This is a genomic window from Streptomyces sp. DSM 110735, assembly GCF_016482685.1.
Taxonomy (GTDB): domain Bacteria; phylum Actinomycetota; class Actinomycetes; order Streptomycetales; family Streptomycetaceae; genus Streptomyces.
In genome coordinates this window covers 1-57,671 of sequence record NZ_JACYHF010000006.1, presented here as the reverse complement: position 1 = coordinate 57,671, position 57,671 = coordinate 1, and the positions used below count along the sequence as shown (strand labels likewise).

Here is a 57,671-nt window from a genome sequence, read left to right as displayed (position 1 = left end):
GCTCGGCGTGAGCTGGTACGGCGCGCGGGCGCTCGGCTTCGGTCGCGCGGACCGGATCGCCATCCAGTTCGCGGGCTCGAAGAAGTCCCTCGCCTCGGGGCTGCCCATGGCGAGCGTGCTGTTCGGCGCGCACGCCTCGCTCGCGGTGCTGCCGCTGATGCTGTTCCACCAGATGCAGCTCATGGTGTGCGCGGTGATCGCCAAGCGGCGGGCGGCGGACGCGCCGGAGGACGAGCGGGAGACGGGCTCCGACGAGGAGCGGGAGCCGGACCGTCCGGGCGTACGGCCGTCCGCGCGATGACGTGTGGCTGTCCGCGCGATGACCTGGCGCCGTCCGCGCGGTGACACACGGTGGCCGGAGCCTCTCGCCGCCCCACCGCCGAACGCGTTCAGTTCACCGCCCCGTTGACCCGGGTTGGCGCCACGGACCGCGGGCGACGGCTAACGTTCCGTCATGACCGCAGCTCCCGTACTCGACCCGCAGCGCACGGCCCTCGTCCTCGTCGACCTGATGGAACGTATCGTCGCGCTGCCCCTGGAACCCCGTAAGGGCATCGAAGTCCAGTCCGCCGCCGAGGAGTTGGCGTCCGTCTTCCGGTCCGCCGGTGCCCCGGTCGTCCTCGTCCGGGTCGAGCGCCCTGCCGTCGCCGAGCAGCCGCCGGGCAGCGGGCTCGTCCGGGGGCTGCGCCACGAGGGCGACCTGGAGGTGGTCAAGCGGACCATCGGCGCCTTCCAGGGCACCGACCTCGACGCGCGACTGCGCGAGCGCGGCATCACCACCCTCGTCTTCGGCGGCATCACCACCAACCTCGGCGTCGAATCCACCGCCCGCGCCGCCGCCGACCTCGGCTACGACCTGGTCTTCGCCGAGGACGCGATGGCGGCGTTCACGGCGGCGGAGCACGAGGCGTCGGTACGGCTGGACTTTCCGCGGCTGGGGACGGTGGTGCGGGCGCGGGAGGTGCGGTTCGGGGCGGGGGAGTGAGGGGAGCTGCCGCAGGGGGCGCGCGGCGCCGACGTAGCGGCTGAGCGGCTCCGACGCCGAGGCTGACCGGCTCCGACGCCGAGGCTGAGCGGCGCCGACGTAGCGGCTGAGCGCGCGCAGACGTCAGGTCCGTACCGACCGCTGGACGCACGACGCCTACCGCTCACCGCATCCCGTCGCCCCGCCACCTTCTCAACTCCCGTGCCCCGCCCTACCGTCCGGCCCCATGAGCAGCCCCCCTGTCGCATCCGCGGGCTGGAGCCGGTGGCTGGTCCCGCCCGCCGCCCTCTCCGTCCATCTGTCCATCGGCCAGGCATACGCCTGGAGCGTGTTCAAGCCGCCCCTGGAATCCGCGCTGCACCTGGACGGCACGCAGAGCGCGCTGCCGTTCCAGTTGGCGATCGTGATGCTCGGTCTGTCCGCCGCGTTCGGCGGGACACTCGTCGAGCGCAACGGCCCGCGCTGGGCGATGACCGTGGCCCTGGTCTGCTTCTCCTCCGGGTTCCTGATCTCCGCGCTCGGCGCGCAGACCGAGCAGTACTGGCTGATCGTCCTCGGCTACGGCTTCGTCGGCGGCATCGGCCTGGGCATCGGCTACATCTCGCCCGTCTCCACCCTGATGAAGTGGTTCCCGGACCGCCCCGGCATGGCCACCGGCATCGCCATCATGGGCTTCGGCGGCGGCGCGCTGATCGCCTCGCCGTGGTCGGCGCAGATGCTGGAGTCCTTCGGCACCGGTCCGCACGGGATCGCGCTCGCGTTCCTCGTCCACGGACTGTCGTACGCCGTGTTCATGTCCCTCGGCGTGCTGCTGATCCGCGTCCCGCGCGCGCCCGAGCGGGCGACGTCGGGCGAGACCGTGGCCGCCGTACCCACCGGTGTCCGTGTCTCCGCCCGCAGCGCGGTGCGCACCCCGCAGTTCTGGTGCCTGTGGGTCGTCCTGTGCACCAACGTCACGGCGGGCATCGGCATCCTGGAGAAGGCCGCCCCGATGATCACGGACTTCTTCGCGGACAGCTCCGCGCCGGTCTCGGTGTCGGCGGCGGCGGGCTTCGTGGCACTGCTCTCGGCGGCGAACATGGCGGGCCGCATCGGCTGGTCGTCCGCCTCCGACCTGATCGGACGGAAGAACATCTACCGCGTCTACCTCGGCGTCGGCGCGCTGATGTACCTCCTGATCGCCCTGTTCGGAGACTCCGCGAAGCCCCTCTTCGTGCTCTGCGCCCTGGTGATCCTCTCCTTCTACGGCGGCGGCTTCGCCACGATCCCCGCCTATCTGAAGGATCTCTTCGGCACCTACGAGGTCGGCGCCATCCACGGCCGCCTGCTCACCGCCTGGTCCACCGCGGGCGTCCTCGGTCCGCTGATCGTCAACTGGATCGCCGACCGGCAGGAGGACGCGGGCAAGCACGGTCCCGCCCTGTACGGGCTGTCCTTCGCCATCATGATCGGCCTGCTCGTGATCGGCTTCGCCGCCAACGAGTTCGTCCGCCCCGTCCACGCCCGCCACCACGTCCCCGACCCGAAGGAGGCCCCCGATGGCCGACGAGAGCAGCCCGCGTGATCTGAGGGGACTGATCGTCTTCGCCTGGGTGTGGGTGTCGGCGCCGCTGGCCTACGGGGTGTACGAACTCGTACGGAAGGCGACGCAGCTCTTCACGGGGTGAGCGGCCACCGTCGCGGAGCGTGGGCCTGAGCCCGGCGGGCTTGGGAACGCTGAGTATTCGGACGTCCGAGCGTCTGCGGGAAGCCGACAACTGGGATGCCCGTTTCCTGTGGCTTCACGTGTCCGCGTACCCGTGAGTCACTGATCAGACTGGACGGTCCCGTGACTTACGGCGACAAGGGGACCTCGACATGATCGGCTCGCGCATCACCGCGATCGGGCACTACCAGCCCGCCAGGGTGCTCACCAACGAGGACCTGGCGGGCATGGTCGACACCAGCGACGCATGGATCACCAGCCGGGTCGGCATCCGTACGCGGCACATCGCGGGTCCCGACGAGCCGGTGGACGAACTGGCCGCGCACGCCGCCGCCAAGGCACTCGCGACGGCGGGGCTGTCCCCCGAGGACATCGACCTGGTCCTCGTCGCCACCTCCACGGCCATCGACCGCTCCCCGAACACCGCCGCCCGCGTCGCCGCCCGCCTCGGCATCCCGCGGCCGGCCGCCATGGACGTGAACGTGGTCTGCGCCGGGTTCACCCACGCCCTGGCGACCGCCGACCACACGGTGCGCGCGGGCGCGGCGACCCGGGCGCTGGTCATCGGCGCGGACAAGATGTCGGAGATCACCGACTGGACCGACCGTACGACCTGCGTCCTGGTCGGCGACGGGGCGGGCGCGGCGGTGGTCGAGGCGTGTACGGAGGGTCAGGAGCCCGGCATCGGACCGGTGCTGTGGGGCTCGGTGCCGGAGATGGGCAACGCCGTCCGCATCGAGGGCACGCCGCCGAGGTTCGCCCAGGAGGGACAGAGCGTGTACCGCTGGGCCACCACCCAGTTGCCGCCCATCGCCCGCCGCGCCTGCGAGAAGTCCGGCATCGAGCCCGCCGACCTCGCCGCCGTCGTCCTCCACCAGGCCAACCTGCGCATCATCGAGCCCCTGGCCCACAAGATCGGCGCCGTGAACGCCGTCGTCGCCCGCGACGTCACCGAGTCCGGCAACACCTCCGCCGCCAGCATCCCCCTCGCCCTCTCCAAGCTCATCGAACAGGGCGCCGTCCGCACCGGCGACCCCATCCTCCTCTTCGGCTTCGGCGGCAACCTGTCGTACGCGGGTCAGGTGATCCGCTGCCCGTGAGCCGGGGGGTGTCACGATCGGCTCCCCGCTCGTCACCCTCCGTACCCCCGGGGTGACCCCCCTCCCACGGCACGAATACGCAGGTGAAACCCACTCCGAAACCTTGGTATTGTTGTCCATGTCGCCGCGGGGAACACACCCCGAAGGCGACAAACACCTAGTCCGGGTGGCGGAATGGCAGACGCGCTAGCTTGAGGTGCTAGTGCCCTTTATCGGGCGTGGGGGTTCAAGTCCCCCCTCGGACACCAGCAGGGACGTTCACGAGATCGTCCTGAAGTGTTCACGAATTACCGGTCGAGTCATGTTACTCGCCGGTATTTCGTCGTTTCTGGGGCCTTCGAGCCTCGTGATCGGCCCGATGAGGGGGTGAGGCGGTGGCGGTCCAGGCACTGCGCCTCTCACCTGCGGAAACAGGACATGCCTGCGAGACGGCTGGTAGCCGTGGCGCAGGCATGTGGGGTTTTCAGGGGGCGGAGTGCGGCGGAGGTGGGTCACTCGCGTGGCGGAGGCTCGACCTGCTCGGTCGGAAGCGGTCGCGCCTGGGGCGGCTCGGAGGGCTCACCGGGTTGGGTTGCGGCGCTCTGTGTGCTGGCCTTGCGGGGCTGGATGCCCTGGTCGCGGAGGAACCGTCGGATGGCTCTGAGGTTCGCCACGAAGATGATGACGGCATTGAGCAGGGTCTGTGCGACGCGTCCGTGCGGCAGGCGGAGCTGGGGATTGTCGATGCTGTCGAGGGCGGACTTCTTGAGGTTGCCGTTGCGGCCCTCATTTTGGCTGCGCAGTCCGGACCAGGCTTCCTGCCACAGAGGGGTGAACAGGGGGTATTTCTGCCGCCACTTAGCCAACACGGTGCCCGGGACGGTGATGCTCTTCCCCATGCAGATGTCTGGGTAGACGGGGGCGTCCCGCTTGGGCCTGGGGATGGTGGGCAGGGCTGCCGGGGTACGGACAGTGGGGGCGTCGAGGTCGACGACGGTGGAAGGGCGTGGCTGGGGCCGGCGGTAGCAGGTGACTGTGGCGTGGGACCCGAGGGCGGGGCACTGTCGACGCTGGTCCCCTGCGGGCCCGTACTCCTTGATCTTGGTCTGGTAGTCCTTCCGGGACTGGATCAGGTTGAGTGCGTGGGCGCGGTCCTCGTCCGTGCGGCTGTCGATGTATGTGGCGCCCGCAGTGATGAGCGGGGTGGGCATCAGCGGGCAGTAGAACTCGCCACCGACCAGCTGCATGCCGCGGAACTCTCCCTGCCGGTCGACCTTGTCGTCGTTGTAGTGCTTCACCGCGTTGAGGCCGAGCTTGAGCAGCTGCAGATGCAGGTTATGAGGTTTGGCCTGGGTGATGCCCCGGTCGGCGCAGAACAGATCTTTGACCAGGCCTCGTTCGAAGGCCGGCTGGATGGCGCGCAGGGCGGCCGGGCCGGGTTCGGTGCCCGGGGTGTGAAGGATCATGCCGAGGCAGACCGCGGGGTAGGCGCCAGCGAGGTCGCCATGGCCATGGCCTGGGAACGCGGCCATCATGGCGTATCGGAACTCTCTCTTCTCCGGCGCCTTGGCCTTCTTCTCCCGAGCCGACTTGGTCTTGCGAGGCACTGGCTTGTTTGTCGTGCCGCGCCGGGTGCCAGTGTTCGTGGAGACCGCAGCTTTGCCGCTGGGCGACTTTTTCTGCGTTCCTCCCTTCACGTACATCCCGGCGGTGATCTCAAGCGAGGCCCGGTCCTGCTGGTAGTCCGGCTCTTTGCCCCAGACCGGAACCGGAGTGTCGTCGACCGCGATGTGGCCAGGCCACCGAGCGAAGTCGCCGCGCCGGTAGGAAGCTATCACCGGAGCGAGAATCAGATCCTGGGCGATGGCCTCCAAGTTGCGCACGGTGTCCTGGTTGTCGCGGGCAGTCCACTTCCGTCGGATCTTCTTGGCCTCGCTGAGCGACAGTCGCTTGCGGCGGTCGTGTGGTGCCGGGTCGAGGCGCCGGGTCATCGAGGCCCAGGACCGGTAGACGCGCTTCGACGTCGCGTACTGGTGGTGCGCGACGCGGTCGATCTCTTCTCGGGTTGCACTCTCGGGGATGTGCAGGTCGACGTTGGGGACGTCAAGGAGGGCTTTGGACCCTGGAGACAGTGCGAAGAAGAGCGTCTCCCACGCGTCGTTGATGTTCGCGCTCTTGCCCATGTACTGCGACAGGATCAGGCCGATCAGCACTGTGCGGAACGGGAAGCCCTTCGGGCCTGGCCGGTGCTCGTTGGCGGGAAGGCGTTCCAGTACTCCGCTGTGGCGCACGAGGTCGAAGACCTGCCTCACAACGCGGTCGCTGAGGGTACGGCCGGGGGCCTGCGGTGCAGGGCGTAGAGCGAGGCCGGTACGGCGGCAGGGTTTCCCCTCCGGGTTCTTCCTGCTCACGCCGCCGTCCCCCGCAGCAGATCCGATGCCTCCGCTTCGGGCACGTCGTGGAGGAAGACGAGGTAGCGCGTGAGGCTGTGCAGGGTCCCGAGTCCCGACGCTTTGAGGATCACCTTCAGCGGAATCCCTGCGTTCAGCAGTTCGACGAGCCAGGTCGTACGCAGCCGCTGGGCCTGCAGCACTGCACCGTCACAACGGCCGATGATCCGTGGGTACCTGGCCAGCCAGTCCGATGCGATGTGCTTGCTGGTGCGGTCCTGCCAGTCAGGCCGGAAGGCGTACGCGTCTGCCGGGATGTGGGCGGCTTCCGCCAGCAGCAGTTCCTCGTAGGCGTACCGGCATACGACAGTGCGCGGACGGCGCCCGTGCACCTTCACCAGTGCCCGGCCGGTGGGGCCTGCGAGGATATCCCGCCCCTGAACGTACACAAGATCCTCAACGGCGAGCCCGCAGCCAACGCCGAGGCAGAACAGCAGGCAGGCGTTGCGCCGTTGGGCCGGGGTGGGCAGGCTCTGCGCCCAGATCAGCCAGTAGGCGATTTCCGCCGGCGGGTAGGGGGCCACTGGGGCGGCGGTGGCCTTCAGCCGGATCGGCGGATGCTGTCCGAGTTGATCCAGCAGGAGTGCTTCGGAAGCCCGGCGCAGCTGACTGCTGCAGGTTCGGCGGCTGTTGGCGGCCATGTCGCGGCAGCCGACGAGCATGAACCGTTCGACGGTGCTCTGGTCAAGGATCACCGAGGGTTCGAGCGGGAGGCCCTGGGCCTCGACCCAGGCGACCAGCCGTGCGAGCGGCGTCATGATCACGTCTGGGCCGTAGGGTCCCGCTGCGACGGCCATGAATCCCAGCGAGCGAACGACCGGAGCGATGCGGCGCCACTGGGCGGGCGGCACCGTCTCCGCCTTCGGTGCGTAGGCCAGCAGGCGATTCGACACGGCGACCTCCAGGCGCAAGGCCCATGACAGGTGGCCGGTTAACCGGCCACTGGTGTCAGTGTCGATCACGATCTGAAGGAACGCATCTTTATGACCGGAGGCCGAGCGCGCACGGCGCCGCCATGGAGCTACGCCGTCGATCCGGAGGAGTGGCCGGATGCCCGGATCGTCGGGGAGCCCGCCGCGGCGGTGGTCCAGACGATTGCCCGCCGTCTCGCCGCCGCCCTGCGTGAGAGGCCGGAGCTCTCGCTGCGTGCACTGGCCGCCCAGAGCAACGTCGGCAGACAGACCATCGGCGATCTGCTGGCGGGCGCCACCTGGCCGGATGTGCTGACGGTCTGCCGACTGGAGCGCGCCCTGGGCCTGGCGCTCTGGCCCGGATCGAATGCGACCCAATGTGCTCATGACTGATCCCCAATTACCTATTTGAGGTCAGTCGTGCACGCTCAAGTGCGGAATGGCGCAGACGCCCTATAGCGCCACCCGTGGGAGCGCTAGAGTGAACGTGCGCGACGGACCGGAACCCTGGTAGGAGAAGCGTCCGTTCGCGTGTTTGGCGGCCTCCCTCGACCGCTAATCGAGGGAGGCCTGCTTGTTGGGTTAGGGGCGTTCTCGGGTGGATCAAGCAGCCCGGGATGACAGCACGGCCCGGAACATTCCCGGTGCTACGTTTTCCACCTCACCAAGTTGCTTCATGCGGTTGAGGGTTTTTCCTACGGATGAGCGGACCGTCGCGTCCGCTCCCGGGCGCACCGCCGCCGCGATATCGGTGATGGACATTGCCTCTTGAGCGGCGCACAGGAGTGTGAGGATCGCATCGCGCATGCTTCCGTTACGCGGTGGCCCCAGGGCCCGAGTGCCAATGCCTGGGCGCGCATCTTCGGACGAAGGATCCTCGTCGACGACAGAAACTTCAGACAGACCCTCCCGGGAAGGCTGGGCGGTTTCCGCGTCCTCGCCAGTGTCCGGCGGCTCTTCGCGGACATCGGTGGATTCGATGTCCTGGCACATCATCGCGTACACAGCTTCCAATGTCGCCAACTCGCAGCGCAGTGAAGTGATCAGCTCCTTCACGGCATGCCGGGCCTGGCCGATGTAGACACCCTTGTCTGACGTAGGTGCGCTGGTCCGGTATCCCGCCATAGCGAACTCCTAAGGAAGGCCGCTGCCAGTGTAGGGACGGCACACTGTGGCACGCACGCAGTTCCTGTGAGGCGCTATCAAACGGTCAGCAGTGCGCTCAAGCACGGCAATTCCGGTCGGGGTTAGCGCAGGACTCGACCCGTCTTGGCGCAGAGTTGGCTCGCCGGGCTCGTGCGATGCCGCACCGGAACTTTGAGACGTGCAACCACAGAATTCTGACGTGTGGATTCTGTCGAAGCTCCCGGTCTCCGGGAACGTTTGAGCGCTACGGTTCCTTCATGGTGGATGGCAAGCATCTGTCGGCGACAGAGGCCTTGGCGTCGGCGACGAAGGCCCTGGATGTTCTAGTGCTGGCGTATGACCGGGGGGAAATCGGTGTTACCGAAACCGCCCGGGAGCTCGGTATCTCACGTTCCACCGCACACCGCATCCTGGTCACCCTGCAGCGCACGGGTTTCCTGCGCCACGATCCTGGCCAGCACGGATACTCGGCGGGGCCGCAGCTCGTACGCATGGGACTGGCCGCGATCGCCCAACTGGACGTCCGACGACAGGCGCGCAGACCCCTGGAGGAGCTCTCCGAGAAGCTGCAGGAGACGGTGTGCCTGTACTCCCTGGATGCGGCCGTCGTCCGACTACTCGACGGAGTCGAGTGCCGGCATGTCCTGCGCGTCAGCGTTCCGCTCGGACAGGAGCTCCCCGCCCACGTTACAGCGGCGGGCAAGGCCCTGCTCGCACTGCGCGACCCGGCAGATGTACGCGCGACACTCCCGGCCGCGCTCCCTGCCACGGCGGCAGGAAGCATTACTGAGTGGCCGCTGCTTGAGGTGGAGTTGGAGGAAGTCAGAGTCCGGGGATGGGCGGCAGACCTCGAGGAAAGTGCACACGACCTGCACGGCGTAGGCGTGGCCATCCGTAACCGCATCGGGGAACCGCTCGCCGCGATCTCCGTGTACGCACCCGCCGTACGTCTGCGTGAACAGGACATGCCAGCGGTTGCCACGGCCCTGCAGGAGACCGCCACCACGATCGCCAGGGCAGAGTGACCGTGGGTGCCGAAGTGCTGGGTCTCAAGGCCCCAACGTGATCCGCCCGTCCGGGATCCACCCCTCCAGGTATCCCGTCAACAGCACATCCACATCTGGCAGATCGCACCGTGTGCACAACTCCTGCCACTGCTCAGGCCCCGCCCAGCGTGTCGCTCCACTCCAGGACAGATGCTCCGGCGGAGCAGCAGCCTCAGCGAGACGAAAGATGAACACGTGTGCCTCTCGACGGCTCCGGCCTATGGGCACAGGCACCTGAGCCCAACGGCATCCTTCAACGGCGCCCCCGTGCACCGGCATCGCGCCGACCGCATCGCGGAGTACGCGCACTGCCGCCTCACCGTAGGTTTCTGTGGCTCGGACGGATCCTGAAGGGAGTACCCATCGGGGAAGAGCTCTAGACAGGTCGTTTGCCACCAAGGCAAGCCGCCCGTCCGAGCTCAGCACCGCGACGAACACCACCCGCCGCATCCTGGGAGACGGCACGGTAGGACACATCGAACTCTCGGCGGTGTCCAGGAAAGGAGGCACAGTCCGATCCTGACATGCGGCCGCTTAACCGGCCACCCGTGTCCTGGATCGACGCGAGTTTCATCTCGGGGCGTGCAGCGACCGCTGCCTGCGAATCGTGCAGCGGCCACTTCGGTGATGTCGCTGATTACAGAACTAAGCCTCAGGGCGGCGGCCTCCAGTTTCATCTCAAGCCGCTGGATCTGCTGCCCCACCGTAAACACGAGTCCGATGTGGGATCTCACGTACAGAGACGAACGAAGCCTCACTATCCCGGATACTCTGCTCGGGCCGGCAACGCCGGCTCGGATCGGTCTTGTGTCCCGGAATGCCGTTGATGTGGGCAGGGCCGGCGAAGGTCGGACGGGAATGACACCGCGAGCCGGCGTGATCACGGGCAAGGGGCCACTCGCCCTACCGGGTGCCATGCGGCACCCGGTAGACGGAGGCACCGTCACCACCACGATCGGCAAGCCCGCCTCCGGCGGCCCGGCGTCCTTCCGCAGCGCCCGCTCGTTCAGATCTGCACCAGTAAGTCGGCGCACTGAAGGAGCAGAGGCCTCAAGGACCGGCGACGGTCATGATCACCTCAGCGCCACCCGTCGCCGCGGCGCGCCGCCCACGGTCCCTTGATGGGTCACCCGTGAGCCGGTGAATTCCGTGAGCCCCGCGTTTTCGGTACGGCATTATTGACGTCAAGGAAGGGGCACCTTCATCGGCCGGATCAAGGGGAGAGTAAGGATGCCTGAGCGAGGCCGGCTGGGCCTCGGCGATCTCGTGCCGGGGCGTGCCGTGTCGGGCATCGTCACCGGCGGTGACGTCACGGTCGTCGCGGTGCGGATGTTCGGGTCGACGGCGGCGCAGGTTACGTACCGGCGTCCCGACGGCACCGTGGAGGAGCGGATCCTCTATGAGGAGGACGCCGAGCGACTGGCCGAGGCGGCCTCCGGCGCGGCGGGCGGCGGTTTCGACGCAGACCCCGGGCTATTCCGGCTGGTGGCCGAGGCGCTGCGGATCAGGATGGCGGCGCGCGGCGACGCCATGCTGGCCGTGTCCACCAGCCTCCTCGACCCACTGCCCCACCAGATTCAGGCTGTCTACAACGAGCTCCTGCCGCGCACCCCCCTACGTTTCCTCCTCGCCGACGACCCTGGCGCCGGAAAGACCATCATGGCCGGGCTTTACATAAAGGAGCTTGCGCTCCGCGGCGACCTGGAGCGCTGCCTGATCGTTGCGCCGGGCGGGCTGGTCGAGCAGTGGCAGGACGAACTGCTGGAGAAGTTCGGCCTCGACTTCACCCTGCTCACCCGGCAGCTGACCGACGCGACGATCGACGGCAATGTCTTCGACCGGCACCCCCGGCTCATCGCGCGCATGGACGCCCTGGCCCGTTCCGAGGACCTGCGGCGGCTGCTCGGGGAGAGCGGCTGGGACCTGGTCGTCGTGGACGAGGCGCACCGGATGAGCGCGAGCTACTTCGGTGCGGAGCTGAAGACGACCAAGCGCTACGAACTGGGCCGCCTCCTCGGCCGCCTCACCCGCCACCTGCTCCTGATGACCGCGACGCCGCACGCAGGCAAGGAGGAGGACTTCCAGCTGTTCATGACCCTGCTGGACAGTGACCGGTTCAGCGGCCGGTACCGGGCGGGCATCCACCGGCACGACGTGTCCGGCCTGATGCGCCGCATGATCAAGGAGGACCTGCTCACCTTCGACGGCAAGAGGCTCTTCCCCGAGCGCCGCGCCTATACCGTGCCGTACGAACTCTCACCCGCCGAGCAGGAGCTGTATGAGCAGGTCACAGGGTACGTCCGCCAGGAGATGAACCGCGCGGAACGGCTGGACGGCCGGCGCGGCAACCAGGTCGGTTTCGCACTCACCGTCCTCCAGCGCCGCCTCGCCTCCAGCCCGGCGGCGATCCACCGTTCCCTGGAGCGCAGGAGGCTGCGGCTGGAGGCCCGCCGTCAGGAGATGCTGTCGGGCCAGGTCGTGGCGAATGCCGGTGCGGTTCCCGCGTCCGTGCCGTCCTTCGACGACGAGCTGGACGAACTGACCGGCGGTGAGCTGGAGGAGCTGGAGGAGCAGGTCGTCGACGCGGCGACGGCCGCACGCACCCTCCAGGAGCTGGAGCTGGAGATCGCCGCGCTGAGCGAGCTGGAGCGGCTCGCCGCCCGCGTCCTGGCCTCCGGCGACGACCGCAAGTGGCGGGAACTGTCGGGGCTGCTGCAGGACGACCCGCTGCTGCAGGACGAGAGGGGCCTGCCCCGCAAGCTGATCGTCTTCACCGAGCACCGCGATACCCTCGACTACTTGTCACGCCGCATCAGGAACATGATCGGCCGCCCCGAGGCAGTCGTCGCCATCCACGGCGGCACCCCGCGCCCGCACCGCCGTGACATCCGCGACGCCTTCAACCAGGACCCCGAGGTCCGCGTCCTCATCGCCACCGACGCCGCTGGCGAGGGTCTGAACCTTCAGCGCGCCCACCTCATGGTCAACTACGACCTGCCGTGGAACCCCAACCGCATCGAGCAGCGCTTCGGCCGCATCCACCGCATCGGCCAGACCGAGGTCTGCCACCTGTGGAACCTGGTCGCCGCCGACACCCGTGAGGGCCAGGTCTTCCTACGGCTCCTCGACAAGATCGAACAGCAGTCGAAGGCGTACGACGGCAAGGTCTACAACGTCCTCGGCGAACTCTTCGAGGGCGAACCGCTGCGCGGCCTGCTCCTTGAGGCCATCCGCTACGGCGACCGGCCCGAGGTCAAGAGCCGCCTCGACCAGGTCATCGACGCCCGGGTCGGCGCACGCGCCGTCGAGTTGATCAGGGGGCTCGCGCTGGACGCCCACGTCATGGGCCTGGAAGACGTCGAGGCGGTACGGCTGCGTATGGAGGAGGCCCAGGCCAAGCGGCTGCATCCGCATTACGTTCGGGCCTTCTTCCGGGATGCCTTCGACCGCCTCGGCGGCCACCTCAGGGCGCGGGAGAGTGGCCGGTACGAGATCACCCACATCCCGGCGGTTCTGCGTGACACGGGTCGCTTCGGGCTCGGGCTTGGCGGGGTCGTGCAGCGCCGCTATGAGCGGGTCTGCTTCGACCGCGAGCGCGTGACCGTCCCCGGGGCTGCCCGCGCCGACCTGATCGCCCCCGGGCACCCGCTCTTCGACGCCGTGCTGGAGGAGACGGTCCATCGGCACGGGGACCTGCTCACGCGGGGCACGGTGCTTGTGGACGCCTCGGACGCGGGCACGCGCCCGCGGCTGCTGACCGCGCTGGTCCAGGGGGTCGTCGACGGGCACGGGCGGTCGGTGGACCGTTCCTTCGCCTTCGTGGAACTGCACCCCGACGGCACGGCTCATGACGCGGGCCCCGCTCCGTATCTCGACTACCGTCCGCCCACGCCCAGGGAGGCCGAGGCGGCGGGGGTGCTTCTCAAGGAGGAGTGGCTACGGGACGGCGGCCCTGCCCGCGCGATGGAGTGGGCGGTACGGGAGGCGGTGCCCCAGCACCTGAACCGGACCCGGGAACGCCTCTTGCCCGTCATCGGGCGCACGCGCACCCAGGTCGAGCAGCGACTGCGCCAGGAGATCAGTTTCTGGTACGCACAGGCCGGGAAGCTTGAGCTGGATGTCGCGGAGGGCAAGAAGGTCCGCCACCGCCCGGAGACCGCGCGTGCGTGGGCTGAGGATCTGGAACGGCGTCGAGAGCAGCGTCTCGCCGCTCTCGACAAGGACCAGGCGCTTCAGGCCCGGCCGCCTGTGGTGGCGGGGTGCGCGCTCGTCGTGCCGGTGGGCTGGCTGGCCGGGCATCTGGGGTCGGCCCTGACTCCGGCTGAGCGGGCTGTGCTGGATGGCCTGCACGCGGTCGACGGCTATGAGACCGACCGGCGTGCTGTGGCGGCGGTGCTTGGTGCCGAGCGTGGCCTGGGCCGTGTCCCTGAGGAGATGGCACACAACAATCCCGGCTACGACATCCGATCGCTTACTCTTGACGGTCACCTCGTGCACATCGAGGTGAAGGGCCGCCGGGAGGGCGCGGAGCACTTCTACGTCAGCCGTAACGAGGTCCTCGTCGCCAAGAACCGGGGCGAGCAGCATCGTCTCGCCCTGGTCTCCGTCAGCCCGCAGGGGCCGGAGCACGACGAGATCCGGTACCTGACCGATGCCTTCGCCGATACCGACTTCGGCGACCTGAAGACCGAGGGTGTCCTGCTGTCCTGGCAGGACGCCTGGAACAAGGGAGGAACCCCGCAGTGAGCGGTGCAAGCGAAGAGACGGCCGACGCCCCGGAGCGCCGCACCAAGCTCATCGAGGTCTCCCTCCCGCTGGAGGCGATCAACAGGGAGTCCGCACGGGAGAAGTCCATCCGGCACGGGCACCCGTCCACGCTCCACCTGTGGTGGGCCCGCCGGCCGCTGGCGGCTGCCCGCGCGATGCTTTTCGCCCAGCTCGTGGACGACCCGGGCTCACGGCCCGATCTGTATCCGGGGCCGGAGGAGCAGAAGGCTGAACGGCAGCGGTTGTTCGACCTCATCGAGGAGATGGTCCCGTGGGAGGCCACGCGCGATGAGCGGATCATGCGCAAGGTCCGGGAAAAGATCGCCGAGTCGCATGGCGACGGTCCGCTTCCGCCTGTCCTCGACCCCTTCGCGGGTGGCGGCACGATTCCGCTGGAGGCGCATCGGCTGGGCCTCCAGGCTCACGCCAGTGACCTGAATCCGGTGCCGGTCGTCATCAACAAGGCGCTGATCGAGATCCCGCCGAGGTGGGCGGGGCGTAAGCCAGTGTCGCCGACTGCGGAACTGCGTCACGAGGGGAGCTGGCGGGGCGCGAGCGGGCTCGCGGAGGACGTGAGGCAGTACGGCAAGTGGATGCGGGAGCAGGCGTACGCGAAGATCGGCTCGCACTATCCGAAGGCCAAGCGGGAGGACGGGAGTGAGGCGCCGGTCATTGCTTGGCTTTGGGCGCGGACGGTGGCCTGTCCTGACCCGGCCTGCGGGGCGGAGATGCCGTTGGTGCGGTCGTTCTGGCTGAGCAAGAAGAAGGACCGGCCCTGCTACGTCATCCCCGAGCCGGTGGACGGGCGGGTGACGTTCACTATCGGCGGACCCGAGGGCGAGCCCCGTGAGGGAACCGTTGACGGCAAGGGCGTCGAGTGCCTGGTGTGTGGTAACCGGGCCACGCTGAAGTACGTCCGGGCCGAGGGCGTGGCCGGGCGAATGGGGGCGATGATGATGGCCGTGGTCGCGGAGGGGAAGCGACAGCGGATCTATCTGGCGCCCACGGAGGAGCATGTGGGGGCGGCGGATGTGGGGCGGCCTGCCGATGTGCCCGAGTCCGAACTGCCCGAGCAGGCACTGGGCTTCAGGGTGCAGGGGTACGGGATGCGAAAGCATGCCGACCTGTTCACCAATCGGCAGCTGCTTGCGATGACTACGTTCAGCGATCTCGTGGGTGAGGCGCGAGGGAGGGTTGAGCGGGATGCGCAGGATGCGGGTATGGGGAGAGCTGAGGCGGCTGAGTACGGCAAGGCCGTAGCGCTGTACCTCGCGTTGGCGTCCAGCAGAACGGCGGATCTTAACAACTCCATCGTCACTTGGTCCAACAGCCGCGACCAGGCTCGGAACCTCTTCGCACGTCAAGCCATTCCTATGGCATGGGACTTCGTGGAGGTTAGTCCCTTCGCCGACGCTGCTGGTGACCTACAGGTGTCCGTGGCCACCGCCGGACGAGTGCTCGACGTACTACCGACGCTCGACGCTCCTGGGCATGTGGTTCAGGCCGACGCCACAACTCGCCCCTACGACGACTACGTCATCAACACCGACCCCCCGTACTACGACAACATCGGCTACGCCGACCTCGCCGACTTCTTTTATGTCTGGCTCCGCCGTTCCCTCGGCGACATCTACCCCGACGTCATGAGCACGATCCTCACCCCAAAGGAACCCGAGCTCATCGCCACCCCCTATCGCCACAACGGAAACTGGGGCGCCGCCGAGAAGCACTTCGAGCGAGGCTTCGTCGAGACGTTCACGCACATGCGCGCGGGCCACCACCCGGACTACCCGCTCACCGTGTACTACGCCTTCAAGCAGTCGGAGACCGACGCGGAGGACGGCACCGCCTCGACCGGCTGGGAGACCCTGCTGAGCGGCCTGATCGAGGCCGGCTGGTCGGTCACCGGTACCTGGCCGGTCCGTACCGAGAGGACCGGCCGTTCCCGTGACATCGGCTCCAACGCCCTCGCCTCCTCCGTAGTCCTCGCCTGCCGCCCCCGCCACGTCACCGCCGGCTCCACCGACCGCCGCGGCTTCCTCCGCGCCCTCCGGAGCGAACTCCCTGACAAACTGCGGAAGCTGCAGGAGGGCAACCTCGCACCCGTCGACCTTCCCCAGTCCGCGATCGGCCCCGGCATCGCCGTGTTCTCGCGGTATGCGAAGGTCACGGAGCCTGATGGCTCACCGATGCGCGTACGCACCGCACTCGGGCTCATCAACGACGTACTCGCCGACGTACTGAACGAACAAGAGGGCGAGTTCGACCAGGACACCCGGTGGGCGATCCGCTGGTTCGAGCAGTTCCAGTGGGGCAAGGGCACGTTCGGGGACGCCGAGACGCTTGCGAAGGCGTACAACGTGTCCGTGAAGGGGCTCCAGGACGCCTACATCACCGCGTCCGGCGACAGAAAGGTGTGGCTCGTCGCGCCCGCCGACCTGCCGGAGTCGTACGACCCGGAGACCGACGCCCGTATCTCCGTATGGGAAGCTGCCATGCACCTGTCCCGGGTGCTGGAGGGCAAGGGCGCCCAGTCCGGCGTGGGACCGGCCGGTGAGCTGCTCGCCGGGATCCGGGCGCGTGGGGAGTTCGACGAGGATGCCATCCGCGACCTCGCCCACCTGCTCTACAGCATCTGCGACCGGCGGCGCTGGTCGGAGAGCGGGCAGCGGTTCAACAACCTCGCCAGCGCCTGGTCCGACCTCCAGACCGAGGCCCGCGCCGCCGAGAAGCGCGGCCCGCGCAAGCCCCAGCACCAGCCCCTCTTCTGATCGCCAGGCTCACCCAGACGCATCCGGCGGAAAGGCAGGACACCCGCACCATGGCGGTGAATAACCGAGACCGTGTCACCCGCATGATCGACATCCTCGCGGAGGGGCTGCTGCCCTTCCTGGAACGGGAGATGGTCAAGCGGCAGGGCGAGGGCTGGTTCGAGGACGCGGAGAGCGAGGCCCGGGGGCAGGGGAAGCAGGTCGGCAAGAACGATCCGCAGTTCCTGCTGAACCTCCTCCAGCGGTACTGGAGCACCTACTTCCGGCACCTGCTGCCGGGCAGCGCCCGTGGGTTCGCCAGCGAGATGAACGACGTACGCAACCGGTGGGCGCACCACGAGTCGTTCACCGCGGACGACACCCTGCGCGCGCTGGACACGGCGGAGCGGCTGCTGCGGGCTGTGCACGCAGATCCCGCGCTCGTCGAACAGGTCCGGGAGTCCCGGCAGACGCTGCACAGGCAGGTGACGGAGGAGGAGACGAAGAGGGCGGCCCGCCGGGCGCGTGCTGTGCCGAGCGTGGCCGCCGAGGGGCTGAGGCCCTGGCGTGACGTGCTCACCCCGCACGAGGACGTGGCGCGCGGTGACTTTAACGCCTCCGAGTTCGCCGCCGACCTGTGGCGGGTGGCGCGCGGCGAGGGCGCCGCCGAGTACACCGAACCCGAGGAGTTCTTCCAGCGGACGTACCTCACCGAGGGCCTTGAGGAACTGCTCGCCAAGTCGCTGCGCCGGATCAGCGGTGACCCGAACGCCGCCCCCGTCATTAACCTCCAGACCAACTTCGGTGGTGGCAAGACGCACTCGATGATGGCGCTGTACCACCTGTACGCGCCTGGTCTGAAAGTGAACCGGCTGCCGCAGGACCTCCAGGAGCTGATCGCCGCCGCGCCGGGTGGTGGACTGCCCGGCGGAACGGTCCACCGGGCCGTTCTGGTCGGCAACGAACTCGGTATCGGTCAGGCCGACGTCAAGCCCGACGGCACCGTCGTCAACACCATGTGGGGCCAGCTCGCCTGGGGGCTCGGCAAGCGGCAGGCGTACGACATCATCGCCGAGGCCGACCGCACCAGTACCAGCCCCGGCACCGCCCTGCTCCAGGACCTGATCGCCGCGTACGCGCCCTGCGTCATCCTCATCGACGAGTGGGTGCAGTACGCCGGTCCGCTGCTCGGCAACGACAATCTGCCCGCCGGATCCTTCGAGACGCACTTCTCCTTCGCGCAGTCCCTCACCGAGGCCGTCGCCTCCGTCGACGGAGCCCAGCTGCTGGTGTCCATCCCGGCCTCTGCGACCGGTGAGATCAGCGACGCCGACCAGTACGACATCGGCGGGGAGAACAACCGCATCGCGCTGGAACGACTGCAGAACGTCGTCCACCGCAAGGCTGACGCCTGGCGTCCCGCCAGCTCCGACGAGTCCTTCGAGATCGTGCGCCGCCGTCTCTTCCAGACCCCCACCAGTGAGGTCCAGGCCGAGATCAACAAGGTGGCGCGGCTCTACACGCAGTTCTACGGCACCGAGAAGCGCGAGTTCCCGGCTGGCTGCGACACCATGGACTACGAGCGGCGCATCAAGTCGACGTACCCGATCCATCCGGAGCTGTTCGCGCGACTTTACGAGGACTGGTCGACGCTGCCCAGGTTCCAGCGCACGCGGGGCGTGCTGCGGCTGATGAGCACCGTCATCCACGCGCTGTGGCGCGACCAGAACCAGAGCCCCATGATCATGCCCGGGGACGTGCCCATACACGACACCCGCGTCAACCAGGAGCTGACGTACTACCTGGAGGACCGCTGGAAGCCGATCATCGACGCCGACGTCGACGGGCCGGACTCCACCCCGGCCTCCGTCGACGCCGAGAAGCCCGTACTCGGACAGCGCGGCATGAGCCGACGGGTAGCCCGTACCGTCTTCATGGGCTCTGCGCCCCGCGTGCACGCCGCCCGCAAGGGCCTGTCCGATCCACACACCCGGCTCGGCATGGCCATCCCCGGTGAACCGCTGGGCAACTTCCGAACCGCGCTCAACGCCCTCGCCGACCGCTCCACCTACCTCTACGGCGACGGCGAGCGCCATTGGTACGACACCCACGCCAACATCACCCGCACAGCCAAGGACGAGGCGAACAAGCTCCTCGACGATGTCGACAAGGTGTGGGCGGACGTGGTGCGCCGGCTCAGTGTCGTCCAGGGCGTGCGCGGACAGTTCCAGGCAGTCCACGCGGCGCCGCTGCCAGCGAGTGACATCCCGGACAACGACAACGCCCGCCTGGTGCTGCTGCACCCCCGCTTCACCCACCGCAGCGCCAGGGACATGCCTGACACTGAGGCCCTGCGCTTTGCCCAGGAGGCTCTGGACCAGTACCGCTCCACCACCCGGCAGCACCGCAACGCCCTCGTCTTCCTCGCCCCCGACCGCAAGGAGATCGAGGAGGTCGCGGAGGCCGTACGCGAGTACCTGGGCTGGAAGCAGGTCCTGACGCAGCACGTCCAGCTCGACCTGACCGAGAATCAGAAGACGCAGGCCAGAACTCGGATGGAGAAGGCCGACGAGACGGTCAACCTCCGGTTGGGCAAGGCCTACCGCTGGGTGCTCGTCCCCGAGCAGGTCCCCGGCGCCAAGATCGAGTGGGTCAACTTCAAGGTCGACCTACCGGCCATCGACGACGCCGCCATCCAGGTCGGTGACCGCCTCAAGCGCCAGGGCATGCTCTACGTCCAGCAGGCCCCCGCCGTCCTGCACCAGCGGATCGTGGATGCGTTGGGCCAGGAGTGGAGCCGGGACGGCCACATCAGCGTCGGCCGCCTGTGGGAACTGCACACCAAGTACCCGTACATGAACCGGCTGCGCGACCGCGCCGTTCTCGACCAGGGCATCGAGGACGTCCTCACCCACATCACCTGGGAGACCGACGGCTTCGCCCTCGCCACCGGCCAAGACCCCGCCACCGGCCGCTACCAGGGGCTCGTCCTGCCCTGCCGGGGTGGCTCCTTCGGTCAGATCACCGACTCCTCCCTACTGGTGCGGGCCGATCTCGCCGCCGCCCAGGAGGCCGCCGACCTGGCGGCAGCCGCCGCCAGGCACCAGGAACCGGCCGATCAGGACGAGGACGCCGACGACAGCACCGGCACCGGTCAGGGCGCCAGCGGACCGTCGGTGTCGCCCCGCCCCGGCACCCCGGTTCCGGCGCCGACCCCGCTGCCCCGAGTCCCGACCCGCTTCTACGCCCACGCCCGGCTGGACACCGAGCAGTACAGCAAGCACGCCACGAAGTATGCCTTCGAGATCCTCCAGCACCTCGAAGCCATCGGGGCCGATGTCGAGATCACGGTCGAGATCCAGGCGACCGCGCCCGGCGGCTTCCCGGCGGACAAGGTGCGCACCCTCACCGAAAACGCCAACACCCTCAAACTGCAAGCCCAGTTCGAGGAGGAGTAGGGCATGCCGACCAGGTCGGGCCGGGCGCTGTGTGCCCGGCCCGACCTGATCGTTTCGGCGTCCGCCGGCCCTCTCGATAGGCTGGTCGATGCACGTCGTCCCAGACCGCCACGGGGGAGCACAGTCATGGCCGCACGTAACCGGGACAGAATCGTCCACTTCTACGAGATCGCCGACGCCGACGCCCCCGCCTCCTCACGTCTCCCGCACCGCGACTGGGGAGCGCACATCCGCCGTCTGTGCGCCCAGCCGCCCGCCCAGCGCACATCGCGCACCGGCGACGAGATCCTGATCGGGGCCGTAGATACCCTCCAGACCGCCCCCCACCTGCTCCTCGCCAAGGTCCGCCAGGACGTACCGCAGCTCATCGACCACGTCGACGGCACCCTCAGCCACCTCCAGCTCGCCGCGGACAAGGAGTTGGTGGACGTCACCACGGTGTACTTCCTGCCCTTCGGTAACGTCCTCGCCACCATGGCCGGCGGTACCTCGGCACCCCGCGCCCAGGCCCTGAAGCGCTGGCTGGACGACATGCACGCCGCTGCCCCCGAGGTCCGCAACATCGAGCTGCGGCCGGTGGTCAACGCCCGGTCCCGGGAGAAGCTCGCGCACGCGGCGGCGATCGAGCAGCTGACTGTTCGCATCGCCCCCGAGCCGCCCGACAGCCCCACGGCCCTGCGCGCCAGCTCCGACCTAGGCACCGCACTCAGCCGCCTGCACGAGGACAACCCGGACATGATCATCACGCTGAAGCTGGAGGTGCCGAAGAAGTCCCGCGTCCTCTCGCCCCGCCGTCGCGCCCGCGGGCACAACCACCTCCTCGCCTCCACTCAGGTGTTCGCCAACGACATCGCGGACTGGCTGGACAACTCCGACGCCGTCGACACCGCCGCCGCGCAGGCCCGCATGGAGGCGTGGCACAGCGAGGCCGACGACGAGAAGATCGACTTCGTCAGCGAGCGCATCACTGCGAAGTGCGTCGTTCCGTTCTCCTCCAGCGACGGTCACGCCATCGACTTGCAGGTGGCCCTAAACCAGCTGGAGCGGGTCTCCCTGCAGAACGAAAGGGTGCTGCGGGCCGCTGTCAGTGCCGACCTCTAGCCTGGAGGGCAGCTGGGGGCGAAATCCCTGGTCGGCGCGCGCGGGGGAGGGGCGGGAATGCAGAGGCTGGTCGAGACGGCACGCAGACTGTTGCAGCGGTGGCGATCACGTCCGGCGGCGGACTGGCTGCTGACCGCAGTCGTCCTTGGCGGGCACGGTCTGTTGGTCGCACTGACCGGACGCGGTGACATCCTCGGTGCGCCCGGCCGCGAACAACGCTTGACGATCTACACCACCGGTGCCACCGTCGTCGCACTGGTCGGCAGCTTCGTCACTGCCGCCATTGCGCAGTACGCTTCCGCCACAGGACGCCGCATGCGGGTCCTGCGCACTGCGCCCCACCTGGCCTCACAGTTCCGGCGGAACTGGGTAAGCGTCCTATCGGCCACCTTGCTCATCTCCGGTGTCTGCCTACTTGCAACTGCCCTCGACACCACCGAGACGGACCCTGGGGGCGTTCACTGGGCCGTGGAAGGTGTCCTGATCCTCGGTGCCGTCCGGGCCTACCGCCTGCTGTGGCTGTTCAACTCTGTCATCCAGGTGACGGACAGAGACCTCGCAGACTCCCCTCAGTCGGCGACCCAGCATCTCCCTTCTTGTACCTCCGGTGATGCTCCTTGAGAGGCTGCCAGGCCATGAAGATGTATAGGCACGTCTTGGTGGCCGAGGGAAGTCAGCTGGCATCTGGGCTGCCAGGGACCATCAACGTCTCGTGCTGGTACCTGATTCTCGGCGCATCGCCTATGTCAGTTATCGGCTCAGCGGTGCCTGAAAGCTACAGCCGGGATTATGCCTCTGGCGGCTAGGTGACGGCAGAGGTCCACTTGGACTCCGGAGAAGGCGTCGACATGGTCTCCGTTTCGCCGCGGAGTCGTATGAAGCCACGCGCATCGACGCGGCCGGCGACGGGCGCGAGGACGCGCGTACCCCTCGCGATCGGGCTTGCCGGGCCCCAGTTCGGCAACCATACGCTCAGCCGGCGGCTCCGCCGCCAGGTGGGCGGTATCGAAGAGCTCCAGCCCTTAGTCGTGATCTCCACTGCCCGCACCCGTCGGTCACCCGCAGCTGGCTTGCGTATGGCAAGACCCTTGCGCTCCAGAACATCCACGATGCGCATAAGCCCGGCCTTGTCCGACCCCGTCGCCGCCATCGACGTAAGTACATCCCAACAATAGTTGAATGCGCATACACTCGGGGAGTGATCACGCGGCCTGCGGGAACCTCGACATCAATTGGCCCTGTTACGCCTGGTCAAGGGGTCTCGTGAACGACCCACCAGCAACCAGCAGAAACCCCAGTTGATCTGGGGTTTTTCTGTTTCTCTGGCTGCAGGGCGACCGCGCGACCAGCCGTGTGACCAACAGTCGAGCGAAATTCCAGTTCGGTCCGGGGTGACAGGTCGACATGGCTGGCGCGGGAAGGCTGCTCTGATCGCAGCCGGGGCTCGTAGGTCGTTCCGTTCAGATCATCGGATCGGTGGTTGATGTGTGTCGTTGACTGCCGCCCGGTGGCATGGATCGAGCCGTTGTCGCCGGACCGGACGCCGAACGGGGTGGCCGGTGGCGGGACCACCGGCAGGCGATCGGCACGATCGCATTCCAGCACCGCACCAGGGCACCGTGGACGGGCCTGCCCGAGCGCTTCGGGTCGTGGGGCGTCCGCGGCCACCTTCGGAAGAAGGCCGCGGACGACGCCTGGGAAAGGGCCTTCACTGTTCTGCTCGGCCAAGCGGACACCGGGGGCGACCTCGTTCGCTTACGGGTGTCCCGGCTGGTCGACCGTTCCGAGTCAGATGGCGGACCCCCACTGTCAGTCGCGGCATCTACTGTGCGCGCTCATGAACGACAGCTCACAGAAACCGAACTCGGGTCAGAGATCAGCTCGCCTCGAGGGCGCGCAACAGGCAGCCCTACCTGCGGGGTCGGAATCCGATGAAATGGTAAAGGGCATCGCTCTTTATCACGATATGCGGGTTGAAGAGGACTTCACCAAGTGTGCCACTCGCCTCTTCTCGATCCTCAAGCAGGCCGCCGCTGCCAACCCTGGCGCTCCGCGCTATCTCTACCTCGACATCCAAGGACACCGCAACACCGCTGGAGGCTTCGATGCCGATGCCTTTGAGATCATCCAGGAGTTCCTGCTGGGCTTCCTTGGCCCTTACCTCACAGAGATCAGCACACCGCTCTACCGGGTGAGAAATCCAGGGTCGCAGCGTGAGGACGTACCTGACGTTTTGAACATACGGGACCCCGACCGTGAACACGCCTACGACCACCGCGAACTGGGCGTGCGCAACCGGGAACGTAACCCCGACCAGCGCCGCTCCAGGCCTCCGGTCCAGGCCATCGCCGACTATCTCGGTCTCGATGAGCCGATCTGTCTCATCTGCTGGCAGGCGCCGGTGGAGAGGGCTCATGTGGTCCCGGAGTCGCTCGGCGGTTCCAATGATGTGCGCAACTTTGCCCTCCTGTGCCCGCGCCACCACCGTGAGGCCCCTGACGTCGCGGACGCCGAGGCGTTCTGGTCCTGGGTCGACTACGCCTGTGAACGCGACGGTCACATGAAGTGGGAAGGCGTGGATCGCGAAATGCTGGCCAAGGCAGAGCGTGCCGGCCTCCGCATCGACACCTCCGGACCGGTGCGAAAGAGCCTTCACCATTTCGGTCGGGTCCGCGAGGAGCTTGTGCGTCACTACGGCTGGCGCCCGGAGGACTTCGCTGGTGGCGATCACTGGGGTGCATTGATGGAGGAGTTCCACACGGTGATGGAGTCCGCGACCAGCACCCACTTCAATGTCGCCAAGAAGGCATCCACCGAGGCATGGGCTTTTGAGGTAGCTCGCAGACGCCTACGGGATGGGAGGAAAGAGTCCGGGGCGAGTGAGGACCTGCCGTCGGCGTCGAACCATCCATCGGTTGACCTGGCTGAGCGGACGGTGCGCAAGTCGCCCGAGAGCGGTTCTGCGCAGAGCCTCGTCGATGCCGCGCGCCGAGCCGACATCGCCACCGAAGCGGCGGCTCTTGTGCACGACATCATCGTCTCCGCGGGGGTTTCGACGGCTGAGGATGTGCTGCGGGGCATCAAAGAAGAGGTCGCGGACCGCACCGCGCAATTCGAGCGCCTGGCTGACGAGTTGATGGGACACGCAGTCTGCCGATACTGCGGCCACGCAATAGCCCGAATCGGGGATGCGTCCTGGCGCCATAGCGCCGCGGCGCCCATGTCGCGTGGCTGTCGAGCCGCCAGCTTCGACCGAGACGGCACTTGGGACGATTCCCTTGACCGGGCGTGGAAGGCGACCCCGCCGAAGACATATCGGTGAGGCAGCCGGTCAGGACCCTTGCCGCATTTATCGTGGATGGTGGGAATGCGTTACTTGCCGCCCCCGTGCATCCAGGCGATGACGTCGAACACGCGCAGAACGCTGATGTCCTCGCCGATGCCCGCCTTCTGCCGGAGATGGACCAGGCGGTCGTAGAAGGCGCCGTTGTCCGCGCGGAGGGCTGCCGCCAGCGCGGCCCAGAAGGAGTGGTCGTTTCTCGGGCGCTGGAAGAGCTGCTTGACGCGCTTGTCGTAGACCGGGACCAGGTGGGGGCGCTTGCGGGCCAGTAGCTTGCCCGCGACGACCGGGCCGCTGCCGTCGGGTTTCTCCGCGTACTTCTCGGTCCGGTCGGTCAAGCGCTCCCACAACTCCCACGCGGGGCCGCCCCGTGTCATGAGCGGATCGCTCTCTGGATCCTCCAGGCGGGCGTCGCGGGGGATCAGTGACAGCAAGCGCGTCCAGTGGCCCTCGGGGTCGGCCAGCAGGTCGATCGCCCCGTGGGGCTTGAGTGAGACGCTGAGCATGGTGATGGCGACCACGTCGTCGCTGTCGAAGCGGTTCGCCACGTCCGGCGCGTCCCCGCCGCCGCCCAGGCGCTCGAAGTGTGCGCCGGAATAGAAGAGGTCGCCGCGGTCGCGTGTCTTGGTGAAGTACGTGGACAGCAGTCGTACGGCGTTCTCGTCGTCCTGGTAGATGTCCGGGATCTTCAGCTCGGTCACCGTCCGCTCTCCCAGCGCACCGGCAGGCTCCGTGGTCCCCTGATCAGCATGCCCTCGCGCCAGGTGAGGGCGGCGGGGTGGGTGTCGAGGGTGAGGGTGGGGAAGCGGGTGAGGAGGGCGGTGAGGGCGAGGCGGGCTTCGAGGCGGGCGAGGGGGGCGCCGAGGCAGTAGTGGATGCCGTGGCCGAAGGCGACGTGGCCGCCGGTGGGGCGGCGGATGTCGAAGTCGTCAGGGGCGGGGAAGCGGGCGGGGTCGTGGTTGGCGTCGGCCATGGCGACGAGGACCAGTTGACCGTCGCCGGGGACGACCGTGCCGCCGATCTCGATCGGTTCGGTGGTGAACCGGAAGGTCGGGGTCTCCACCGGACCGTCGTAACGCAGCATCTCCTCCACCGCGTTGGGCATGAGCGTCATGTCCTTGCGGAGAAGGCCCAGTTGGTCGGGGTGGGTGAGCAGGGCCAGGACGCCGTTGGAGATCAGGTTGACCGTGGTCTCGTGACCGGCGACCAGCAACAGCCAGGCGGTGCCGAGCAGTTCCTCGTGCGAGAGGCGGTCGCCGTCCTCGTCGGTGGTGCGGACCAGGTCGCTCATCAGGTCCTGACCAGGGTCGTGGCGCTTGCGTTCCATCAACTCGGCCAGATACGCGGCCGTTTCGCGCGTCGCCGCCTGGCGCAGCTCCGGGTCGGCGCCGGAGAGGATCGTGTTCGTCCAGTCGCGGAAGGCTGCTCGGTCCAGCGTCGGTACGCCGAGCAGCTCGCAGATCACCGAGATCGGCAGCGGGAAGGAGAGCGCCTCGACCAGGTCGGCCCGCCCCTCCGGCGCCGCGATCATCGCGTCGAGCAGCTCGTCGGTGATCTCCTGGACGCGCGGGGCGAGTTGCTCGATCCGGCGCGGGGTGAACTCGCGGACGACCAGCTTGCGCAGCCGTCCGTGGTCCGGCGGGTCCTGGTTGAGCATGTGCGGTCCGGCGGCCGGGCTGGAGATCGGGAACGTGGCCGCGGCGTTCTCCCACCGCTTCGACAGCCTCGGGTCCGCGAGCGCCGCCCGCCCGGCCTCGTAGCCCACTACGAGCCACGCCTCCGCCCCCTCCGGAATCCGCACCCGGTGCACGGGACCGCGCTCGCGCAGCGCCGCGTACACCGGGTAGGGATCGCGGACGAAGTCCTCACCCATCGCCACCAGGTCGATCACGTCGGTCGTCGTCATCGTGCGCCCCCGTCGTCCGGTTTCGTTTCGACGCTAGCAGCGGGGTGGCGGCGGGGCGAAGGCCGAAATCGGCGCACGATCACCTGGCCGAAATCCACAGCGGAGAGAGGGGGATTGTGGAGTGGACACCCACTTGTTATCGTCACTTCGACATTAACGGGAGGGGTGGGACGACATGGCTGTCCCGGACATGCTCGGCGGTCTGATCGCGCCGCTGAACCAGCAGGTGTTCCAGTTGGGCCAGGACGCGGTCACCTGGTCCGAACTGCTCGGCTTCGCCACCGGCGCGGTGTGCGTATGGCTGTGCGTACGGGCCAGCGTGTGGAACTTCCCCGTCGGCATCGCCAACAACCTCTTCTTCCTCGCCCTGTTCTGGAGCGCGCGCCTGTACGCCGACGCCTCCCTCCAGGTCGTCTACCTGGTCCTCGCCGCCCACGGCTGGCTGCTCTGGCTGCGCGGCGGCGAACGGCGCACCCGGCGGCGCCTTGGCCGCGCGTCCCGGACCACCCTGCTCGTCCTGCTCGCGCTGCTCGTCCCCGTCACGTGGGGGCTGACCGTCCTGTTGACCCGCGCGCACGACGTCGCACCCTTCTGGGACGCGCTGACCACGGCGCTCTCCCTGGCCGCGCAGTGGCTGCTCAACGCCAAGCAGATCGAGAACTGGTACTTCTGGATCGCCGCCGACCTCGTCTACATCCCGCTGTACTTCACCAAGGGGCTCGATCTCACCGGCATCGTCTATGTGCTGTTCCTGGCCATGTGCCTGATGGGATGGCGTTCCTGGCGCGGCGAGTTGGCGGCGGCCCGGTCCGCGACCGGCGCGGGTGACGGGACCGGCACCGGCGACTCCGGCGGCCCGAGCGGCACCGGCGCCACCGACCGGACGGTGACCGCATGAGCACGCCCTTCGCCCACGGTCTGGTCATCGGCAAGTTCTACCCGCCCCACTCCGGCCACCACTTCCTCATCCGCTCCGCCGCCGACTCCTGCGCGCGCGTCACGGTCGTCGTGATGGCGGCCCGGCACGAGTCGATCCCGCTCGCGGAACGCGTCGCCTGGATACGCGAACACTGGGTGGACCAGCCCCACGTGGCGGTCGTCGGCGTCGTCGACGACCTGCCGGTCGACTACGACAGCCCCGAACTCTGGGACGGGCACGTCGCGTTGATGTGCCAGGCGCTCGCCACCGGCCCGCACGAGACCGCCGTGGACGCGGTGTTCAGCTCCGAGCCCTACGGCACGGAACTCGCCCACCGCTTCGACGCCGCACCGGTGCTGCTTGACCTCGGCCGTACGACCTTCGCCGTCTCCGGCACCAAGGTGCGCGCCGACCCCGTCGCCCACTGGGACGAGATCGAACCGCCGGTACGCGCCTGGCTCGCCCGCCGGATCGTCGTCCTCGGCGCGGAGTCCACCGGAACCACCACGCTCTCCCGCGACCTCGCCGCCGCCCTGCGCACCCGGGGTGGCGCCCACGCGCTCACCCGCTGGGTGCCGGAGTACGGCCGCGAACTGACCGTCCTCAAACTCGCCCGCGCCCGAGCCCTCGCCGCCCCGGACCGTCCCGCGCCCGGAGTGGCCGAACTCGACTGGGACGACGGCGACTTCGAGACAGTCGCCCACCGCCAGAACCGCCTCGAACAGGACGCCGCCCGCACCGGCGGTCCCGTACTCGTCTGCGACACCGACGCCCTGGCCACCACCGTCTGGCAGGAACGCTACCGAGGTCGCACCACCGCCCCGGTCCGCGACCTCGCCGCCGCCATGCCACCCCGCGCCCTCTACCTGCTCACCACCCACCACGGCGTCCCCTTCGACGACGACGGTCTCCGCGACGGCGAACATCTGCGCCCCTGGATGACGACCCGCTTCCGCGAGGTCCTCACCGCCTCTGGCACCGAGTGGGTCGAGGTGTCCGGTGACCGGCAGACGCGGCTGGACTGCGCCCTCGCCGCCGTGGACCGGGTGCTGGGGGAGGGGTGGGGGCTGGCGGACCCGCTGGGGTGAGGGCTGCCTGCGTGCGGCTACCGCACCCCGTCCCACAACAGCCGTTCCTCCGACCGCAGATCCTTCCCCGGTGCGGACTCCTCCGCGAAGACCATCGTCGTGCGGGTGTGCTCGTCGTACGGCGGCCAGCCGGGGTCGCCGGTGCGGGCGAAGGAGGTCCAGGCGGCGTGCATCGTGTCGGCGAGGGGCTGGGGTGGGTTCGGGCCCAGGAGAGGGGCGTAGGAGGGGGCGTGGAGGCGGTCGAAGACGAAGGGGAGTTCCAGGGCGTGGCAGGCGCCGAGGCGGTTGTCGAACTGGGGGGAGCGCCAGGCGAATTCGTAGAGGTGGGAGCCGGGGACGGATTCCGCCAGGCGGATGGCGGGGAGGCGGTAGAACCAGTCCGTGGCCACCGCGTCGAGGAGTTCGCCGGGGGTCGCGGTGGGGCGGGTGGCGCGGTAGACGGGGAGGGCCCTGTCGGGGTCGAGTCCGTAGGCCGCCGTCATCGTGCGCAGGCGGGACTCGGGGAAGGCGTCGAGGCGGTGGATGGGGGCCAGGAAGAGGCGGTATTCCTCGCGGTTGGTGCCGATGAGGAGGTCGACGCCGCAGTCCGGACCGGGGAGGGCGAGGTCGGGGAGGACGGGTTCGAAGGGCATCATGTTGAGTGCCGCTTCGCCCCAAAAGGCGGGATCGGGGCGGGTGTTGAGTTCGGCGCGCAGGTCTGCCTGGGCGGTGAGCAGGTCGTCCAGGGGGACGGCGGCGAGTGACTCGGGGGTCGGTTCGACGCCCAGCTTCGCCGCCAGGTGTGCCGCGATCCGGTCGGCCGAGCCGGGGCGCAGGAAGTAGTGGCACGAGCCGCTCTGGAGGATCGCGCGGCGTACCAGACCGCGCAGTTCACCCGTGGCCAGCAGCGCGCCGATGCTCATGGCGCCGGCCGATTCGCCGAACACCGTCACCTGGTCCGGATCGCCGCCGAACGCCGCGATGTTGGACCGTACCCAGCGCAGCGCTGCCAGTTGGTCCAGCAGGCCGCGGTTGTCGGGGGCGCCGGGCAGACGGAGGAAACCGTCCACGCCCAGGCGGTAGTTGAGGGTCACGCACACCACGCCGTCGCGCGCGAAGGCGCTGCCGTCATAACCCGGCGCCGAACCCGAGCCGTTGGAGAACGCCCCGCCGTGCAGCCACACCATCACCGGCAGCCGGGCTCCCGGACCGGGCGCGGGCGTCCAGATGTTGAGGTTCAGGCACTCCTCGCCCGGGATGCTGTCCTCGGGGATGAGGGTGTCGAAGGGCGGGGCGTACGGGGCGTGGGGTGCGGTCGGGCCGTAGGCGGTGGCGTCGCGTACGCCGGACCAAGGTCGCGGTGGGGAAGGGGCTTTGAAGCGGAGGGGGCCGAACGGCGGTGCCGCGTACGGGATTCCCAGGAAGGACACCACGCCGTCCGCGCCGGTACGGCCCCGGACATCGCCTTGCTCGGTCGTGCACACCGTCATGCCGACAGGACCTCCAGCAGCGCCGTCATGAACTCCTCGGGCTTCTCCAGGTGCACCGCGTCCCGCGGGGGGCACGGGCGACCTCCCGTACCGTACCCCCGTGCGCCGCGTAACGGGCCAGGGCGTGGCGGGTCTGGGCCACCATCGGCTGGGCGGGGGTGCCGTCCGAGCCCGGCACCACGTCGAGCGCGCGGGCCCTTGACCCTGGTCCCGCGTCACACCATGTGGCAGCATTCCACCCGTTCACGAAAACGATCACGCCGAGCCCGTCGGGGCTGGGCGCGGATCTCCCTGCCGGGTGCGTAAGGGGGTCTTCTCTTTCCGGAGGAGGGCTCATGCGGGACCGCTGGGCGGCTTATCGGCAGGCTGTGGTGGACATTCGATTCGCGGAGCGCGGCGTCGTGCGGATGGTGCCGTGTTCCGTCGGGGTGACCGAGGGGGCGTTCCCGGAGCCGTCCGGGCGGACCCTGCACGTCGTCACGGCCTTCAACCCCCGTGGGCGGGTCGGCGCCGCCGAGGACAACGCGCGGGCCCACGCCCTACTGCTGGCTTGGCTCGGCCGTGGCGGTCACACATGGTGGCCCGCCACAGGCAGCAGCCCCTGCGGTACCCACGCCGAGGAGAGTGTGGCTGTCATTGGGCTGTCCGACGCCGAGGCTCGCGCCCTGGGGCGCCGGTTCGGTCAGGACGCGGTGTTCGCGTGGAGCCGGGCGGAGCGGCGTCTGCTGGCGTGCTTCGAGGAGTGGAGCGAGGCGGCGGGGTGGCGGGCGACCTCCGCGCCCGAGCTGCGCCCCACGTCCACCACGGTGTCCGCGCTCACCGGGGACTCCTTTCAGCGATAGTCCTCCGGATGCGACTGCATCCACTTGTTGATCCTGTCCCGGGTGCCGATCAGCAGCTTCTGGTGCTTCTTGAGGTTGGGGAAGGAGGTGTCCTTCCCCAACGCCCCGCGCAGCGCGTCCATCCATGCGAGCGGCGCGGTGAAGTGACCCTCGCCCTTCGGGTCGGCTTTCATCGCGGCGGCGAGTTCGTCGAGGTTGTCGTGCACCCGGGTGAGGAAGTACTCGCAGTTCGTGGGGTCCGTACAGCCGTCCTCGTACGTCGCCTGGAGCACGGCGAACGCGTCCCGGACCTGGGACGCGGTAACTGTCCGCCGCGTGGGCGCGGACGCGGTGGGGGAGGGCGAAGGGGCGGAGGAAGACGGCGCTGACGCGGTGTCGTGTCCGGTCGAGCAGCCGGTCAGCAGGATGCCGGCCAGCAGTACGGGCAGCGCGCGGCGCGAGGCAGTGGTCGAAAGCATGGGCGTCCCCCCGTTGAGCGGCCCTCCGGGCCGACTGGGCGCCGATCATCGCAGAGCCCGGTCCCGGGATGAGCACCGGACGGTGCCCCGGCTTCGGCGCCCCCCGTCCCCCGCTGCAAAACCCGCCCGATCCCTTGACTCCACTCCCTACGGAGGTTTAACTCACGTCCTAAATTAAGCCATGAGGAGCCTTCGGGGGTCGAACGGGTGTCGGCTGTCGTGAGTGGTCCTCGGGGTCTCGACTCCCGGAAAGGGACTTCTGGAGCCATGCGCAGCATCCGAGCCGCGGCCACCGGCGCCGTCGTCATGTCTCTCGCCCTCGCGGCCACAGCGTGCGGGGGAGGTACATCGGGCGGGGACGAGGCCAACGGGTCGTCGAAGACGCTGACTTACTGGGCCTCCAACCAGGGCGCGAGCATCGCCGTGGACAAGAAGGTCCTCCAGCCGGAGCTCGACAAGTTCGAGAAGCAGACCGGCATCAAGGTGAAGGTCGAGGTCGTGCCCTGGTCCGACCTGCTCAACCGCATTCTCACGGCGGCGACTTCGGGCCAGGGTCCCGATGTGCTCAACATCGGCAACACCTGGAGCGCCTCCCTCCAGGCGACGGGCGCGCTGCTGCCCTGGGACGCGAAGAACTTCGAGAAGATCGGCGGGCGCGACCGGTTCGTGGACTCCGCGCTCGGCTCGACCGGCGCGACGGGCAAGGACCCGGCGGCCGTACCGCTGTACTCGATGTCTTACGCGCTCTACTACAACAAGCAGATCTTCGCCGACGCGGGCATCTCCAAGCCCCCGGCCACCTGGGACGAGCTGATCGCCGACGGCAAGAAGATCCGGGCGAAGGGCAAGTCCCCGCTGGGCGCGGAGGGTTCGAACGTCTCCGAGAACATCCACCACGTCTTCGTCTTCGCCAAGCAGCACGGCGCCGACTTCTTCGGCACCGACGGCAAGCCCGACTTCACCAATCCCAAGGTGGTCGACGCGGTCAAGCAGTACGTCGACCTGATGGCCAAGGACAAGGTCATCCCGGCGGGCAACGCCGAGTACGCGCAGAACCAGTCGGTCAGCGACTTCGCCAAGGGCAAGCAGGCGATGCTCCTTTGGCAGTCCGCCGCCGCCAACCTCAAGTCGCAGGGCATGAGCGACGACGCCTACGGAATCGCCCCCGTGCCCGTCCAGTCCGGCAAGCCCGGCACCGGCACCCAGGTCAACTCCATGGTCGCGGGCATCAACCTCGCCGTCTTCAAGGACAGCCACAACCTCGACGGCGCGACCCAGTTCGTGAGGTTCATGACCAGCGACGGCGAGCAGAAGATCCTCAACAAGGCGTACAGCTCCATCCCGCCGGTCAAGGCCGCCCAGCAGGACCCCGCGTTCAGCGCGCCCGCGACGGTCGTCCTCAAGGACACGCTCGCCACCAGCGCGACCGCGCTGCCCCAGGTCGCCAACGAGTCGCAGTTCGAGACCGCCGTCGGCACCGCCGTCAAGGACCTGTTCGCCGACGCGGCGGCGGGACGCGCCGTCACCACCGCCTCCGTCAAGGCCAAGCTGGAGAAGGCCCAGCAGCAGATGCCGGCGGCCTGACGACCATGACCACCACCGTTCTCAAGGAACCGGTGCGCGGCGACGCGCCCGGTGCCGCGCGGAGTCCGCGCCGCACCGGGCGCGTCCGGCGCGTGACCCTGCCGTATCTGCTCCTGCTGCCCGCGCTCGTCCTCGAACTCCTCGTCCATCTGGTGCCGATGGTCATGGGCGCCCTGATGAGCTTCCGGGAACTCACCCGGTTCCACATCCGCGACTGGTCCACCGCGCCCTGGACCGGACTGCGTAACTACCGCGTGTCCGTGGACTTCGACGCCCCCATCGGCAAGGCGCTGCTCCACTCGTTCGCCGTCACCGTCGGTTTCACCCTGCTGTCCGTCGCCCTGTGCTGGCTGATCGGCACCGCCGCCGCCGTCTTCATGCAGGACACCTTCCGGGGACGCGGTCTGCTGCGCGCCCTGTTCCTGGTGCCGTACGCGCTGCCTGTCTACGCGGCGGTCATCACCTGGGTGTTCATGTTCCAGCACGACAACGGGCTGGTGAACCACGTCCTGCACGACCAGCTCCACCTCACCGACAAGCGCTCCTTCTGGCTGCTCGGCGACAACAGCTTCTACGCCCTGCTCACCGTCTCGGTGTGGAAGGGCTGGCCGTTCGCCTTCCTCATCGTGATGGCCGGACTCCAGAACATCCCGGGGGAGTTGTACGAAGCCGCCGCGCTGGACGGCGCCGGGATGTGGCAGCAGATCCGCCACATCACACTGCCCGCGCTGCGCCCCGTCAACCAGGTACTCGTCCTGGTGCTGTTCCTCTGGACGTTCAACGACTTCAACACGCCGTTCGTGCTGTTCGGGCGGAGCGCACCCGAGGCGGCGGATCTCATATCTGTGCACATCTACCAAACCACCTTCCTGACCTGGGACTTCGGCACCGGCTCCGCCATGTCCGTCCTGCTGCTGCTCTTCCTGCTGGTCGTCACGGGCGGCTATCTGCTGTTCACCTCGCGCGGACGGAGGGGCGCCGATGTCTGAGCCGCTGACCGTCTCCAAGGCGAAGCCCACGCCCAAGTCCCCCCTGGCGCGCCCCCGTTCGTTCCAGTGGTCCCGGCGGATCTTCCTCACTCTGCTCACCGCCTTCGTCCTGCTGCCCGTCTACGTGATGATCTCCAGCTCGCTGAAGCCGCTCGCCGACGTGACGGGCGAATTCCGCTGGATGCCCAGCGAGTTGACCATCCGGCCGTACATCGACATCTGGTCCACGATCCCGCTCGCCCGCTACTTCGTGAACTCGCTGATCGTGGCGGGTGCCGCCACCGTCTGCTCGGTCGTCATCGCCGTGTTCGCCGCCTACGCGGTCAGCCGCTACGACTTCCGCGGCAAGCGCGTCTTCACGGTGACCGTGCTGTCCACGCAGATGTTCCCCGGCATCCTCTTCCTGCTCCCGCTGTTCCTGCTCTACGTCAACATCGGCAACGCCACCGGGATCGCCCTGTTCGGCTCGCGCGGCGGACTGATCCTCACGTATCTGACCTTCTCGCTGCCGTTCTCGATCTGGATGCTGATCGGGTACTTCGACTCCGTGCCCCGCGACCTCGACGAAGCCGCGCTGGTCGACGGCTGCGGACCGCTCGGCGCGCTGCTGCGGATCGTCGTGCCCGCCGCCGTGCCCGGCATCGTCGCGGTCGCCGTCTACGCCTTCATGACCGCCTGGGGCGAGGTCCTCTTCGCCTCCGTCATGACCAACGACACCACCCGCACACTCGCCGTCGGCCTCCAGGGCTACTCCACCCTCTACAACGTCTACTGGAACCAGATCATGGCGGCATCCCTGGTGGTGAGCGTGCCCGTGGTCGCGGGCTTCCTGCTGCTCCAGCGCTACCTCGTCGCCGGACTGACCGCGGGCGCCGTCAAGTGATCAACACCCCCCACCGCGAAGGGACTTCCGTGTCCGAACCCATCGACCTCGCCGCCCTCCCGAACGACTTCCTGTGGGGCACCGCCACGGCGGCGTACCAGATCGAGGGCGCCGTCGCCGAGGACGGCCGCTCACCGTCGATCTGGGACACCTTCTCCCACACACCCGGCAGGACGGCGGGCGGCGACACCGGCGACGTCGCCTGCGACCACTACCACCGCTGGCCCGAGGACCTCGCGCTGATGCGCCAACTCGGCGTCAACGCCTACCGGTTGTCCGTCGCCTGGCCGCGTGTGCTGCCCGGCGGCGACGGTCCGGTCAACGCCAAGGGGCTCGCCTTCTACGACCGCCTGGTCGACGCCCTCCTGGAAGCGGGCATCACGCCCTCGGTCACCCTCTACCACTGGGACCTGCCGCAGGTCCTCCAGGACCGGGGCGGCTGGCCCGAGCGCGACACCGCGCACGCGTTTGCCGAGTACGCCTCCGTCGTCGCCGGACGCCTCGGCGACCGCGTGAAGCTATGGACCACCCTCAACGAGCCCCTGTGCTCCGCCTGGATCGGTCACCTGGAGGGCTCCATGGCCCCCGGCTGGACGGACCTCACCGCCGCCGTCCGCGCCTCCTACCACCTGCTCCTCGGCCACGGTCTCGCCGCCCAGGCCGTACGCGCCGCCGCGCCCGGCGCCGAGGTCGGCATCGTCAACAACCTCTCCACCGTCCACCCCGCCACCGACAGCCCCGAGGACGCGGCTGCCGCCCGCCGCCAGGACGGCCACGTCAACCGCTGGTGGCTCGACCCCGTGCACGGCCGCGGCTTCCCCGCCGACATGCGCGAGCTGTACGGCGTCGAACTCCCCGAGAAGCCAGGCGACTTGGATACCATCGCCGCGCCCCTCGACTGGATCGGGCTCAACTACTACTTTCCCGCCTACGTCATCGACGACCCCGAGGGACCCGTCCCGCACGCCCGCGCCGTACGCCGCGAGGGCGTCGCCCGCACCGGCATGGACTGGGAGATCGAACCCGAGGGCATCGAGGCCCTGTTGCTGCGCCTCACCGAGGACTACGGGGCACGCAGGATCTACGTCACGGAGAACGGCTCGTCCTTCCCGGACACGGTCGGTCCCGGCGGCACCGTCCACGACCCCGAGCGCCGGGCGTACCTGGAGGCCCACCTCGCCGCCTGCGCCTCCGCCGCCCGCAAGGGCGCCCCGCTCGCCGGCTACTTCGCCTGGTCCCTCCTCGACAACTTCGAGTGGGCGTACGGCTACGCCAAGCGGTTCGGGCTGATCCACGTGGACTACGAGACGCAGCGGCGGACGGTGAAGAGCAGCGGACGGCGGTACGCGGAGATCGTGGACGCCCACCGGAAGCTCGCCACCGGCTGAGACGTGCGCGGGGCCGGGTCCGAGGTGCGTCGGATCCGGCCCCGCGCCGTCGTGCGCCGAGTCCGTCAGGTGTGCGCGAGCAGGGACTCCCACGCCGCCGCCGTCGCCGGATGGCGCTCGGCCAGCGCCGAGGCCGGGGGAGCCGGGGGAGCAGTGCCAACCGGCTCGGACCAGCCGTCGTCGCAGCCCAGCAGTCCCGCCACGGCGTCGCAGGTCGCCGGATGAGCGGTCAGCAAGGCGACACCCTCCACGACCGGGGACCCGGGCGCCGCCCACCCGTCCGTGCAGCCCAGCAGCTCCGCGAGCGCGTCGCAGGTCGCCGGGTGCGCCGGGAGCAGGGCCACGCCGCGTGGAGCACGCGGTTCGGGGCGGCGGACCACGGGCTGTGCCTCGGCGAGCCACGGGGGCGTCCACGCGTCCAGCGCCGCCAGCCGCGCCGGGAAGATCCGGGCAGCCTCCCGGATCAGCAGCGGCGCCAGATCGCCCGCCTGAGAGCGCAGCGTGGTGATCAGCAGCGGCAGCCAGGGCAGCAGCACCGTGTCCGGCAGTCGGCCGAAGGCGTTGGAGACCGCCTCCACCACCACGTCCGCGAGCCCCGGCACCGGCTCCAGGGCATGCACGAACCCGCTCAGATAGCGCGGGTAGGCGGGCACCACCAGCGGGTTGTCCAGCAACTCCATGCACCGAGCCCGCAGTTCCGCGCGGGACAACGTGCCGAGCTGCACCCGCGCCGCCCACAGCAGCGCCGTCTTCGCCGGGTCCTCGGGGTGCGACTGGGCCACCGCCAGCTCCAGTTGGGTCCGGTCGCAGCCGAGCGAGAGCGCGAGACTCTCCATGCCGAAGAGGAACCCGAGCATCGCCGCGACCTGACCGACCGTCGCGTCCTCGTCGACGAACGCCGTCGGCAGCAGCGTGCAGTAGTGCGCGTACCCCGTCTTCGCGAAGGACTCGATCCACTGCGGCAGCACCGGCTCGTGGGTGCGGTAGTACGCCAGCAGCCGCCGCACCCGGCGCAGCACCTCCGGGGCGCCGTCCACCGTGCGCTCGCTGGCCAGCACCTTCAGCGCGTGAGTGCCGAGTTCGTCGGCGAGGCGCTTGCCGCCCAGGTGGAGCGTGGCGTCCTCGACCGCCGCCAGCACGGTCGCGGCCGTCGCCTGCGGGGCGTACGCCTCACGCCGTAGCCGCTGCTCCAGGACCTGTTCGAGACTGACGCCCTCGTATCCCAGCTCGATCAGCGCCCGTTGGTGGGTGCCGATCGCCAGGTCCCAGGACTCCTGGAGGGAACGCTCACCGAGCTTGCGCTCACCCATGATCGGGCGTGCCGCGCCGTGCGGGAGCAGACGGCGCAGCATCCACAGCACGTCCGAGCAGGCGGTCAGTTCGGGACGAGAGACGATGTCGAGCAACGCGCGCTGGACACCGCGCTGCTGGAGCTTGAGCCCGAGCGGAGCCAGCCGGTCGTGCACGTCGCGCGCCAGCGGCGGAAGGGCGTCGTAGCCGACCTGGCCGATCCGGTCGCCGCCCATCATGATCTCGACCAGCCGCCGTACGTCCCGCCGACCGGGCACGGCGTCCTTCTCGATGCAGGTGACCGCCGCGTCCTGGAAGTCGTACGGCGTCGGCTTCGCGCGGTCGCGCATCCCGGCGAGCAGGATCGAGGTCTCGAAGACGGCGATGGCGTCGGCGGTGGACGCCAGATAGCCGTTGCGCCGCGCCGCGCGGACGATGTCCACGGACCAGCCGAGCAGCTCCGCCTCGTCCAACGTGTCCAGCGCGGGCGCCTGTTGGAGGAAGCTGGTGAGACGGTCCGGGGCGGCGCCCGGCGAGGACGCGACCGCCTTCGTCGAAGCCGCCTTCTTCGCCGCGCCCTTCTGCCCCGCCAGCAGGTACGGCCGGGTCCGCGAGCGCTTGAGACCCTTGGTCCACTCCGTCGCGGCGATGGACACCGAGCCCGCGGCGAGACCGAACTGCGCCTCGATGGCCGCGTGGCTGGACGGGATCAGACCGTACTGCCACGTCGTCGCCGTACGCGGGGAGATGGTGAACGTGTCGGTGCCCTCGACGCCGAACTCGGCCACCCGGCTGGCGGCGTGGAACGCCCCGCACACGTACAGGCAGTCCGCCGGTTCGGCGCCGGACTCCGCCAGGTGCTCGCGCATCCGCGTCCACATGTACCGCTCGCGGTCCTCGTCCACCCGCACCCGGCCCTCGTCGCCGGGGGCGAGCCGCCTGAAGAGGCTGCCGATGAGGAACATGGCCTGGCGGTAGGTGTTGTGGTCGCTGCCCGCGAGCGGGACCTCGACGTACTGGTGCCACCACTCCGACCAGTGCCGCACCCGGCCGTGCCGCAGCAGATGCTCCTCCAGCTCCGCGAAGCGCGGGCGCAGGTCACCGATCTCCACGCCGACCGCCTCGCCGTGGAGTTGAGCGTCCTCGGGCGCCTCCTCGTCGGTGTCGGGCTCCTGCCGCGTACGGCTCGTGTCCCACTGGTACACATGGTCGGCCGAGCGGTCCACCAGGACCAGCTCCACGCCCGGAGTGTCCAGGGCGTACGCGATGGCCTGGTACTCGGCGGACGCCTCGGTGATCGGCGCGACCACCGACAGCGGCGCCCACTCGGCAGGAAAGCCGTCGACCTTGCCCGCGAACGCCTGCACCGCGACCGGCAGTCGGCAGTTGCGCAGCTCGGTCAGCAAGGGCGCCATGTCCTCGCACAGCTCCAGGTACACGACCTTGGGCTGCTTCTCGCGCAGCCTGCGGGCCATGGCGAGCGCGGAGGCGGGGGAGTGGTGGCAGACCGGGAAGATCTCCAGCGGCTCGCGCACCGCCCGGTCCACGTCGTCCACCATGCCGAGGAGGATGTCCTCAAGGGCGTCGGGTCCGCCCGCGAACTCGGTCGCAGCTCGCTGGAGTTGACCGCGCAGCGCACCGAACGCGCCTTCTGGGGTACCGCTCGTGGCGGCGTGGTCCGCGCTCACGACAGGGTGGCGATCGCGTCGCGGCCGCCCTCGAGGAACTCCGGCCAGGAGCCGCCCTCTTCCTTGCTGCGCGGCTCGACCACGCCGTGCAGATACTTGTTGAGGATGGCCAGGTCCTCCGGCTCGCGCCGGGTGAGGGAGCCGACCAGCGACGAGGCGAGCGTCCGGGCGGTGAGGGTGTGCTCCCCGAAGAAGTTGCCGTGCAGCACGGCGTCCTCCAGCACGCCGATCTGCTCGGCCGTCGAGAGCGCCGACTCCAGCTTCTCGTCGTCGCTCCCGGCCGAGGCGGACGACGCGCGCAGGTCCGCGAAGCTCTGGAGCAGCACGTCGAGCAGGGTCGGCGGCACGTCCAGATCGATCGAGTGCCGCCGCAGCAGCTCCTCGGTGCGGAAGCGGACGATCTCCGCCTCGCTCTTCTTGTTGGTCACCACCGGAATCCGTACGAAGTTGAAGCGCCGCTTCAGCGCGGACGACAGGTCGTTGACGCCCCGGTCGCGGCTGTTGGCGGTGGCGATGATGGAGAAGCCGGGCTTGGCGAAGACGATGTTGTCGCTCTCCAGCTCGGGCACCGATATGTACTTCTCCGACAGGATCGAGATCAACGCGTCCTGCACGTCACTGGTGGAACGGGTCAGCTCCTCGAAGCGCCCGATGGCGCCGCCCTCCATCGCCGTCATGATCGGGGAGGGGATCATCGACTCGCGGGACTGGCCCTTGGCGATCACCATGGACACGTTCCACGAGTACTTGATGTGGTCCTCGGTGGTGCCGGCCGTGCCCTGCACCACCAGCGTCGAGTTGCGGCTGATCGCCGCCGACAGCAGCTCCGCCAGCCAGCTCTTGCCGGTGCCCGGGTCACCGATCAGCAGCAGACCCCGGTCGGAGGCGAGGGTCACGATGGACCGCTCCACGAAACTGCGGTCTCCGAACCACTTCTGCGAGATCTCCCGGTCGAGCCCGTCCGCCCGCTCGGAGCCGAGGATGAACAGCCGGACCATCTTGGGCGACAGCCGCCACGAGAACGGCTTGGGGCTGTCGTCGATGGACTCCAGCCAGTCCAGTTCTTCGGCGTACTTGATCTCGGCGGGGGCGCGCAGCAGGTCGGACATGGTGAAGTGCCTTTCGGTACAGGGGGATCAGAGGGGAGGGGCGTGAGTCGCCACGCAGACCCGCTGATCAGGTCAGGAACGTCTTGAGTTCGTGCACGAGCTTCTTGATGTGGCCGGAGATCACCGGCGTGCCCAGGTCCTTGAAGCGCTCCCGGAACCACGGGTTGACGCTGCCGCGCCCGGAGCTGGTCACCGAGCCGACCGGGATGAACTTCGCGCCCGAGCGGTGCACGGCGGCGAAGCTGTCGTACAGCTCCTGCCCGCGCCACTCGTAGAAGTCGGATATCCAGACCACGACCGTGTTGCGCGGTTCCGCGATCTTCGGGTGGGCGAGCGCCATGGCCACGGTGCCGTCCGTGCCGCCGCCGAGCTTGGTGCGCAGCAGCGTCTCGAACGGGTCGTGCGCCCACGGGGTGAGGTCCAGCGCCTGCGTGTCGTAGGCGATCAGATGGACGTCGACCTTCGGCAGCCCGGCGAAGATGGACGCCAGGATGGTGCAGTTGACCATCGAGTCGACCATGGAGCCCGACTGGTCCACCACGACGATCAGCCGCTGGGGCGTCGTCTTGCGGCTGGTGTGCCGGTAGTAGAGGCGGTCGACGTAGAGCCGCTCCTCCTCCGGGCTCCAGTTGGTGAGGTTCTTCCAGATGGTGCGGTCGAGGTCGAGATTGCGGAAGACCCGCTTGGGCGGCACCGAGCGGTCGAGTTCCCCGACCGTGGCCTTCTCCACCTGGGTGCGCAGCACCTGCGCGACCGCGTCCACATACCGCTTGATCAGCGACTTCGCGTTCGCCAGCGCCACGCCGGAGAGGTTGTCCTTGTCGCGCAGCAACTGCTCGACCAGCGACATGCTCGGCGTCAGCTTGGCCGCGAGCCGCGGGTCGGCCAGCACCTCGCGCAGCCGCATCCGCTGGACGAGTCCCGCCTCGATGGCGCCGAGTTCGGGACCGATCTCGGGGACGAGCCTGCTCAGGTCGGGAGTGGGCGCGCCGTAGCCGGTGCCGTTGCCCGCCGCCGCACGGCCACCTGCCTTGCCGCCGCGCAGCTCGCCCGGCTTGCAGCCGAGGGCGCGCTCCAGCCAGTCGGCGTCCGCCTGCCAGCGGGCGAGTTGTCCGGCGGTGATCTCGCCGGGGCGGGTGGCGAACACGTTCAGCAGCACCTTGGAGGCGAGCGCGGCGCGCCGTACCTCGGCGGTGCGGTCGCGGCTGCCGTCCGGGTCCGGCTCGGGCGTCATCAGCCCGTCCAGCTCGGCGGCCAGCTCCGGGTGGCGCTGCACGACGGAGTCCACGGAGGCGTCCGGGTCGAGCAGCGCGGGCGGCAGACCGATGTCCTCCACCACGGCGAGGGACGCGGACTCGAGACCCGCCTGCTCCTCGGGGTCGAAGAGGCGGGCGAGGAGGCGCCAGTAGAGAACCTGGCGGCGGTTCTCCTGGGGGTCCGGGGCGGCGGGACCGGTGCCGACGGGGGCGCCCTGGGCGTTGTCCTGCGTGCTGTCCTGGGTCATGTGCGCAGCAGCCTTCCCGCCCGCTCGCGCAGCACGGTCACCGCGTCCGTTGCCGCCTTCTCCGCGCGCACCCCCGCCTTGTCGGTCGTGCCCCCGGCCCACGCGCCCGCGTGCACCGCGACCGCCTTCTTGCGTACGGTCCGCTCCACCGCGAGCGGCTGGAGCAGGAACTCCCCGGCGTCCCAGCGCAGCAGCCCCAGGCACGCGGACGACGTGGCGACTGCCTCCGGGGTGAGCGGTCCGGCGGCCGGGACGCGGTCGGCGTCGACCCGCACCCGGCACCCGGCGACGTCGAGGACGAGTCCCTCGGTGTCGTCCACCGCGTACCCCTCAACCAGGACCGGCGCCGCGATCCGCGCCGGATGCCGGTCGAGCGGAGCGGTCGGGAAGGCGACGGCGGTCGGCAGCGCCACCCGGGCGGTCGTGAACGGCTCGGCGTCCTCCCCGGCGCGGGCCCGCGCGTCGTCCCACAGCAGGTCGCCCTCGGCGGTGACCGGCATGGCGTCGAGGTCCATGGCGCGACCCTCGCCCAGCGCCGCGAGCAACGACATGTGCGGGCGCAGCAGTTGCCACAGACCGGCGCCGACGACGGAGTCGGGCTTCGGCGCGGACACCGAGGCTCGCACCAACCTCGCCGGACCGCCGTCGGCGGGCTCGAACACCGCGTGCACCTGCGCCTGTACGGCGGTGGCGTGCTCCTGCACGTCCACACCGAGCGGCAGCAGGCGACCGCTCACCTCGGTCACGGCCGGGGTGCCGAGCGCGCCCGGGACGGTCAGCAGCAGCGCCCGCGCCCACAGGTCGGCCCAGCGCCGTACCGGTATCCGCTCCAGGGTGGCGCCGGGGCAGGAGGCGGCGAGTTCGGCGGCGAATCCGTCGAGCAGCGCGGCAAGGCGGCGCAGCGCCGGGTCGGGCAGCATCGCGGAGACCACGGGGGCGGCGCCGCCGACGAGTTCGTGGTCGATGCCCTGCCAGCCGGACCGGGCCAGGTCGCTGAGCCAACTGCGGGCGGCGAGAAGGAGGTTGACCGGCTGCCCGGCGCCTGCCGGGGTCCGGACTTCGTCGCCGTACGGGCGCCCGACCGCCTCGCGCACCCGCTCGGTCAGCGCGTCGTGCGCCGAGCCGAGCAGGGCGGTGCGGGCGGCGGCGAGGGCGACGAAGTGGTCCTCGCCCGCGGCTCCGGCGGACGCCTTCTCGGCCGCCTCCGCGACCCGCGTGGCCAGCGGCGATGCGGCGACGGCGGCGGCGAGCCCGGTCAGCCCCTCGGTCTGGCCCGGCTGCGGGCGCAGCAGACCGGCGACGAGTGCCCGGTCGAAACCGTCCACGGCGTCGAGGGCTTCCGCCAGCCCCTCGACGGGATCGGTGAGCAGGTCGACGCGCATCAGGACACCGCCTTCGTCGTCGGGAACCACTGCATCTCCGGCAACGGGGCGGTGGTGACGGGCAGTTCGAGATAGGAGAGGTGACGCAGGAAGCGGCTGAAGACCTGGGCGGCGGCGCTGTCGCCCTGCGCCGGGCGCGTGCCCGTCATGGCGCCGGTGAGGACGCCCGCGTCGGTGTCGTCGGCATCGACCTTCAGATAGCGGGCCACCCGCTCGCCGCCGTACTGCAGCACTGCCTCGCCGATCAGCGCGCGTATGTGGTTGCAGAACGTGCCGCGCGCCCCGCCGCAGGGGCGGTTGTTGTTGGTGCTGCACGCGAAGGCGTAGGACCCCGCGGCGACCGAGGAGACGTACACCCGCTCGATGTCCGACCCACTGGACACGACCCCCTGCAACCGCCCGTCGGCCAGCTCGACGAACGGCACCTTGGCCAGCTTCCGCGGCCGCGCCGACGGCACGACCCGCGCCGCGCTCGACCTCTCCCAGACGGACAACACACCACTCCCATGCACACGAAAAGGGACGCTCACGCCAGAGCGGCGGAACGTGAAACGAATCTAAGGGGAGCCACTGACAACGCCCTTGACCTGCGGTTTCAACGGACCGTCAGCGGACGTCACGGGATCTTTCGCGCAAGCGCGCCCTCGCCGGACCACCTGTCGGCGGCTACGACTACGCTTGCGCCGCCGACCTGCCGCGCGAGTGCCGTCCCCCGACGGTGTGCGCGCCCGGCCGGATGCTCGGTTAGCCGTGTTCTCGCGTATGGAGGAGTGTCCCGTGACCGCCGGCGTACCCGTCCCTCGTATCGACACCAGCAAACCCCACCCCGCGCGCGTCTACGACTGGCTGCTGGGCGGGAAGGACAACTACCCCGTGGACCAGCAGGTCGGTGAGACGCTCCCCGAGGAGTCGCGGCGCAGCGCTGCCCGCAACCGGGAGTTCATGCACCGCGCGTCCGCGTGGCTCGCCCGTCAGGGCGTCGACCAGTTCCTCGACATCGGCACCGGCATCCCGACGGAGCCCAACCTGCACCAGATAGCGCAGGCGATCTCGCCGAGCGCCCAGGTCGTCTACGTCGACAACGACCCGATCGTGCTGCGGCACGCGGAGGCGCTGCTGATCAGCACGCCCGAGGGCGCGACCGACTACATCCACGCCGATGTGCGCAAGCCCGCGGAGATCCTCGAACACGCCCGTCAGCGGCTGGACTTCACCCGTCCGATCGCCCTGTCCCTGATCGCCCTCATGCACTTCCTGCCCGACTCCGAGGACCCCTACCGCCTCACCCGCACCCTGGTGGACGCCCTTCCCCCGGGCAGCTACCTCGTCCTCTCCCACGGCACCGCCGACCAGCACCCCGAACTCAAGGACCGGGTCGAGGACACGTACAAGAAGGGCGCGATCCCCCTCCGCATGCGCACCCGCGCCGAGGTCGAGCCGTTCTTCGAGGGTCTCGAACTGATCGACCCGGGGCTCGTGTTCGCGACCGAGTGGTACCAGGAGGGACCGGCGCCCGAGCAGGAGCGGTGCGGGTTCTACGTGGGGGTGGCGCGGGTGCCGTAACCGGCACGGGCGCCCCGAGCGGGCGTGAACGAGCGCGGCCGCACGCGTGACACCGTGCGGCCGCTTGCGCCTCAACCGGCGACCAGCTCCGGCGTCTTCGCGGGAACGGCCGGGATCTCCTCCTCCAGCACCTCCACCTGCCGCGCGTTCCGCCACAGCCACACCACGTCCCGCCCGAACGACCACACCAGGGACCCCAGCGCCAGCAGGACCACGCCGAACTCGACCGCGTAAGGGAGGAGTCCCGCGCCCGCCACCAGGAGGCAGATGCCCTGGAGGGCGGCGACCGTCTTGCGGGCGAAGGACGGGGGGAGGGGGGCGTTGAGCCAGGGGGCGAGGCGGGCGGCGGCGACGAAGGCGTAGCGCATGGCGCCGATCAGGAGGACCCAGGGGCCCAGCTCCGTGGCGACGTAGACGCTCAGGACCAGGATCAGGAACGCGTCCACCTCCATGTCGAAGCGGGCGCCAAGGGCGCTGGAGGTGCCGGTGCGGCGGGCGACCTTGCCGTCGACGCCGTCGAGGAGGAGGGCGACGGCGGTGAGTCCGACCAGGAGGGTGACCGGGGGCGCGCTCTCGAAGGAGTCGGCGACCAGGGCCGTCACGCCGCCGACCAGGGTCGCCCGGCCGAGGGTGACCCGGTTGGCCGGGCCGAAGGAGCGCAGCGCGGAGCGGTGCAGGGCGCGGGAGAGGACCGCCCAGGTGGCGAACGCGAAGGCGAGCCCCGACAGCCACCCGGCCACCCCCATGCCGATGGCCGTGCCGAGCAGGGCCAGCAGCAGAAGCTGTACGCCCGCTCCCACGGCCGTCTCCTGCTGAAGCCTCGCGTCATACGTGTTGTTCAGGGCCACCGCACATCCTCCGGCCGAGTGACAGAGTCGATCATCGCCGCGTACTGTGCGCGGCCTGTGCCCTTCTCGGTACGTGAGCAAGTTCCCGATCGTTCAGGAGGATGCCGATGAACCCCGCCGCCCGCGCGTTCTGGCTCACTTCACCCGGCCACGGCGAGCTGCGTGACGTCACCCTCCCGGAGCCCGCCGAGGGTGAGGTGCTGGTCCGCTCCCTCTACTCCGGCGTCAGCCGGGGCACCGAGACCCTGGTCTTCCGGGGCGGCGTGCCGGAGAGCCAACACGCCGCGATGCGCGCGCCGTTCCAGGAGGGGGACTTCCCCGCCCCGGTGAAGTACGGCTACCTCAGCGTCGGCGTCGTCGAGCAGGGTCCCTCTGAGCTGATCGGCCGCACCGTCTTCTGCCTGTATCCGCACCAGAGCCGTTACGTCGTTCCGGTGAGCGCCGTCACCGTCGTACCCGAGCGCGTGCCCGCCGCGCGCGCCGTGCTCGCCGGGACCGTGGAGACCGCCGTCAACGCCCTGTGGGACGCCGCGCCCCTCGTCGGCGACCGGATCGCGGTGGTCGGCGGCGGCATGGTCGGCTGCTCGGTCGCCGCGCTGCTCGCCCGCTTCCCCGGCGTCCGGCTCCAGCTCGTGGACGCCGACCCCGCCCGCGCCAGGACCGCCGACGCGCTCGGCGTCGACTTCGCCACGCCCGAGGACGCCCTGGACGGCTGCGACCTCGTCGTCCACGCCAGCGCCACCGAACAGGGTCTCGCCCGCGCCCTGGAACTCCTCGCCCCCGAGGGCACGGTCATCGAGCTGAGCTGGTACGGCGACCGGCGCGTCACCCTCCCGCTGGGCGAGTCCTTCCACTCCCGCCGCCTCACCGTGCGCGCCAGCCAGGTCGGCACCGTCTCCCCGGCCGCCCGCCCCGGCCGGGGTTACGCCGAACGGATGGCCCTCGCCCTCGACCTCCTGGCGGACCCCGCGCTGGACGCGCTCGTCACCGGCGAGAGTGACTTCGAGGAACTGCCCGAGGTCATGCCCCGCCTGGCCTCCGGCGCGCTGCCCGCGCTGTGCCACCGCATCAGGTACGACGCGGCCGATTGAGCGGGAAAAGAGGCGCCACGCCCCGTCGGCGTGTGAAAAGGAATCAGCGCCGGAGACCGCCTGACCTGAGAAAAGAGTGAGAGAGGGCTGAACGCGAGGAAGCGAGCAGCCGTACTAGTCGTCAACCCCCGGCGGGAACCGCGGGGGGCACCAGACGCGCCGCACCTGGAGGGTCGTCCGTTGTTCAGCATCACCGTCCGCGATCACCTGATGATCGCCCACAGCTTCCGCGGCGAGGTCTTCGGACCCGCGCAGCGCCTGCACGGGGCTACGTTCCTCGTGGACGCCACCTTCCGGCGCGAGCAGTTGGACGAGGACAACATCGTCGTCGACATCGGTCTGGCCACGAAGGAACTGGGCACCGTGGTCGGCGAGCTGAACTACCGCAACCTCGACGACGAGCCCGAGTTCGCGGGGGTCAACACCTCCACCGAGTTCCTCGCCAAGGTCGTCGCCGACCGCCTCGCCGAGCGCATCCACAAGGGCGCCCTCGGCGAAGGCGCGCGCGGACTGGCGAGCCTCTCCGTCAGCCTGCACGAGTCGCACATCGCCTGGGCGAGTTACGAGCGTGACCTGTGAGCGACCTGACCGTGGACCGCGCGACGGCCACCGACCGCATGACGGCGGGTTCCGACCGCGCGAGGGCCACCCCCCTCGCCTACGTCCCCCCGCAGCCCACCGCCCCCCAGAACGTCGGGATCATCCCCATGTCCCTGCGCACCGTGCACTTCGTCATGCCGGGCGGCGTCGACGACCTCGCCGCCCCCAGCGGCGGCAACGCCTACGACCGCCGTGTCTGCCTCGACCTGCCCGGCTTCGGCTGGCAGGTCGTCCGGCACGCCGCGCCCGGCGCCTGGCCCGACCCGGACGGCGCCGCCCGCGAGGGACTCGCCCGCACCCTGCGCGAGCTGCCCGACGACACCGTGGTCCTCCTCGACGGACTGGTCGCCTGTGGGGTGCCCGAGATCGTCGTCCCCGAGGCGGAGCGGCTGCGCCTCGCCGTCCTCGTGCACCTCCCGCTCGGCGACGAGACCGGCCTGGACCCGGCCGTCGCCGCCGACCTCGACGCCCGCGAGCGCGCCGTGCTGCGCGGGGTGCCCGCCGTCATCGCCACCAGCGACTGGGCCGTACGCCGACTGGTCTCGCACCACGGGCTCGCCCCCGACCGCGTCCACCTCGCCGCCCCCGGCGCCGACATCGCCCCGCTCGCGCCCGGCACCGACGGCGTCTCGCACCTGGTGTGCGTCGCCGCCGTCACCCCGCGCAAGGGTCAGCACCGCCTGGTCGAGGCGCTCGCCGCCGTACGCGACCTGCCCTGGACCTGCTCGCTGGTCGGCGGGCTCGGCCACGACCCCGAGTACGTCGACGGGCTGCGCGCCCAGATCGAGGGGTACGGCCTCGCCGACCGGCTGCGCCTGACCGGACCGCGCTCCGGCGCCGACCTCGACGCCAGCTACGCCGCCGCCGACCTGATGGTCCTCACCTCGTACGCCGAGACCTACGGCATGGCCGTCACCGAGGCGCTGGCCCGGGGCATCCCGGTCCTCGCGACCGACGTCGGCGGACTGCCCGAAGCCGTCGGACGCGCCCCCGACGGCGGTGTGCCCGGCATCCTCGTCCCGCCGGAGGACCCCGGCGCCATCGCCGCCGAGCTGCGCGGCTGGTTCAACGAGCCCGACGTGCGCCGCCGCCTCAAGGCCGCCGCCCGGGGGCGCCGCTCCGCCCTCGCGGGCTGGGCCGCGACCGCCCGCAGCCTGGCCGGGGTCCTCGGGCGGCTCCCCGACGCGCCGCGGAGGGCCGCATGAGCGAGACGACCACGGTCGCCGGGCCGCAGCCCGGCAACTCCACGCCCTCCGAGGAGCAGCCGGTGAACACCGACGACGTCATCGCGGGCGCCGGACCCGTGACCCGCCCCGGCGAGCGCCCGACCGTACGGCTGCGCGAGGGCGACGCCGAGGAGGCGCCCCGCTACGCGCCCGAGTGGCTGCAACTGCGCGAAGCCGCCGACGCGGAGGCCCGCGCCGAGATCCTCCTGGAGCCGCTGACCACCCGGGTGGCCGAGCGGCCCGGCGGGGACGGCGGACTCGTCGTGCACGACCTCGGCTGCGGCACCGGCTCCATGGGCCGCTGGCTGGCGGCGCGCCTGGACGGCGCCCAGCACTGGGTCCTGCACGACCTCGACCCCTACCTGCTGCACTTCGCCGCCGTCGCCTCCCCGCGCGCGGGCGCCGACGGCGCGCAGGTCACCGTCGAGACCCGGCGCGGCGACGTCGCCCGGCTCACCCCGGACGCGCTGACCGGAGCCGACCTGGTCACCGCCTCCGCGCTGCTCGACGTGCTCACCCGCGAGGAGGTCGAGACCCTCGCCGCCGCCTGCGCCGGGGCGGGCTGCCCGGCGCTGCTCACCCTGTCCGTCGCCGGACGCGTGGAACTGGAGCCGTCCGACCCGCTGGACGCGCAGCTCGCCGAGGCGTTCAACGACCACCAGCGCCGCACCGGGATGCTCGGACCCGACGCGGTCGCCGTGGCCTGCCAGGCGTTCGCCGAGCACGGGGCGACCGTACGGGTGCACCCGAGCCCGTGGCGGCTCGGCCCCGAACACGCCGCGCTGACCGCGCAGTGGCTGCGCGGCTGGGTCGGCGCGGCGGTCGAACAGCGCCCGGAGCTGCGCGAGCGGGCGGCGGTCTACCTCGACGAGCGGCTGGCCGCGCTCGAAGCGGGCGAGCTGCGCGTCGTCGTGCACCACAGCGACCTGCTCGCGCTGCCCCGCTCGGCGGGAGGCGTGGGATGAACGCGCCAACGGGGGACACCGCCACGGAGGTTGGCGATCCGGAGACGCGTCCGGCGGCGGAGGGCACCCGGGGGCGCTTCAACTCCCGTGCGCTGCGCACCCACTTCGGCACCGTCGCCGGAGTCGTGATCCTCGGCGGACTGCTGTGGCGGCTCGGCACCGGTCCGCTCATGGACGGACTGCGCCGGATCGACACGCCAACCGTGCTGATCGCCCTCGGCGTCGGTCTCCTCACCACCGTGTTCAGCGCCTGGCGCTGGCAGTTGGTGGCGCGCGGGCTCGGCATCCGGCTTCCGCTGGGTGCCGCAGTGGCGGACTACTACCGCGCGCTGTTCCTCAACGCGGCACTTCCCGGCGGGGTGTTGGGGGATGTGCACCGCGCGGTACGGCACGGGCAGAGCGCAGGCGACGTACGGCGCGCGGTCAAGGCCGTCGTGCTGGAGCGGATCGCCGGACAGATCGCGCTCGCCGTGGCCGGTACCGCACTGCTGCTGACGCTGCCCTCCCCGGTCCGCGACGACGTGCGCACCCTCGCCGCGCCCGTGGCCCTCGCGGTGGCGGGCGCCCTCGCGGTCGCCGTCGCCGTACGGCTGAACCGGGGGTCCGCCTGGACCGGGCGGCGGGGCGGTGTCCTCGCCGACGCGCGCCGGGGACTGCTGTCCCGCGAGAGCGGGCCCGGGGTCGCGCTGTCCTCGGCGGTCGTCCTCGCCGGACACCTCGGGATGTTCGTCGTCGCCGCCCGGGTCGCCGGGAGCGGAGCCTCCGTCGCGGTGCTGCTCCCGCTCGCGGTGCTCGCGCTGGTCGCGATGGGACTGCCGCTGAACGTCGGCGGTTTCGGACCCCGCGAGGGCGTCACCGCCTGGGCGTTCGCGGCGGCCGGGCTCGGCGCGAGCAGCGGGGTCGCGGTGGCGGTCGTGTACGGCGTGCTGAGCTTCGTGGCGAGCCTGCCCGGCGCCGTCGTCCTCGTCGCCCGCTGGTACGCCGGGCTGCGGGGCTACTCCCGTACGGCGCCCGGAAGTTCGGCGGCGGACGCGGACTCACCGGACGCCGCGGGCTCTCCAGAGGCGGCCAACTCTCCGGAGACCGGGAGCTTTCCGGAGGTCAGCAGCTCGAAGTACGGCGCGAAATCCGCCACCAGGCTCGCCAGCAGACTCTTTCCCTTTTCCGCCGTGGCCAGGGACGGGCGCCCGATGACGCCCGATTCGGTGTAGGCGGACATTCCCGTGGTGAGCAGATGACGGCGGTCGTCGGCGGTGAAATCGGCGGTCTCATGACCAGGGCGGAGGAATTCGGGATGAGCGTGCAGAAGAATGGACGTCTCGATTTCCCCGGCGTGCATGTCGGTGAGCAGCGAGGTCACCACACCCGCGCGCTCACGGGCCGCCGCCCAGTCCTCCGCGGCAGGGAAGAGCGCCATGCGCTCACCGCGCGCGGAAGCCTCCTGCACGACATTGCCCAGGACGTAGTTCCCGCCGTGGCCGTTGACCACGACCAGGACCTCGACACCCGAACGGCGCAACGAATCCGCCATGTCCCGCACGATGGCGTGGAGGGTGGTGGAGGAGATACTGACGGTTCCCGGCCAGGCCGCGTGTTCGTGGGAGCAGGAGACCGTCACCGGGGGAAGGAGGTGTACCGGGTACGCGGCGGCTATCTCCCGCGCCACGGCGCAGGCGACGAGCGTGTCGGTCGTCAGCGGAAGGTACGCCCCGTGCTGTTCGAAGCTGCCCACGGGAAGGACGGCGACCTGCGTTGAGACACCCGCCCCCCGCTTGCGTACGTCCTCCGTGGTGTCCGTCGGCAGCACTCCGTGTGCCGCCGCCGCACGCGCGCCCGAACCACTCATCTCTTTCACGGCCTTTCGTCTCTGCTTAGGAATCAGATCATGACAGAAAACCTCGGCGTCCTCGGCAAGAAGTCCCCGCGGCGTTCGGGCGCGGAACGCGTCGTGAATACCCCGCTGCCCACCGCGTACGGGAAATTCCAGGCGATCGGCTACCTGGACCACGACCGGGGGGACGAACACGTCGCCCTGGTCTTCGGTGAGATAGGGGAGGAGAGCGTGCTGACCCGGCTGCACTCCGAGTGCCTGACCGGGGACGCGTTCGGCTCGCAGCACTGCGAGTGCGGTGAGCAGTTGTCCTCCGCGCTGCGCGCGGTCGCCGCCGAGGGCAGCGGGATCGTCGTCTACCTGCGCGGTCACGAGGGGCGCGGTATCGGGCTGCTGGCCAAGCTGCGTGCGATGGCGCTCCAGGCGGAGGGTCTGGACACGGTCGAGGCCAACCTCGCGCTCGGTCTCCCGGTGGACGCCCGTGACTACCGCGTCGCCGCCGAGATCCTCCACGACCTCGGCGTCCGCTCGGTCCGCCTCATGTCCAACAACCCCCGCAAGCGCGAGGCGCTGACCCGCCACGGCATCGAGGTCGCGGAGACGGTCCCCCTCCTGATCGAGCCCAGCGAGAACAACATCACCTACCTCCGCACCAAGCGCGAACGCCTGGACCACGACCTCCCCCACCTGGACGCGGTGGGCCACGGCTCCTGATCCCGGCACGACGGGAGCGCTCGACGAGTCCGGCCGGACCCCGGCCGGACTCGCGCCGTCTCCGGAGCCCTCAGTCCGTCACCGCCTCGTGGACCAGACGGCGCAGGTCCGGGAACACCTTCAGGGTTTTCGGGCGGAGTTGGGTCATGAACTGGACCGTGAGGTCGAGGGCGGGGGCGATCCAGAAGGCGGTGGTGGCGACGCCGGTCCAGCCGTAGGTGCCGGGGGCGGAGGGGGCGAGGGTGCGGGTGGGGTCGGTGACGACGGAGACGTTGAAGCCGAAGCCGAGACCGTCGTTGGCGCGTTCCTGGTGGGCGGGGGCGCCGAAGGCGCGCAGGACGGCGTTGCCGGGGAGCTGGTTGCGGGTCATCAGGGACAGGGTCCCGGGGCGGAGCAGGCGGATGCCGTCCAGTTCGCCGCCCCGGCGCAGGAACTCCATGAAGCGGTGGTAGTCGTGGGCCGTCGAGGCGAGACCGCCGCTGGCGGAGAGGAAGCGGGGGCGGGCGCGCAGGGGGAGTCCGGGGATCGGTGCGATGCCGCCGGTCTCGGTCTCGCCGTACAACTCGGCCAGGCGGGGCGTCTGTTCGGGGCTGAGGTGGAAGCCGGTGTCGGTCATGCCGAGCGGGACGAGGACGCGCTCGGCGAAGAACGCGTCCAGGGGGCGCCCCGAGACCACCTCGATCAGGCGCCCCAGCACGTTGGAGGCGACCGAGTAGTTCCACTGGGTGCCGGGGTCGAACTGGAGGGGCAGCCGGGCGTACACCGCCACCGTCTCCTCCAGGTTCGCGCCGGGCGGCACGGAGGACTCCAGACCCGCCTCGCGGTAGAGGGCGTCCACCGGGTGGCTGTGGTAGAAGGCGAAGGTCAGGCCCGCCGTGTGGGTCAGCAGATGACGGACGAGGATCGGGCCGGAAGCCGGGCGAGTGCGTACGTCCGTGCCCGAACCGCCTTCGTACACGCGCGGGTTGGCGAACTCCGGCAGATGCCGGTCGATCGGGTCGTCGAGGGACAGCAGACCCTCCTCCACCAGCATCAGCACCGCGACGGCGGTGACCGGCTTGGTCATGGAGTAGATCCGCCACAGCGTGTCCGGCTCCACCGGCAGCCCCGCCGCCCGGTCACGATGCCCGTGCACGGTGAGATGCGCGACGCGCCCGCCCCGGGCCACCGACACCAGGAAGCCGGGCAGCCGGCCCTCGTCCACGTAATGGGCGAAGTGCTGGTCCAGACGGTCCAGTGCCTTCGCGTCCAGCCCCGCCTCTTCCGGGTCGACTTCCTGTCGAAGCTGTGCCATCGCTCGCTCTCCTACGGTCGCGTCGTACGCCGTGCGGTCCGGCTCGGTCACCGGGACGACCTGTTGTTTCTCATGGTCGCGCAGGATCGCCGGGAAGGACCCGCACGTCGGCTTCCCGCGCGTCGGCATCCAACGCCGGTCCGTCGGCGCCCCGTTGAGGCAACGCGCGAGCCACCGGTACGGCCGCCGCCGCGACCGCCGCGCACACGCACAGCGCGACACGCGACCCCGCCCCCATCAGCGCGGTCGCCGCAGCCACCCCCACCACCGGACCGATGTTGAGCGCGGTCTGCTGAAGCCCGCCCGCCACCCCTGCCGCCGCCAACTCCGCCCGGCGTACGACGACATGGGTGGCCGCCACCATCACCGTCCCGAACCCCGCGCCCAGCAGGGCGAATCCGGTGCCCAGGGACAGCGCCCCCGTGGCCCGGGACAGCACCAGCCCACCGAGCGCGAGCAGCGCCGTCCCCACCCCGGTCGTCCACCGGGCGCCCCAGCGGCGCAGCAGCAGCGGACAGCAGGGAGCCGAGGCGATCATCATCACCGCGAGCGGCACACTGCGCACCGCGCTCTCGAACGGGTCCAGTCCCAGCCCCCGTTGGAGCACATACGTCTCCACGAACAGCGTCCCGAACAGCGCGGCCGACACGGCCACCAGGATGCCCAGCGCCGCCCCCACGGGACCCGCGCCGATCACCCCGGGCGGCACCAGCGGACGCGCGGCGCGCCGCTCGTGCCGTACGAACGCGACCCCCGCCACCACCGAGACCACGAGCACCGGCAGCGTTGCCGCACCGGGCGCCGACAGCGCGTGGACCAGGGACGCCAGGGTCACTGCGAGCAGCAGCGCGCCCGGAAGATCCAGCCCGGCGGGGGAGACCCGCGGCGCCTCCCCGCCCAGCGCGACCAGTCCGAAGACCAGCGCAGGGAGCACCCCGAGGAAGAACACCGCACGCCAGCCCAGCCAGGTCGCCAGCGCACCGCCCACCAGCGGTCCGGTCGCCGCGGCGAGTCCGATCGCGCTCGTCCGCACCGCGAGCGGCACCGCCAGCCGGTCCGGCGGATACGCGGACCGCAGCATCCCGAGCGTCGCGGGCTGGAGCAGCGCCCCGAACACGCCCTGGACGACCCGGAGTCCGATCACCCACCCGACGCCGGGCGCCAACCCGATGGCCGCCGACGCCGCCCCGAACCCGAGCATCCCCAGCGCGAACATCCGCCGCTGTCCGTACCGGTCCCCGAGCCGCCCCGCGAACACCAACAGGCTGGCCACGACGAGGAGATACGCGGTACTGGTCCACTGCACCTCGGTGAACGAGGCGTGCAGCGACCGTTGCAGGGACGGCTGGGCGACGGTGAGGACCGTACCGTCCAGGGCGACCAGCACCGCACCGGCCACACTGCACGCCAGCGCCAACCGCCGGTTCACCTGCCCGATCCCCGGCCGAGGTGCGCGGTCAGGCACGCGCGCAGCAGCGGCTCGAAGTCCGCGTCCCCGGTGGCCAGTTGAAGGCTGCCCCAGCGCCACAACTGGGCCAGCCCGTGCAGGTTCGCCCACAGGGCACCCCCGACCTGACGGGCGTCCGCCTCCGGTCGTACCCGCCCCACCAGCTCCACCAGGACCCCGAACAGCGGCAGGCTGGTGTCCCGCAGTCCCAAGTGACCGCTCTCCAGGACGTCGTGACGGAACATCAGCTCGTACATCCCGGGGTTCTCCAGCGCGAAGCGCAGATACGTCCGCGCCAGCGCCTCCGTGCGCTCGCGCGGGTCGTCGGCGGCGGAGTCGAGCGTGTCCCGCACCCGGTCGCCCAGCTCCTCGAAGCCGCGCCGCGCGATCGCGGACAGCAACTCGAGATGCGTGGGGAAGTACCGGCGGGGCGCCCCGTGTGAGACCCCCGCCCGGCGGGCGATCTCCCGCAGACCCAGCGCCTGCGCCCCTTCGGCGGCAAGGAGGGCCACCCCGGCGTCCACCAGACGGGACCGCAGCCCCGGGTCGGACTCGTTCGTCGACGACTCGCTCATAGACACTGTCTACCAAGGATCGGTAGACAGTGTCTACCAAGCTGGGGAATGCCCCGCCCGCCCCCTCCCGTTGACCCGGGTATGACTGACGACCCGACGACGCAGGACGCCCTGCTCACGCTGCTCTCCGAGGGGCACGGTGGTGTGCTGGTCACGCTCAAGCGGGACGGCCGCCCCCAGTTGTCCAATGTGAGCCACGCCTACGACCCGGCCGAGCGGATCATCCGCGTCTCGGTCACCGACGACCGCGCCAAGACCCGCAATCTGCGCCGCGAGCCCCGCGCCTCCTACTACGTCACCAGCGACGACCGCTGGGCGTACACGGTGGCCGAGGGCACGGTGGAGCTGACCCCCGTCGCCGAGGACCCGCACGACGAGACCGTGGAGGAGCTGATCCGGCTCTACCGGGAGGTGCTGGGCGAGCACCCGGACTGGGACGACTACCGCGCCGCGATGGTCCGCGACCGGCGGCTGGTCGTGAAGCTGCACGTCGAGCGCGCCTACGGGGTGCCCCGGAAGTAACAGCCCCGGACCCCTCCCCGGATACGACGAGGCCCGGACCACCACACGGTGGTGGTCCGGGCCTCGGCCGTTCACCTCAGGGCAGCCGGTTCCACTCCACGATCACGGGGTGTCCGTGCTCGGTCGAGAGCCGGCTCACCGTGCCCGTGGCGAGCTGGAACAGCCGTCCGTCGGCGGGCGGCAGACCCAGCCGACGCGCGGTGAGCACCCGCAGGAAGTGGGCGTGCGCGACCAGGATCACGTCGCCGCCGTCCTTTTGGAGCGCCTTGTCCACCCGGGCCAGGACCCGGTCGGCGCGCGCCCCGATCTCCTCGGGGGACTCGCCGGGATGGCCCTCGGGTCCGGGGGTCACCCCGTCGGTCCACAGGTCCCAGTCGGGCCGGGTCTCGTGGATGTCGACGGTCTTGACGCCCTCGTAACCGCCGTAGTCCCACTCGACCAGGTCGGGGTCGGACTCGGCGCCGGTCAGACCGGCCAGCCGGGCGGTGTCCCGGGCCCGGCCCATCGGGCTGGTCAGGACGACGGCGAAGTCGTGCCCGGCGAGGAGTGGAGCGAGGGACCTGGCCTGCTCCTCACCGCGTGCGGTGAGCGGCAGATCGGTCCAGCTCGTGTGCTGGCCCGACAGGCTCCACTCCGTCTCGCCGTGGCGGACGAGCAGGAGGTCCCCCACGACGTCAGCCCTTCTTCTCGACCGCGTGGCCGCCGAACTGGTTGCGCAGCGCGGCGATCATCTTCATCTGCGGCGAGTCGTCCTGGCGGGACGCGAAGCGGGCGAACAGCGACGCGGTGATCGCCGGGAGCGGCACCGCGTTGTCGATGGCGGCCTCGACGGTCCACCGGCCCTCGCCGGAGTCCTCGGCGTAGCCGCGCAGCTCGTCCAGGTGCTCGTCGTCGTCCAGCGCGTTGACCGCGAGGTCGAGCAGCCAGGAACGGATGACCGTGCCCTCCTGCCAGGAGCGGAAGATCTCGCGGACGTTGTCCACCGAGTTCGCCTTCTCCAGCAGCTCCCAGCCCTCGGCGTACGCCTGCATCATGGCGTACTCGATGCCGTTGTGGACCATCTTGGCGAAGTGACCGGCGCCGACACGGCCCGCGTGCACGTAGCCGTAGGGGCCCTCGGGCTTGAGCGCGTCGAAGATGGGCTGCAGGCGGTCGACGTTCTCCTTGTCGCCGCCGACCATCAGCGCGTAGCCGTTCTCCAGACCCCAGACGCCGCCGGAGACGCCCGCGTCCACGAAGCCGATGCCCTTGATGGCCAGCTCGGCGGCGTGCTTCTCGTCGTCCGTCCAGCGGGAGTTGCCGCCGTCCACGACGACGTCGCCGGGGGAGAGCAGGTCCTTCAGCTCGTCGACGACGACCTGGGTGGCGGTGCCTGCCGGGACCATCACCCAGATGGTGCGCGGCGCGTCGAGCTTCTCGACCAGCTCGGCGAGGTCCTTGGCGTCGGTCAGTTCCGGGTTGCGGTCGTAGCCGATGACCTGGTGGCCCGCGCGGCGGATGCGCTCGCGCATGTTGCCGCCCATCTTGCCGAGACCGATGAGTCCGAGCTGCATGTCAGTTCACTTCCTTGAGGGAACGGTAGGCGGTGACGAGGGCCGTGGTGGACGGGTCGAGGCCGGGGACCTCGGCGCCCTCGGTGAGGGCGGGCTCGATCCGCTTGGCGAGGACCTTGCCGAGTTCGACGCCCCACTGGTCGAAGGAGTCGATGTTCCAGACCGCGCCCTGGACGAACACCTTCTGTTCGTAGAGGGCGATGAG

47 protein-coding genes, 1 tRNA gene and 2 pseudogenes (1 of these 50 running past the window's edge) are annotated in these 57,671 nt (G+C 70.1%); 29 read left to right on the top strand and 21 right to left on the bottom strand.

The genetic code is table 11. The features are described from left to right. The 6 genes from IF655_RS11935 to IF655_RS11915 all read left to right on the top strand — a co-directional run. Positions 1-301, top strand: partial view of a bile acid:sodium symporter family protein gene (locus IF655_RS11935; RefSeq protein ID WP_199584400.1) — the final stretch only. The gene continues 740 nt to the left of window position 1, outside the view; only the last 301 of its 1,041 coding nucleotides appear in the window; the start codon falls outside the window, past its left edge; the stop codon is at positions 299-301. Positions 302-454: 153 nt separating this feature from the next. Beyond that, a complete protein-coding gene (locus tag IF655_RS11930; RefSeq protein ID WP_199584398.1) occupies positions 455-985 on the top strand; it encodes an isochorismatase family protein in 531 nt (176 codons plus the stop codon). Between the two features lie 226 nt (positions 986-1,211). Further along, positions 1,212-2,549, top strand: coding sequence for an OFA family MFS transporter (locus IF655_RS11925; protein ID WP_199584396.1), 1,338 nt, complete (start codon positions 1,212-1,214; stop codon positions 2,547-2,549). Beyond that, the gene (locus tag IF655_RS31470) at positions 2,524-2,652 is read left to right on the top strand and encodes a hypothetical protein (RefSeq protein WP_277952675.1); all 129 of its coding nucleotides are present in this window, start codon (positions 2,524-2,526) and stop codon (positions 2,650-2,652) included. The genes IF655_RS11925 and IF655_RS31470 overlap by 26 nt, the downstream gene beginning before the upstream one ends. Before the next feature lie 190 nt (positions 2,653-2,842). Then, positions 2,843-3,790: a beta-ketoacyl-ACP synthase III gene (locus IF655_RS11920; protein WP_199584394.1), complete on the top strand. Its 948-nt coding sequence runs from the start codon at positions 2,843-2,845 to the stop codon at positions 3,788-3,790. A gap of 160 nt (positions 3,791-3,950) precedes the next feature. Continuing rightward, positions 3,951-4,038: transfer RNA gene (locus IF655_RS11915), tRNA-Leu, on the top strand. 243 nt (positions 4,039-4,281) lie between these two features. On the opposite strand, the gene IF655_RS11910 is transcribed toward IF655_RS11915, so the two are convergent. Both IF655_RS11910 and IF655_RS11905 read right to left on the bottom strand, forming a co-directional pair. Beyond that, positions 4,282-6,180, bottom strand: coding sequence for a hypothetical protein (locus tag IF655_RS11910; protein WP_199584393.1), 1,899 nt, complete (start codon positions 6,178-6,180; stop codon positions 4,282-4,284). Then, positions 6,177-7,181: a hypothetical protein gene (locus tag IF655_RS11905; RefSeq protein WP_199584392.1), complete on the bottom strand. Its 1,005-nt coding sequence runs from the start codon at positions 7,179-7,181 to the stop codon at positions 6,177-6,179. Before IF655_RS11905 ends, IF655_RS11910 begins: the two co-directional genes overlap by 4 nt. A 21-nt stretch (positions 7,182-7,202) precedes the next feature. Here IF655_RS11905 and IF655_RS11900 point away from each other — a divergent pair, with 21 nt between their 5' ends. Beyond that, a complete protein-coding gene (locus IF655_RS11900) occupies positions 7,203-7,523 on the top strand; it encodes a helix-turn-helix transcriptional regulator (protein ID WP_133889192.1) in 321 nt (106 codons plus the stop codon). A gap of 210 nt (positions 7,524-7,733) precedes the next feature. On the opposite strand, the gene IF655_RS11895 is transcribed toward IF655_RS11900, so the two are convergent. Continuing rightward, a complete protein-coding gene (locus IF655_RS11895; RefSeq protein ID WP_199584391.1) occupies positions 7,734-8,255 on the bottom strand; it encodes a hypothetical protein in 522 nt (173 codons plus the stop codon). A 278-nt stretch (positions 8,256-8,533) separates the two neighbouring features. Here IF655_RS11895 and IF655_RS11890 point away from each other — a divergent pair, with 278 nt between their 5' ends. After that, positions 8,534-9,301 carry an IclR family transcriptional regulator gene (locus IF655_RS11890; protein WP_199584390.1) on the top strand — a complete coding sequence of 256 codons (768 nt, stop codon included), beginning with the start codon at positions 8,534-8,536 and terminating at the stop codon, positions 9,299-9,301. A 24-nt stretch (positions 9,302-9,325) separates the two neighbouring features. Here the strand turns inward: IF655_RS11890 and IF655_RS31785 are convergent, their stop codons facing one another. Then, entirely contained in the window at positions 9,326-9,772 is a 447-nt protein-coding gene (locus IF655_RS31785) for an NUDIX hydrolase (protein ID WP_374100272.1), read from the bottom strand. A 780-nt stretch (positions 9,773-10,552) separates the two neighbouring features. Between IF655_RS31785 and IF655_RS11880 the strand changes: the two genes are divergently transcribed. The 6 genes from IF655_RS11880 (at position 10,553) to IF655_RS11855 (ending at position 24,720) form a co-directional block, all read left to right on the top strand. Further along, positions 10,553-14,068: a helicase-related protein gene (locus tag IF655_RS11880; RefSeq protein ID WP_199584386.1), complete on the top strand. Its 3,516-nt coding sequence runs from the start codon at positions 10,553-10,555 to the stop codon at positions 14,066-14,068. After that, positions 14,065-16,860, top strand: coding sequence for a DUF1156 domain-containing protein (locus IF655_RS11875; protein ID WP_199584384.1), 2,796 nt, complete (start codon positions 14,065-14,067; stop codon positions 16,858-16,860). The genes IF655_RS11880 and IF655_RS11875 overlap by 4 nt, the downstream gene beginning before the upstream one ends. An 83-nt stretch (positions 16,861-16,943) precedes the next feature. Then, positions 16,944-20,297 carry a DUF499 domain-containing protein gene (locus IF655_RS11870; RefSeq protein WP_199584383.1) on the top strand — a complete coding sequence of 1,118 codons (3,354 nt, stop codon included), beginning with the start codon at positions 16,944-16,946 and terminating at the stop codon, positions 20,295-20,297. Positions 20,298-20,423: 126 nt separating this feature from the next. Continuing rightward, positions 20,424-21,398, top strand: a complete 975-nt coding sequence (locus IF655_RS11865; protein WP_199584379.1) for a hypothetical protein — start codon at positions 20,424-20,426, stop codon at positions 21,396-21,398. A 57-nt stretch (positions 21,399-21,455) separates the two neighbouring features. Further along, a complete protein-coding gene (locus IF655_RS11860; RefSeq protein ID WP_242488692.1) occupies positions 21,456-22,019 on the top strand; it encodes a hypothetical protein in 564 nt (187 codons plus the stop codon). Between the two features lie 1,216 nt (positions 22,020-23,235). After that, complete coding sequence (locus IF655_RS11855) at positions 23,236-24,720, top strand: HNH endonuclease (RefSeq protein ID WP_199584375.1); 1,485 nt, start codon at positions 23,236-23,238, stop codon at positions 24,718-24,720. Positions 24,721-24,770: 50 nt separating this feature from the next. Here IF655_RS11855 and IF655_RS11850 read toward each other — a convergent pair whose 3' ends face one another. Both IF655_RS11850 and IF655_RS11845 read right to left on the bottom strand, forming a co-directional pair. Next, a complete protein-coding gene (locus IF655_RS11850) occupies positions 24,771-25,439 on the bottom strand; it encodes a DUF6308 family protein (RefSeq protein ID WP_199584373.1) in 669 nt (222 codons plus the stop codon). Next, positions 25,436-26,644, bottom strand: a complete 1,209-nt coding sequence (locus IF655_RS11845; protein ID WP_277952674.1) for a cytochrome P450 — start codon at positions 26,642-26,644, stop codon at positions 25,436-25,438. The genes IF655_RS11850 and IF655_RS11845 overlap by 4 nt, the downstream gene beginning before the upstream one ends. 175 nt (positions 26,645-26,819) lie before the next feature. Between IF655_RS11845 and pnuC the strand changes: the two genes are divergently transcribed. Both pnuC and IF655_RS11835 read left to right on the top strand, forming a co-directional pair. Further along, the gene (pnuC, locus tag IF655_RS11840) at positions 26,820-27,542 is read left to right on the top strand and encodes a nicotinamide riboside transporter PnuC (RefSeq protein ID WP_199584371.1); all 723 of its coding nucleotides are present in this window, start codon (positions 26,820-26,822) and stop codon (positions 27,540-27,542) included. Next, entirely contained in the window at positions 27,539-28,651 is a 1,113-nt protein-coding gene (locus IF655_RS11835; protein WP_199584369.1) for an AAA family ATPase, read from the top strand. Before pnuC ends, IF655_RS11835 begins: the two co-directional genes overlap by 4 nt. 17 nt (positions 28,652-28,668) lie before the next feature. Here IF655_RS11835 and IF655_RS11830 read toward each other — a convergent pair whose 3' ends face one another. Continuing rightward, on the bottom strand, positions 28,669-30,120 hold the full coding sequence (locus IF655_RS11830) for a carboxylesterase/lipase family protein (RefSeq protein ID WP_199584367.1): 1,452 nt from the start codon (positions 30,118-30,120) through the stop codon (positions 28,669-28,671). Positions 30,121-30,455: 335 nt separating this feature from the next. Here IF655_RS11830 and IF655_RS11825 point away from each other — a divergent pair, with 335 nt between their 5' ends. Next, on the top strand, positions 30,456-30,962 hold the full coding sequence (locus IF655_RS11825; RefSeq protein ID WP_199584365.1) for a DUF3293 domain-containing protein: 507 nt from the start codon (positions 30,456-30,458) through the stop codon (positions 30,960-30,962). On the opposite strand, the gene IF655_RS11820 is transcribed toward IF655_RS11825, so the two are convergent. Further along, positions 30,953-31,420 carry a hypothetical protein gene (locus tag IF655_RS11820; protein WP_199584362.1) on the bottom strand — a complete coding sequence of 156 codons (468 nt, stop codon included), beginning with the start codon at positions 31,418-31,420 and terminating at the stop codon, positions 30,953-30,955. The two genes, IF655_RS11825 and IF655_RS11820, sit on opposite strands and share 10 nt — an antisense overlap. A gap of 267 nt (positions 31,421-31,687) precedes the next feature. Between IF655_RS11820 and IF655_RS11815 the strand changes: the two genes are divergently transcribed. The 4 genes from IF655_RS11815 to IF655_RS11800 are packed head-to-tail and all read left to right on the top strand — an operon-like array spanning position 31,688 to position 36,264. Then, entirely contained in the window at positions 31,688-33,004 is a 1,317-nt protein-coding gene (locus IF655_RS11815; protein ID WP_199584361.1) for an ABC transporter substrate-binding protein, read from the top strand. A 5-nt stretch (positions 33,005-33,009) separates the two neighbouring features. Further along, positions 33,010-33,993: a carbohydrate ABC transporter permease gene (locus tag IF655_RS11810; RefSeq protein ID WP_199584359.1), complete on the top strand. Its 984-nt coding sequence runs from the start codon at positions 33,010-33,012 to the stop codon at positions 33,991-33,993. A gap of 43 nt (positions 33,994-34,036) precedes the next feature. Next, positions 34,037-34,876 (top strand): carbohydrate ABC transporter permease, encoded by an 840-nt coding sequence (locus tag IF655_RS11805; protein WP_199584899.1) that lies wholly within the window; start codon positions 34,037-34,039, stop codon positions 34,874-34,876. A gap of 29 nt (positions 34,877-34,905) precedes the next feature. Next, positions 34,906-36,264, top strand: a complete 1,359-nt coding sequence (locus IF655_RS11800) for a GH1 family beta-glucosidase (protein WP_199584357.1) — start codon at positions 34,906-34,908, stop codon at positions 36,262-36,264. A 65-nt stretch (positions 36,265-36,329) separates the two neighbouring features. Here the strand turns inward: IF655_RS11800 and IF655_RS11795 are convergent, their stop codons facing one another. The 5 genes from IF655_RS11795 to IF655_RS11775 form a co-directional block, all read right to left on the bottom strand. After that, the gene (locus IF655_RS11795; RefSeq protein WP_199584356.1) at positions 36,330-39,242 is read right to left on the bottom strand and encodes a DUF5682 family protein; all 2,913 of its coding nucleotides are present in this window, start codon (positions 39,240-39,242) and stop codon (positions 36,330-36,332) included. After that, a complete protein-coding gene (locus tag IF655_RS11790; RefSeq protein WP_199584355.1) occupies positions 39,239-40,351 on the bottom strand; it encodes an AAA family ATPase in 1,113 nt (370 codons plus the stop codon). Before IF655_RS11790 ends, IF655_RS11795 begins: the two co-directional genes overlap by 4 nt. A 67-nt stretch (positions 40,352-40,418) precedes the next feature. After that, positions 40,419-41,855, bottom strand: coding sequence for a VWA domain-containing protein (locus IF655_RS11785; RefSeq protein WP_199584354.1), 1,437 nt, complete (start codon positions 41,853-41,855; stop codon positions 40,419-40,421). Beyond that, on the bottom strand, positions 41,852-43,237 hold the full coding sequence (locus IF655_RS11780) for a hypothetical protein (RefSeq protein ID WP_199584347.1): 1,386 nt from the start codon (positions 43,235-43,237) through the stop codon (positions 41,852-41,854). Before IF655_RS11780 ends, IF655_RS11785 begins: the two co-directional genes overlap by 4 nt. Next, on the bottom strand, positions 43,237-43,731 hold the full coding sequence (locus IF655_RS11775; protein ID WP_199584346.1) for a hypothetical protein: 495 nt from the start codon (positions 43,729-43,731) through the stop codon (positions 43,237-43,239). Before IF655_RS11775 ends, IF655_RS11780 begins: the two co-directional genes overlap by 1 nt. Positions 43,732-44,014: 283 nt before the next feature. On the opposite strand from IF655_RS11775, the gene IF655_RS11770 reads away from it, so the two are divergent. Continuing rightward, positions 44,015-44,800 (top strand): SAM-dependent methyltransferase, encoded by a 786-nt coding sequence (locus IF655_RS11770; protein WP_199584345.1) that lies wholly within the window; start codon positions 44,015-44,017, stop codon positions 44,798-44,800. A gap of 71 nt (positions 44,801-44,871) precedes the next feature. On the opposite strand, the gene IF655_RS11765 is transcribed toward IF655_RS11770, so the two are convergent. Then, positions 44,872-45,648 (bottom strand): CDP-alcohol phosphatidyltransferase family protein, encoded by a 777-nt coding sequence (locus IF655_RS11765; protein WP_199584344.1) that lies wholly within the window; start codon positions 45,646-45,648, stop codon positions 44,872-44,874. 107 nt (positions 45,649-45,755) lie between these two features. On the opposite strand from IF655_RS11765, the gene IF655_RS11760 reads away from it, so the two are divergent. The 5 genes and pseudogenes from IF655_RS11760 to IF655_RS31140 form a co-directional block, all read left to right on the top strand. Beyond that, the gene (locus IF655_RS11760) at positions 45,756-46,739 is read left to right on the top strand and encodes a zinc-binding alcohol dehydrogenase (protein WP_199584343.1); all 984 of its coding nucleotides are present in this window, start codon (positions 45,756-45,758) and stop codon (positions 46,737-46,739) included. 180 nt (positions 46,740-46,919) lie between these two features. After that, on the top strand, positions 46,920-47,318 hold the full coding sequence (locus IF655_RS11755) for a 6-carboxytetrahydropterin synthase (RefSeq protein ID WP_199584342.1): 399 nt from the start codon (positions 46,920-46,922) through the stop codon (positions 47,316-47,318). Beyond that, the gene (locus tag IF655_RS11750; protein ID WP_374100251.1) at positions 47,315-48,544 is read left to right on the top strand and encodes a glycosyltransferase family 4 protein; all 1,230 of its coding nucleotides are present in this window, start codon (positions 47,315-47,317) and stop codon (positions 48,542-48,544) included. The genes IF655_RS11755 and IF655_RS11750 overlap by 4 nt, the downstream gene beginning before the upstream one ends. Continuing rightward, positions 48,541-49,530 carry a trans-aconitate 2-methyltransferase gene (locus tag IF655_RS11745; protein WP_199584340.1) on the top strand — a complete coding sequence of 330 codons (990 nt, stop codon included), beginning with the start codon at positions 48,541-48,543 and terminating at the stop codon, positions 49,528-49,530. Before IF655_RS11750 ends, IF655_RS11745 begins: the two co-directional genes overlap by 4 nt. Next, positions 49,527-50,471, top strand: a pseudogene (locus tag IF655_RS31140) (lysylphosphatidylglycerol synthase transmembrane domain-containing protein); the annotation flags it as partial. The gene IF655_RS11745 and the pseudogene IF655_RS31140, both read left to right, overlap by 4 nt. A 53-nt stretch (positions 50,472-50,524) precedes the next feature. On the opposite strand, the gene IF655_RS11740 reads toward IF655_RS31140, so the two are convergent. Next, positions 50,525-51,376, bottom strand: a complete 852-nt coding sequence (locus tag IF655_RS11740) for a creatininase family protein (protein ID WP_199584897.1) — start codon at positions 51,374-51,376, stop codon at positions 50,525-50,527. A gap of 39 nt (positions 51,377-51,415) precedes the next feature. Between IF655_RS11740 and ribA the strand changes: the two genes are divergently transcribed. Next, positions 51,416-52,075 (top strand): GTP cyclohydrolase II, encoded by a 660-nt coding sequence (gene ribA, locus IF655_RS11735; protein WP_199584337.1) that lies wholly within the window; start codon positions 51,416-51,418, stop codon positions 52,073-52,075. Positions 52,076-52,145: 70 nt separating this feature from the next. Here the strand turns inward: ribA and IF655_RS11730 are convergent, their stop codons facing one another. From IF655_RS11730 to IF655_RS11720, 3 genes are all read right to left on the bottom strand, one after another. Then, positions 52,146-53,369 (bottom strand): serine hydrolase, encoded by a 1,224-nt coding sequence (locus IF655_RS11730; RefSeq protein WP_199584335.1) that lies wholly within the window; start codon positions 53,367-53,369, stop codon positions 52,146-52,148. 70 nt (positions 53,370-53,439) lie between these two features. Then, positions 53,440-54,798 (bottom strand): MFS transporter, encoded by a 1,359-nt coding sequence (locus IF655_RS11725; protein ID WP_199584332.1) that lies wholly within the window; start codon positions 54,796-54,798, stop codon positions 53,440-53,442. Next, complete coding sequence (locus IF655_RS11720; protein ID WP_199584330.1) at positions 54,795-55,391, bottom strand: TetR/AcrR family transcriptional regulator; 597 nt, start codon at positions 55,389-55,391, stop codon at positions 54,795-54,797. The genes IF655_RS11725 and IF655_RS11720 overlap by 4 nt, the downstream gene beginning before the upstream one ends. Before the next feature lie 81 nt (positions 55,392-55,472). Between IF655_RS11720 and IF655_RS11715 the strand changes: the two genes are divergently transcribed. After that, a complete protein-coding gene (locus IF655_RS11715; protein WP_199584328.1) occupies positions 55,473-55,913 on the top strand; it encodes a PPOX class F420-dependent oxidoreductase in 441 nt (146 codons plus the stop codon). A 76-nt stretch (positions 55,914-55,989) separates the two neighbouring features. On the opposite strand, the gene IF655_RS11710 is transcribed toward IF655_RS11715, so the two are convergent. The 3 genes and pseudogenes from IF655_RS11710 to IF655_RS11700 all read right to left on the bottom strand — a co-directional run. Next, positions 55,990-56,583 (bottom strand): histidine phosphatase family protein, encoded by a 594-nt coding sequence (locus IF655_RS11710; RefSeq protein ID WP_199584327.1) that lies wholly within the window; start codon positions 56,581-56,583, stop codon positions 55,990-55,992. 4 nt (positions 56,584-56,587) lie between these two features. Next, complete coding sequence (gene gnd, locus IF655_RS11705; protein WP_199584325.1) at positions 56,588-57,466, bottom strand: phosphogluconate dehydrogenase (NAD(+)-dependent, decarboxylating); 879 nt, start codon at positions 57,464-57,466, stop codon at positions 56,588-56,590. Between the two features lies 1 nt (position 57,467). Then, positions 57,468-57,671: pseudogene (locus IF655_RS11700) on the bottom strand (glucose-6-phosphate isomerase); the annotation flags it as partial.

Coding starts and splice junctions, on each gene's coding strand:
- IF655_RS11930 (WP_199584398.1), top strand. CDS start 455: ATGACCGCAGCTCCCGTACTCGACCCGCAGCGCACGGCCCTCGTCCTC.
- IF655_RS11925 (WP_199584396.1), top strand. CDS start 1,212: ATGAGCAGCCCCCCTGTCGCATCCGCGGGCTGGAGCCGGTGGCTGGTC.
- IF655_RS31470 (WP_277952675.1), top strand. CDS start 2,524: ATGGCCGACGAGAGCAGCCCGCGTGATCTGAGGGGACTGATCGTCTTC.
- IF655_RS11920 (WP_199584394.1), top strand. CDS start 2,843: ATGATCGGCTCGCGCATCACCGCGATCGGGCACTACCAGCCCGCCAGG.
- IF655_RS11900 (WP_133889192.1), top strand. CDS start 7,203: ATGACCGGAGGCCGAGCGCGCACGGCGCCGCCATGGAGCTACGCCGTC.
- IF655_RS11895 (WP_199584391.1), bottom strand. CDS start 8,255: ATGGCGGGATACCGGACCAGCGCACCTACGTCAGACAAGGGTGTCTAC.
- IF655_RS11890 (WP_199584390.1), top strand. CDS start 8,534: ATGGTGGATGGCAAGCATCTGTCGGCGACAGAGGCCTTGGCGTCGGCG.
- IF655_RS31785 (WP_374100272.1), bottom strand. CDS start 9,772: ATGCGGCGGGTGGTGTTCGTCGCGGTGCTGAGCTCGGACGGGCGGCTT.
- IF655_RS11880 (WP_199584386.1), top strand. CDS start 10,553: ATGCCTGAGCGAGGCCGGCTGGGCCTCGGCGATCTCGTGCCGGGGCGT.
- IF655_RS11870 (WP_199584383.1), top strand. CDS start 16,944: ATGATCGACATCCTCGCGGAGGGGCTGCTGCCCTTCCTGGAACGGGAG.
- IF655_RS11865 (WP_199584379.1), top strand. CDS start 20,424: ATGGCCGCACGTAACCGGGACAGAATCGTCCACTTCTACGAGATCGCC.
- IF655_RS11860 (WP_242488692.1), top strand. CDS start 21,456: ATGCAGAGGCTGGTCGAGACGGCACGCAGACTGTTGCAGCGGTGGCGA.
- IF655_RS11855 (WP_199584375.1), top strand. CDS start 23,236: ATGAACGACAGCTCACAGAAACCGAACTCGGGTCAGAGATCAGCTCGC.
- IF655_RS11845 (WP_277952674.1), bottom strand. CDS start 26,644: ATGACGACGACCGACGTGATCGACCTGGTGGCGATGGGTGAGGACTTC.
- pnuC (WP_199584371.1), top strand. CDS start 26,820: ATGGCTGTCCCGGACATGCTCGGCGGTCTGATCGCGCCGCTGAACCAG.
- IF655_RS11835 (WP_199584369.1), top strand. CDS start 27,539: ATGAGCACGCCCTTCGCCCACGGTCTGGTCATCGGCAAGTTCTACCCG.
- IF655_RS11830 (WP_199584367.1), bottom strand. CDS start 30,120: ATGACGGTGTGCACGACCGAGCAAGGCGATGTCCGGGGCCGTACCGGC.
- IF655_RS11825 (WP_199584365.1), top strand. CDS start 30,456: ATGCGGGACCGCTGGGCGGCTTATCGGCAGGCTGTGGTGGACATTCGA.
- IF655_RS11820 (WP_199584362.1), bottom strand. CDS start 31,420: ATGCTTTCGACCACTGCCTCGCGCCGCGCGCTGCCCGTACTGCTGGCC.
- IF655_RS11815 (WP_199584361.1), top strand. CDS start 31,688: ATGCGCAGCATCCGAGCCGCGGCCACCGGCGCCGTCGTCATGTCTCTC.
- IF655_RS11810 (WP_199584359.1), top strand. CDS start 33,010: ATGACCACCACCGTTCTCAAGGAACCGGTGCGCGGCGACGCGCCCGGT.
- IF655_RS11790 (WP_199584355.1), bottom strand. CDS start 40,351: ATGTCCGACCTGCTGCGCGCCCCCGCCGAGATCAAGTACGCCGAAGAA.
- IF655_RS11785 (WP_199584354.1), bottom strand. CDS start 41,855: ATGACCCAGGACAGCACGCAGGACAACGCCCAGGGCGCCCCCGTCGGC.
- IF655_RS11780 (WP_199584347.1), bottom strand. CDS start 43,237: ATGCGCGTCGACCTGCTCACCGATCCCGTCGAGGGGCTGGCGGAAGCC.
- IF655_RS11760 (WP_199584343.1), top strand. CDS start 45,756: ATGAACCCCGCCGCCCGCGCGTTCTGGCTCACTTCACCCGGCCACGGC.
- IF655_RS11745 (WP_199584340.1), top strand. CDS start 48,541: ATGAGCGAGACGACCACGGTCGCCGGGCCGCAGCCCGGCAACTCCACG.
- IF655_RS11740 (WP_199584897.1), bottom strand. CDS start 51,376: ATGAGTGGTTCGGGCGCGCGTGCGGCGGCGGCACACGGAGTGCTGCCG.
- ribA (WP_199584337.1), top strand. CDS start 51,416: ATGACAGAAAACCTCGGCGTCCTCGGCAAGAAGTCCCCGCGGCGTTCG.
- IF655_RS11730 (WP_199584335.1), bottom strand. CDS start 53,369: ATGGCACAGCTTCGACAGGAAGTCGACCCGGAAGAGGCGGGGCTGGAC.
- IF655_RS11720 (WP_199584330.1), bottom strand. CDS start 55,391: ATGAGCGAGTCGTCGACGAACGAGTCCGACCCGGGGCTGCGGTCCCGT.
- IF655_RS11715 (WP_199584328.1), top strand. CDS start 55,473: ATGACTGACGACCCGACGACGCAGGACGCCCTGCTCACGCTGCTCTCC.
- gnd (WP_199584325.1), bottom strand. CDS start 57,466: ATGCAGCTCGGACTCATCGGTCTCGGCAAGATGGGCGGCAACATGCGC.